Genomic DNA, 57,671 nt, shown 5'->3' with positions numbered 1-57,671 from the left:
CCGAAGCCAAGGTCATATCACCCACGGCACTCATGCCCACATCACGCTTGGCCTCAAGCTCGCTGGCAACCGCCGTCAAATCACGGCCAGCGGAAACCTTCAGATCCCGCCCCGCCGTCACCTGCGAACCCAGTTGCCTGATCGCCGAATCATCATGATCGCCATGATCGGTAATACGATCAGCCTTCTGCGCCGAGACGATGTTCACATCGCCAGCAGCATCGATGGTCAGGTCATTGCCGCTGCTCACCACGCTGCCGACGGTGTTGAAATCACGCCCGGCGTCGATGCTCAGGTTGTTGCTAGCCTCGATGCGCGCGGCGCTGTCGGCGAAGCCCATGGACCAGGACCATTCGCCATTTTTGTCGTCGTAGTTGGTCACGGTGCGTTCGTTGACCACATCGCCCAGCGTCGTGGTGAGCGACACGTCGCGACCGGCAATGATGCCGCCAGCCTTGTTGACGAGGTTATTGCCCGCCAGCAGGTCGAGGCGGTTGCCGGCTTCTGCCAGGCCGCTGTTGGTCAGGTCGTTGGCGGCGGCGGCCGACAGGTTGTTGGAGGCGCGCAGGGTGCCGGCGTTGTTCAAGTCCTTGCCGGCGATCAGGGTCACGTCGCGGCCCTGGATCAGCGCGCCGTTGGCGGCCAGGCGGTTGTTGGCGTTGGCCAGGTACAGCACCGGTACCAGGACCTGCTCGCCGTTGACCTCGACGGTTTCCATCCAGACGAGGTCGTGGGTCAGGGCGGCGACTTGCTGTGAAGTCAGGCTGACGCCCACCGATAGATTGAGTTCGTTCTTGCTGGCGATGGCGTTGTTCATCAGGTACTTGAACATCGCCTCGTCGGAGGTTTGACCGTCAATGAAGCGTTGGCCGGTGCGGGCGAGTACCGCCTGCTGGATCAGCCGCTGCTCATAGAGGCCGTCGCCAAGGCGCTTGGCGCTTTGGTCGGGGTCGTAGCCGAGATTTTGCAGCAGGTAATCCGAACTCATGAACTGCTTGAGCTCGGTGAGCACCGGGTTGGTTTCGATCAGGTATTTCTGGGGATTGGTTTTGAACGAGGTCTCCGGCAACCCCTGAACCTGTGTGACCGTCTGGCTGGCCACTGGCGTAGCGACTGCGGCACCACCCACTACCGGGACGCCGCTAGTCAGTGGGTTTAGGCTGACGGCGGTGACATTCACCGCCGCCACTGGGGTAATCGCGTTAGCGCCACTGTCGCGACCGGGTATCGAAAAGGAGGGGCCAACGTTTTCGACGGGCGCACTGACATTAAGCGCACTGGCGTTCACATTGCCGTTGTTGGTTTGACGAGCGATCAGAGCCAGTTGCCGGTCAGTGGTGGCCACCGGGGCAACAGCACTGAGCTGGACGCTACGCGCTTGAGTATCGGGCACGTCTTGTTGGCGCAGGGCAGTACTGATCGAAGCACTGCTCATGCTCCAGCTTTGCGGCCCCACGTTGGCCTGGACTGCCTGTTGAGCCGACCCACCCTGCCCGCTCAACCGGAACAGGCCGTTCTGACCCTCGGGAATCACAAAGCCAGGCAGTGTCAGCGGATCGATCCGTTGCTGGGCCAAATCTGGCGACAATTGGCTGTTGAGGTGAACGATAAACGGTGTGGTCGCGCGCAGGGTGCCAGTGTTATCTACCTTGCTGTCGCTGGTGATGATCGGGGCGTTAACCTTTTGCACACTATTGTTGAGCGTGGTGGAAGCGACAATGGAGGTGTTTCCACCCGACTGAATCACCGCATCGACGCTTTTACCCGTGCTGGCCGTTTGAGTTGCCGAAAAGACGCCATATCGAGTGACTTCTTTAGGCACCGGCATGTTTCTCGTCGGGTCGTAATCCGGGTTGAGCTCCGTGCTTAATCCGCTCTCCTGCTGATAGAAATAGCCGCCGTCGGCCCGTCGATACAAGGGCACGTATTTGGCGCTGTATTTGTTGTACTCATTGACCGCACCACCCGGATCGATCAACCCCAGGTAAATACTGCCCGGTTCCCTGTCGGCCGGGTTTTTATAGTTGCTGCGATAGGTAATGGTCTCAAGGTTGACCCCTTCGTTGTTGAAGGTGTCGACGGCGATGCTGATGTCCTTGGCCGCCGAGACTGAACTGTACTGATTGAGGAAGTTCGAGCCGCTGACAGTAAGGTTGCCGCCGGAGGTCATGAAAGCCGACGGCGAATCCTTCTCCAGCGTGCGCTCATAAACTTCATTGACGTAGTACCAGACGTTCCACTCATCCGAACAGTGAGAGCAACTGTGGGTGATGTAGCCGTTCACGCGTTGTTGTGTGAACGTCAGGATGTCCCTGCGGTTGGTGATGGACGTCGCCAGCAAGCGCATGTCACCGGCGCTTTCCAGGCTGCCGGAGATGTTTTCAATCAGGTCGGCCCGCTCGCCCGCCGCGTTCCGGGAGATGCTCAAATCACCCAAGCTATAGATATCAGCGTAATTGTTCGTCAGCGTGTTGCTGCGCAGTTGCATATCCGCGCCGCTGAAAATCAACCCTTTCTGGTTGAGCAACTGCGAGGCATTGATCGTAAGGTCTTGCGCGCTGCCCAAAGTGCCGTAGTTGCTGAGGGCTGCTGTGCTGACCAAGAGATCGTCATTTGACGTCATCCGTCCATAATTGATGATCGGGCCGGATGCGGTAATAACCGTTGGCCCCCCACCCGTAATCCTCCCCGCGTCGGGCAGATTCACGCTGGCAGCATCGAGGGACAGACTGCCCAGGCTGCTGACCCTTCCCGTGCCGGAATAGGCGCCCGTCAGTTTCATCTGCAGAGTGCCATCACTGGCAATCAAGCCATTGTTGACCCAGTTACCGCCCGTACCTTCCAACCGAGTTGAAGCCAACAGTTGTCCAGTTTCAGTCTGGGTGAAATTGTTGACGTCGACCGTCAGCCGCCCGGCCTGGATGACGCTGGTGTTGGTCCAGGTGTCGGCTTTTAGCGTCAAGCCGCCGCGGGTGACGATGTCGCCGCCGGCGCCGGTGACGTTGGCCAGGGAGATGTCGAACGTGCCGTCGCCCAGATGCAGTAATTGGCCGCCGCCATTGAGGAAGCTGTTGGCGGACAGGGTCAGGTGACTGTTGGCGCTTTCCAGCTTGCCATTGCGGTTGTCGAAGAGGCTGCCGATCTGGAAGTCGGTTTTGCCCGTTACCCCAAGGGCTCGCAGTTGGCCCGTCTGGTTATCGAGGCTGGCGGCGCTCACCACCAAGGTGCTGTCGCTTTCCAGAATGCCGCCACGGTTGGTCAGGGCGCCGTCCAGGTCCAAATTGATGGCGTTGCCGGCGATCTGGCCGGCGGTGTTGTCCAGGCTGGCACCGGTGCCGCTGACCTTGATCAGCCCAGAGGCATAGAGACCGCCACTGCGATTGTTCAGGCCGGCGGTGTCGATGACGATATCGCCCGCCTGCGCGGCAATCCGGCCACCGCTGTTGTTCAGCCCGGCCAAGGCGCGCAGGTCAAGGCGTTGGCCTTGAATCACACCGCCCTTGTTGTTCACATCGAAGCCGTTGCGCAGCACCCCTACGGTTCTCGCCTCAAGGGCGCCCTTGAGGCTGGCGAGGGTGCCGCCACGGTTATCGATGTTGGCCGCGATCACGTTGACATCGCCGGTTTGGGCGATGAGTTTGCCGCCCTGGTTGTCCAGATCCGCGCGCAATTCAAGACTCACACCCGTCTGGCCTTGCATCTCGCCTTGGCCGTTGGCAAGGCTCGCGGCATTGAGTTCAACGTCCGCCGTCTGGCTGTAGATCAGCCCGTTGGTATGGTTCTGCACGGCTCCGGAGGCAGTGACCGTCAGCGCATTTTTCGCGGCGACAGTACCGGTATGGCTGTTGTCCAGGGTGCCGGTGCCCAGGGTCATTTCGCCCTGGCTGACCAATTGACCGCCTTGGTTGTTGATCGCGGTCGCATCTTTAACCGTCAACGGACCAGCGCTGGCAAGCTTGGCGCCGTGGTTGTCCAGGGCCCCCTTGAGGTTGAGGGTCACGGCGGCGTTACCGATCAGGTTGCCGCCACTGTTGTCCAGGCTGGTGCCGGTGAAGCTCAGGGCTTTTTGTGCGTTGACAATACCGCCAGCGTTACCCAGGGTCATGGCGTTCATGACCAAGGTCGCGCCGCTGTCGATCAAGCCGCCTTGGGCGTTGTTCAGCAAACCGCCAGTGACGGTCAGGGTCTGGTCTGCGCCGCTGGACAGAATCCCGCCCTGGTTATCCAGGCTGGCAGCGCTGACAGTGAGTTTTTTCTGGCCGACCAGCGCACCGGTAGCACTGTTGAGCAGTGCCCCGCTGAGGGTGACGCCAACGTCTCCATTGCGGCTGGAGAGCGTGCCATTGTTGCGGTTGTCCAGGCTGCTGCCACTGACCTGCAAGTCTTGCCATCCAGAGATCAAGCCGTTCTGGTTGACCAGGCTATCGCCATCAAGGCTCAGGTTCTGACTGCTGATCAGCTTGCCGCCGCTGTTATCGATCGTCTGGCCGCTGAGGTTGAAGCTCTGGCTGCTGGAGATTTCGCCACCCTGGTTATCAAGGTTGCGCAGGCCGTTGACGGTCAGCAAACCTTTGGCGGTGATCAGGCCGTTGCGATTGTTCAGGTCATGACCGCCGAGGTTCAGCGTCACGGCTTGTTCGCCCAGTAGACGTCCACCGTTTTGGGTCAGCGCCGCGAGGGTCAGGTTCATATCGCCCTTGGCCGACACTTCGCCGCCGTCGCTGGAGTCCAGCGAATCGGCGCCGAGGGTGAGTCTGGATTGGGCATTGATCAGGCCGTTGGCGCTGTTGTCCAAGGCCATGGCGTTGAGGACCAATGCACCGCCCGCCAACACGCTGCCACCCTGGTTGTTCAAATTGCCGCTGTTGAGTGTCAGCAACTGCGCGGCGCTGATCAGGCCTTGGGCCTGGTTGTCTAATTGTTGGCCAACCGTCAGGTCGAGCTTGCCACGACTGGTCAGGGTGCCGCCGTTGTTGTTCAGGCTTTGCGCAAGGACATCGACGCTGGCCGCGCCGATCATGCCTTTGACGTTGTTCAGCGCCTGGGCGATGCGCAGGGTCAGGCCCTGGTTGCTGAGCAGCCGGCCACCGTCGTTGTTGAGGTTTTGTGCCGCCAGGGTGAAGGCTTGGGCGCTGGAGATTTCACCGCCCTGGTTGTTCACGCCGAGGAGGTTTTTCAGCAGCAACGTACCGGGGGCGTTGATCAGGCCGTTCTGGTTGTTGAGCTGGCCATTGTTCATGTCCAGGCTCAGCGAGGTGTTGCTGAACAACTGGCCGCCCTGTTGATCCAGGCCGGAAACCGAGGCAGTCAGTGCGCCCTGGCTGCCGATGCGACCGCCGTCCTGGTTGGTGACCTGGGCCGCCTTGAGGTTCAGTGTGCCGCCGCTGTTGAGGCGTCCGTTCTGGCTGTTGTTGAACGCGCCGGTAGAGACGTTCACCGCGCCTTTGCCGCTGATGCTGCCCCGCTGACGGTTGTCCAGGGCCGTGCTGCTGAGCAGCAACGCGCCGTCGGTCACCAATTCGCCGCCCTGGTTGTCGAGGCGACCCAGGCTTTTAACGGTGAGGTTGGCCGCGCTGGACAAGCTGCCGCCGCTGTTGCCCAGATTGGCGGCGCTGACGTCGAGGGTACCTTCGCTGCTGAGTTGACCCTGGGTGTTGATCAGGTCGCCACTGAGGTCGATGCGCTGGTTCTGCTGGCTGACCAGATAGCCGCCGCTGTTGTCCAGGGAACCGCCGTCGAGGCTCAATTGTGTCTTGGCACTGAGCAGGCCTTTGGTCCGGTTGAGCAGCTTGTCCACGGTGAGCTTCAGGGTTTGCCCGGCGGATATTTGGCCGCTGTCGCTGTTGTCGAGGTTTTTGCTCACCAGTGTGACGCCGGTGTTACCGCTCAGCTCGCCGCCACGGTTGTCGAGGTCGTCAACGTTGATATCCAGCGCTTTTGTCGCGCCGATCAAACCGGCCTGGCGGTTGTCCAGGCTCGACGCTTGCAACGTCAGGTCCGTGGTGCTGACCAACGTGCCTTGACGGTTGTCCAGCGCGGTGACAGTGACGTCGAGCCCGGCCTTGCCGGCGATACTGGCAGCGCGGTTATCCAGGCGATCAGCGCTCAATACCAGTGCGCCGTCGGCGATCAGCGAACCGCGCTGGTTGTCGAGCAACGTATCGACCTTCACATCGAGCTGATCGCGACTGCTGATCAGCCCATCGCTGTTATCCAGGCTGGCGCTGTGGCTGTCCACGGACGCAGCCGAAACAATCCCTTTGGCGTTGTTCAGCGCCTGCACGGTTCGAAGCATCAGGGCTTGGTTGCTAAGCAGTTTGCCGCCGCTGTTATCGAGGTTCCGCGCGGCCAGGGTGAACGCTAGCCGGCTGGAAATTTCACCGCCCTGGTTGTTGACGTCCTTGAGGTTGCTCAGCAGCAACAGACCCGCGGCATTGATCAGGCCGCCCTGGTTGTTCAACTGGCCTTGGTTCATGTCCAGGCTGACGCTGGTGTTGCTGAACAACTCTCCTTGCTGTTGATCCAGCCCGGTGACCGATGCAGTCAGAGCCTGACTGCTGGCGATACGGCCGGCGGCGTTGTTCACCTGAGTGGCGGTGAGCGCGAGGATGTTGCCCGAGGTCAAGCGCCCGCCCTGGCTGTTGTTGAGAGCGCCGGTGCTGACTTGGGTGGCGGCGCTGCCCGAGACCATGCCTTTCTGGCTATTGTCCAGGCTGGCGCTTTTGAGGCTCAGGCCGGCGTCGGTGCTGATGGAGCCACCCTGGTTGATCAGCCCACCCTGGCTGACAATGGACAACGTGCCGGCACTGCCGAGGCTACCGGCGGTGTTATCGAGGCTGCCGGCGTCGACGCTCAGTTCACCTTCGCTGCTGATCAGGCCTTTGTTATTCAACAATGCGTTGTCGAGTGTGATCACCAAAGCATTCAGGCTACTGAGTGCGCCACCGCTGTTGTCCAGCGTACTGCCCGTGAGCATGAGTCGGCCTTGGGCGTGGACCAGGCCCTTGGTCTGGTTGATCAGTTGCGCGACTTTCAATTCAAGCGCGCTGCCTGCAATCAGTTTGCCGCCGTCGCTGTTGTCCAGGCGTTGAGCGCCAACCTTGACGTCCAGCCCTGCGGACAGTTCGCCCGCCCGGTTATCGATCTGCTCAACCTGCAAATCCAGCGCTTTTGTGGTGCCGACCAAGCCACCGTTGCGGTTATCCAGAACGCTGCCGGTCAGGCTCAGGTTGCCTTGTGATACCAACGCGCCTCCCTGCTGTTGCAGGGTATCGATCCGCGCGGTGAGGTCGGTTTGGCTGGAGATGCGGCCAAGGGCGTTTTGCACCTCATTGGCCTTCAAGTTCAGCGGGCCTACGCTGCTCAGCAAACCACCGCTGTTGTCCAGCCGCGTGACTTCGACGCCGACGCCGGCTTTGCCGGTAATGATCCCGTTGTTACGGTTGTCCAGTTGCGCGACCGTCAGTTGCAGCGCTCTGTCGGCGCGGATGTTGCCGCCACGGTTGTCGAGCGAATCGCTGCGCACGGTCAGCAGGTCGACCCCGGTGAGACGACCGCCGCGGTTGTCGAGGCTACCGGTTTGCAGGTCAAGTGCGCCCTTGGCGATCACTTCGCCCTGGCTCTGGTTGTCCAGCAGGCCGCTGATGCGTGCGCTCAGGCTGCCGTCGCTGATCACTTGGCCAGCGTTGCCGTTGTTCAGGCTCGCGGCCTGGATGTCCACGACCTTGCCCGAACCGAGCACACCCTCGCGGTTGTCCAGCGCGCCGCCCAGGCTGATGTTCAAGGCGTTATCGCCCAGCACCTGACCATTGCGGTTGTTCAGGGTCATCGCGTTGAGCCGGGTCAGACCGGCACTGGACACTTCGCCCTCCAGGTTGGTCAGCGTTCCATCGACGTTCACACTCAGGTCGGCGTCGCTGCTCAAGGTGCCGCTGCTGTTGTCCAGGCTGGCTGCGCGCACGGCAAGGCCATTGGCCGAGACCAATCCTTGGGCGTTGTTCAACGCCTGGGCAATGGTCAGGTTGAGGCCCTGCTTGCTGACGACTTTGCCGGCGTTGTTGTCCAGGCTGTTTGCATTCAGGCTGAAGGACTTGTCGCTGGAGATCTCGCCGTCACGGTTGTTCACAGCGGCGAGGTTGTTCAACAGCTGCGCGCCGGGGGTGCTGATCAGCCCGCCCTGGTTGTTCAATTGCCCATGGTTGAGGTCAAGGGAAAGGCTGGTGTTGCTGACCAATTGGCCGTTCTGTTGCTCCAGCCCGGTGACGCTGGCGTTCAGGGCCTTGGCGCTGGCGATGCGACCGGAGGTGTTGTTCACCTGACCGGCCTTCAGTAGCAGCGTGTCACCGCTGATCAGGCTGCCACCCAGGTTGCTCAGGGTCGCGGCGCTGTCGATGCTCAACGCACCGACGCTGGTCAACTGACCCGCATCGTTATTGATACCGGCGGCTTTGACGCTGGCGGTGGCGTCGCTTTTGAGGCTGCCTTGGGCATTGAGCAGTTGCCCGCGCACGTCCAGGTTCATCCCTCGCTGGGCATACAGCGACCCCTGGCGGTTGTCGAGTTGGCCGGCGTTGACCGCCAGGGCGCCTCGGGTGGAGATCAATCCGAGGCTTTGGTTGGTCAGGCGTTCGAGCGTCAGGCGCAGATCACCATAGGCAATTACTTTGCCGCTGTTGCTGTTGTCCAGCTCGGTGCCGGTCAGCGTCAGGACACCCTGGCTCGACAGCTCACCGCCGCGGTTATCCAACTTGCCTACATCGAGGCTGGCGGCCTGGGTTGTGGTGACGACGCCGTTCTGACGGTTATCCAGGCTCGCCGCATCGAGCGTCAGCAGCCCCGCCGACGACAGCAGTCCCGCCTGATTCAGCAACTGCGCCGAAATGCTGGCGGTGAGCGCACCGTCACTGAGCAAACGGCCTGCGGTGTTATCCATCGACGCAGCGCTGAGCTGCACGCTCTTGCTTGAAGTGAGCCGGCCGCTGCGGTTGTTCACTTGGCCGCTGGCGTTGATATCCAACCCCTGCCCTGCCGCGACCAGGCCAGCCACGTTGTCCAGCGACGCAACGCGCAATGTAACGCCGCTCAAGCCGGTGAGTTCGCCACCGTTGTTATTCAACTGACTGACATTGGCCGTCAGGTTGCCGTTGCTGCTGACCGTGCCCTGGGTGTTGAGCAGCATGTTGGCGGTCACGTTCAGCGTATTGCTGCTGAGCACCCGTCCTTTACTTTGATTGTCCAAGGTCGCGGCGTTGACCGTGGCGGCCTGCCCGGCGCTCAACGTCCCACCCTTGTTGCTCAGCGTCTGCACAACGTCGACTGTGAGGTTACGACTGGCAACAACGCTCTTACCGTTGTTACTCAGACTCTGCGCCTCCAGGCTCACGTCCCCCGCCGCGTTACGGGTGTTATTCGCATTGACCCCGGCCTCAATAATGCCGTTGTTGATCAGTTGCCCACCCGCGCTCAGGGTGATGCTGTCCCGCGCCGCAAGACTCTGCTGGTTACTCAGGTTGCCCTGGGTCTGGGCCTTCAATGTGGTGCCGGCGTAAACCGGTCCTTGGGCATCAAGGCTCGCGGCTTTGACGTTGACCGCGCCGGTGGCCGAGGTTTGCGCCAGACTCAGGTGGCCGTTGGCATCCAACTGAATATCCCCGCCACTGGCAATCAACTGCCCGTCCAGCTTCACTCCGACACCGGCCTCGGTGCCCACCAGTTTGATCGCGCCGGCATACATCCCGCCCAGAGCCGAGGAGTCGATCGCCAACTGCGGCTTGGCGCTGCCGTCGGCGGCGCGGGCGGTGGCGTTGAGGGTGTCGGCGTTGACGTCGTTGCGCCCGGCAACGATGGTCAGGTTCTTGGCCTGGATCTCGGCGTTGATCTTGGCGCTGCGGGTAATGATTTCGAAACTGTCGACGTTGTTGGCGTTGAGGCCCGCGCCTTCGATGGCGACGCTGCCCTGGTCAACCTGGTAGCGGCTCACCTGACCGTTTTCGATGATCGGCTTGCCCGTGGTCAGGGTCGCCTTTGGGGTATTGATGAAACCGCAGCCATTACAGCTGATGCCGTAGGGGTTGGCGACGATGACGTGGGCCGACTGCCCTGCCACTTCGGTGTAGCCGCGCAACTGGCTCGGGTTGCCGCCATTGACTTCGTTGAGAATGGTGGTGGCGGCCGTGCCGTTGAGGTTTGGGTTGCCGAGGATGATCCCGCCCAGTTGCGTGGACTGGGTTCGGTTTGTGGCGTTGTTGAGGATTACGCCGTTGCTGCCGACGTTGTAGTCCTTGAATTGGTTGTGGGACAGACCGCTGCCGTTGGGTTTGGCGATGTTGACGATAGGCACACCATTGCCTGCCTGGCTGAGGCCGGTGCCCGGTGCGCTGACCACAATGCCGTCGGCCTGGGCCCACAGCGGTTGCCAGAACATGACGTTGGCCAACAGGAACGCCAGGCCGCGCTTGGGCATGCCCCAGAACCGGTCACGGGCGTGCAGGGCTGCGGAAGGTTGGCGGGCCAGGAAGGCGTATTGGCGGTCGTCCATGTTCAGGTCTCGTTGCAGCAAAATTTAGAGGAGTACGTCCACGCGGAAGTAGATCGGCGCTTCGCGCTCGCTCAGGGCATCCGGGCGTTCCAGGGAATGGGCGAAGGTGACGCTGGCGCTCAGGTGCTCACCGCGGGCGAACAGCTCCAGCGAGTTGCTCGACATGCGCCCGTGCTGGCCGCCGTTGTAGCGGTCGCCGCGAATCACGCCCTGGTCATAACCGAGGCTGGTGCCGTATTCGGCGAACACCGGGCGCAGCCACTCCACCGCTACCGGGCGACTCCAGCGCAGATCGTTGCGCCAGTAGCCGCCGCTGTCGCCGGACAGTGATTGGTCCTTGTAACCACGGATCGATGATTGCCCGCCCAGGCTCATGCGCTGGGGGCTGAACAGCACGTCTTCGCTGCGCTGGCCGGTCATCAGGCTGCTGAAGCTGAAGGACTCGTCCCACAGTTTGAAAGGTTGCAGGTAGCTGGCGGTGGCGGTGTATTTGCGATAGCGCGCATCCGGTACGCCAGGGCCCGGGTCGTGATCGCCCTGGGCATCGAGAGCACCGATACCTTGTTGCAGGCCCAAGTCAAGGTTGACGAAAGCACTGCCGACTCGCCGTCCGTGGTTGATCCCGAACTGCGCCTCGCTGATGCGATTGCTGCTCTCGCGAAGCTTGCTGTCTTCGATGAAGTTGTTGGTGCGCAGGTACGAAAGGCCGGTGTTGAGGGAAGTCTTGCTCAGCGCATCGCGATGGATCACCCGCTCGACCCGCAACTGATGGTTCTGGCTGTCGCCGGTCTGCTTGAAGTTGAAACCGTTGGCCGGAATTTGCGAGCGGTATTCGCTCTGGCTGTAGGTGTAGCTGACGTTCCACCAGCCCCAAGGCAGGTTGTAATAAAGCATGGCGTTGTTGGAGGTGTGCTGGTGGTCGGTCATCGCGTCATGACCGCCGCGCAACATCAACTGGTCGGCCAGGCCCAGCGGGCTGTCCCACTCGAAACTGCTGCCCCACTGCTGCTCACCGGTGCTGCGCTGGCCGTCGTTGCTGCGCGACAGGCCGGCGCGCCAGGGCTTTTTCGGCTCGTTGGTGACCCGCACTTCACTGCCACCGACTTCCTGACCGGGGGTCAGCTCCATTTTGGCCTGGTTCGACGGCAGGCGATTGAGCTGATCCACCATCTGCTCGATCTCCCGCAGGTTGACCAGGTCACCGGCCTTGCCGGGAAAAGCCATTCCCAATTCACGGTCCGACAGCTTGCTGTCCTCGGTCCCCTTCAGGCCTTCAAGTCGCCCTTCCACCACCAGCACGCTCAGATGCCCACCGGACAAATCCTGCTGCGGCAGATAGGCACGACTGGTGACCAGCCCCTTTTCGATGTAGTGGTCGGTGATGACTTTGAGCAGTTCGTTAAGCTGCCGCACACCCAGGCATTGGCCGGTGTAGGGCTTGAGCAGTCGTTCGCGCTCACTGGCGGACAGGCTGTCGGCCCCCTTGAGTTCGATGGTCTTGATCGGGAAGCAACGGGTATCGACAGGTGCGGTCGGCTGGGCCGGCTTCGCCTCCTGGCCGGGCAGGTCCTTGAGTTCCTCCAGGCGACGACGCTGCTCTTCGAGCAAACGGTTCTGTCGCTCGCGGATCAGGTCCGTCTCGCCTGGAGTGGGGGCGGCGCGAGCCAGGGTCAGCGGAGAAAGGCACAGCACAGCCACGCACAACCTCGCCCAAAAGGCGGGTGAGGACATGTTCGATCCCTCGAGCGGAAAATGACATCAAAATAGTGGCGCGATATTAATGAGCCATCATTTTGACGTCAACTAAATGGATTGGGCTTTAAGGCTATTGCTGGAACCATTCATCTGAAATCGGATGGCTCCGGTACGGGGGTACGAAAGGTCCCAAGGCTACTCTGGAAACCTCCTACAAAACGGACAAGCAGCGTTCGCCGTGGGTAATTTTGTGTCGACGGGGGGCTTCATAAAAAACCGGACTCAACGTCCGGTTCTTTATGAAAGAGCTAGGAATTCGCCTCGGAAAGCAGGGATATCCTGCTGAGCATTGGTTTGACGACTACTTACTTGCCTCCTCAACGGCTGCCGTATTCTGAGGACCGAAAGAATATTTCAGGGCCCGTGCCTTCATGGTGCGCGGATCAGGTAAGCCTACGGTCTCTGGGCCCGCAAAACCGGTGACACCTTTGCTGAGCGTGGGATTGATCGCATCGAACAGGAAGCTGAAACCTTGTTTGAGCGAGCTCTGGGCGATGCCGTGACATCCCATGCAACCGCCCATGGTCAGGCCTTGGGTGCTGTGGTCGTAATCCGGTACCTTGATGTTCAGCTGGTTGCGCGCATTGATCAGGGTGTTGTTCTTCGGGATGGGGAATACGTTGCTCCCACGAAACAGCTGAATCCCCGGCTGGCTGCTTTCGACCATGATATTGGCCAGGTAGTAATCCGGATCGGTTTGAGTGCTCGACGGGATGGCTTGAACGCCTTTGAGCCGATAATGCTTCCAGACCGAATTGTTGAATTCGCCGCTGCCGTCCATCAACTGCTTGACCTGGTTGTTCACCGCCGCGACTTCGACATCCATGGTGAGCGGTTGCACGACCCGGATCGGGCCGGCCTGCCCTTCAGGGATCCCGTTACTGCCGGAGTAGACCGGCGGATCAAGGCTCGCGTTTGCGACTGCGCCCGCTTTTGGCAGGGAAACCGTATAGGTCTTGTTGCCGTCAGAGAAAGTGGCGGTCGGGGGGTTGTTTATATCGAAACCGGGGTAATCAATCTTGTTGTAGTTGGCAATGTAGTAGAGCCCGGTCGGTGATTTACCGTCGGGCAGCGTCAGGGCATCTTCGTGCTCGAACGTGGCGAAAATGAAGGTCGGGTAGTTGGACGTCTTATGGATTATATGTAAGGCGACCAGTGCGTAGTCTTCGTTCTGCGCCACCGGGTCACTGTCAAGGCCCTTATAGGTCACCACCGTCGCCGTGTGGTAACGCGCGCGATTTTGAACCGGGATGTCTGCCAGCTTGCGCCATGTCGCCTTGACCTCCACCGCGCCGTCGGGCAGCACTACATTCGTATCCGGGAACCTGGTCAGGCCTTTCGCATACTCGTAAACGACGGGGTTCGCCTTGGCCTCGAACAGGATCTGGCTGTCGTTTGAAGGGGCATAATCTCTCCCTGTCTTCGCCACATTTGGCGGATTGACCGGGAAGAAAATAGCGTTTTGTCCTATTTGGGTCGCCTCATCCAGATTGTTGTAATGATTAAAGGTGGCGCCAGGCGCCAAACGAATACCCTGGGGAAATTGTATATAGCTGTATTGCGGGTCAGAACCAAACGGGCGCGTCGGACCACCTGCGGTGTTTTTTTGTGGTCCCGCGGGAAACAACTCAGTACGGTGCGCGAAGGTTTGCCATAACAAGGGGCTGGGAGACTTTGGCACCTTGCCCGAATCAGCAAAACTGCTGGCGGGATTGCCGACGCCGCGGTTAGCGGGCAATGGTGCGGCAGCTGTATTGTTCAGTGCGAAAAAGCTGCGCCAGGCGAACGTTGCATAGTCGCTATGGCTGAGGCCTGTGGCCAGGTCCGAGGGCAGTTGCGGGTTGCGCACGGTTAGATCGCTTGCGGTAATGCCATAGGAAACGCCCAAAACCGAGGGAAAGTTATCAAGCCCACTCGCAGCGAAATACGGATTCCAGTTAACCCCATCGCTGGAGTAAAAAGTTTTTGTATTGTTGCTGACAAACACACGATCGTTGATCATCGCCGCACTGTTCAGGAAAAGTTTACTGTTTATACCTTTCAGCTCTTGCCTCTCTCCCCACTGGCCGCGACGGTTGTAAGTGCGTGCGTACATGAGGCGATTTTCCACCGTGTAATAGACCCAAATCTTACCGCTATAGACGATAGGCACCACTTTGGTCAGAGGCGTGTCAGTGCTTTCCTGGAACGCTGGAGTTTCCCGGCCAAACAGAAGACCATCATTCGAAGTGACGTAATAAACAGTTTTAGCATTACCGTCACCTTTGTGATAAAAAATGAATAATTGACCGTTATACACAACGGGGCTGTTAACGCCGGCCATAGGGCTGGTATTGATAGTTTGAATATCGGTCCAACTGACGCCGTCTGTAGAGCTGGTGGTCCTCAAGCGTTGCTGAGGATCGGCAAAGGTCAGCACTAGCTTCTGCTTAAATACAGTCACTGAAATATCCCCACCCCATCGGTAGCCATTCACTGGGATAGTTTTAGCAGGGGACCAGTTTTTCCCATCTGTCGAATAGGAAGAATAGATATGCTCTGAATCATAATTATTGGACCAGAACATATAAATTTTTCCCTTGAACGACTGCACCGCGGGTATAAATCCCGCTGGGAGGCCGAATCCCACCAGGCTCGTCGAGGAAGGAATACCGTTTGAGGCGTCGGGCTTGTCAAAGACATCGACTTTTATTCCCACACCTTGTTGCGGTGTGGCGATGATCAGACTTTCCGCATAGGCCGATGAGAGCGCAAACAAACCCCACAGACACAACATCAGCCGACTGAATATCGCTCTAAGACTCATAGGTTTCATTCCTTTGAATTAACGGCTACCACAGGCCGTGGATACGTCCTGACAGGCGTAGTTGTTCTATTGTTCAATGCGAGCTGAACTGGATGTTCTGGAAGTCATTGACTGCATTGCGACAGACATATTGTTAGCCTCCTAGCTAATAAAGCACTTACATCCTGTGTGAAGCAGCGACCCGGCGTTGCAGGCATAGGGCTACCAGTCGCCTTTCTCCATGGTAGACGACGGTTTAATATCGGCTAGGGAAATTCTGAAAAAAGGCACCCTGCCAAGCGGCAGCCAGCATGGCGGCTAATGAACTTTCCACCCAATACCGGCCTCAACCCATTACCTGCCCAACAAGGAATATGAGGCCCAGCCATGAAAACCCTCTTGAAACTCACCCTCGCAGCCACCCTCACCTGCGCCCTGCCCGCCTGGGCCACTTGCACGCCAGAGCAAGCGACCGCCAAGCGCGAACAATTGGCAAATGAAGTGACCAAGCTCACCGAACAGAACCCGGCCAAGGCCAAGGAAATCAACGACGAGTTGCAGGCCATGGACCTGGAGACGGCCAGCAAGGATGTGCCGGACAAGTGCCAGTTGATCGATAAGCGTCTGCAAGAGTTGAAGGATGCGGAGAAGAAGGCCGGGTGATTGCCCTAGTCTGAGCACCGCTTCGCTTTTGTGGCGAGGGAGCTTGCTCCCGCTGGGGTGCGAAGCGCCCCCCAAAAACAAGTCTCACCGCGCAATAATGGGTGAACACGCAACTTTGGGGCTGCTGCGCAGCCCAGCGGGAGCAAGCTCCCTCGCCACAGGTTCTGCATCGAACTTAAGGTCGAGTTTCACCCATGAAAAACCGGACCTTGGGTCCGGTTTTTCATGAGGCACTACCGCCGCTTCACTCAGCCGCAGGCGCTTCTGGCTTGCGGCGCTTGAGCGGGGCCATGCCGTCCTTGCTGACCAGCGACGGGGCGTCGGCCTTCGGGCGGTTGGCGGTCTTGCGCTTGGTCGGGGCCTTGGCGCCGGTTTTCTTCTTGTCGCCCTTGGCGTCGACCTTTTTCTTCTTCACGCCAACGGCCTTGCCCGAGGCCTTGACCTTCTTCGGTCCGCCGTAGGTGCCTTTGACTTCCTTGATGGTGCGGCGCTCGAAGCTCTGCTTGAGGTAGCGCTCGATGCTCGACATCAGGTTCCAGTCGCCATGGCAGATCAACGAGATCGCCAGGCCGTCGTTGCCGGCGCGGCCGGTACGACCGATGCGGTGCACGTATTCGTCGCCGCTGCGGGGCATGTCGAAGTTGATGACCATGTCCAGGCCTTCCACGTCCAGGCCGCGGGCGGCGACGTCGGTGGCGACGAGGATTTTCACGCCGCCCTGCTTGAGGCGGTCGATGGCCAGCTTGCGGTCCTTCTGGTCTTTCTCGCCGTGCAGTACGAACGCCTTGTATTCCTGAGCCACCAGGCGGCCGTAGATGCGGTCGGCCATGGCCCGGGTGTTAGTGAATACGATGGCTTTTTCGTAGGTTTCGTTGGCCAGCAACCAGTTCACGATCTGCTCTTTGTGCTGGTTGTGATCAGCGGTGATGATCTGCTGGCGGGTGGTGGAGTTCAGTTGGCTGACCGCGTTGAGCTGCAAGTGCTCAGGGTTGTTCAGCACCTTGGCGATCATCTCGCGCAGGCCCGAGCCGCCAGTGGTGGCAGAGAACAGCATGGTCTGCTGGCGATTGACGCATTCGTCCACCAGGCGCTGCACGTCTTCGGCAAAACCCATGTCGAGCATGCGGTCGGCTTCGTCCAGCACCAGTACTTCGACTTCCTTGAGGTCAAGGTTGCCGGCGTTCAACTGCTCGATCATCCGCCCCGGCGTGCCGATCAGGATGTCCGGCACCTTGCGCAGCATGGCGGCCTGGACCTTGAAGTCTTCGCCGCCGGTGATCAGGCCGGACTTGATGAAGGTGAATTGCGAGAAGCGTTCCACTTCCTTCAAGGTCTGCTGGGCCAGTTCGCGGGTCGGCAGCAGGATCAGGGTCTTGATGCTGACGCGCACCTTGGCCGGGCCGATCAGGCGGTTGAGGATCGGCAGCACGAACGCGGCGGTCTTGCCGCTGCCGGTTTGCGCCGTCACCCGCAGGTCACGCCCCTGGAGCGCGAGCGGAATAGCCGCTGCCTGCACCGGCGTTGGCTCGACAAATTTAAGCTCGGCCACGGCTTTGAGCAGGCGTTCGTGCAGGGCGAATTGGGAAAACACGGGTGCTACCTCGAAGAAATGCAAAAAAACAGCTGCATAGGGTAACGGTTTCGAGCGCGAAGGCCGAGTTTCTTTATACAAACGGCGGCAAATCAGTGCATTTTTATCAGCCGTTATTGCATCAACGGTCACTTGACCGGGCTTAAATGCTCTAATCGTCCCGTCGCGTCTTTATAGAAGAACCGTTTCGTCCATGGACATCAAACAACTCTGGGTCAACCTCCAAGACCTCTGGGGTGCCCTTGACCAGCACCCGCTCCTGCATTCCAGCCTCGCCCTGATGTTGCTGCTGGTCATCGCCCTGGTGCTTGGCCGTGTGGCGCGCTACCTGATCCTGCACGCCGCCAAGTTGCTGGGGCGCCAACCGGCCTTGAACTGGGTCAACGACCTGCGCCAGAACAAGGTCTTCCATCGCCTGGCGCAGATGACGCCGTCGCTGATCATCCAGTTCGGCCTGCACCTGGTGCCGGAACTGAGCAAGACCAGCCTGGTTTTCCTCGGCAATGTCGCCCTGGCTTTCACCATTTTGTTCCTGGTGCTGGCTCTCAGTGCCTTGCTCAGCGCCCTGCTGGACGTCTATGCGCGCACCGAGCACGCCCGTACCCGCTCGATCAAAGGCTATGTGCAACTGACGAAGATGGTGCTGTATGTATTCGGCGCGATCATCATCGTCGCCACCCTGATCGACCGTTCGCCGCTGTTACTGCTGTCGGGCCTGGGAGCGATGTCGGCGGTGATCCTGCTGGTCTACAAGGACACCCTGCTGTCGTTCGTCGCCAGCGTGCAGCTGACCAGCAACGACATGTTGCGGGTCGGCGACTGGATCGAGATGCCCCAGGTCGGCGCCGACGGTGATGTGGTGGACATCACGCTGCCCACGGTCAAGGTGCAGAATTTCGACAAGACCATCGTCTCGATCCCGACCTGGCGACTGATGTCCGAGTCGTTCAAGAACTGGCGTGGCATGCAGCAATCCGGCGGGCGGCGGATCAAGCGCAGCCTGTTCATCGACGCCAGCGGCGTGCGTTTCCTGCATGACGAGGAAGAACAACGCCTGACCCAGGTGCGCCTGCTGACCGACTACATCGGCCGCAAGCAGGCCGAACTCAAGGCCTGGAACGAGGCCCAGGGCAACGTCGCGGCGATGTCGGCCAACCGTCGGCGGATGACCAACCTGGGCACCTTCCGCGCTTATGCACTGGCGTATTTGAAAAGCCACGCGGAGATCCAGCCGAACATGACCTGCATGGTCCGGCAGTTGCAGACCACCGCCCAAGGCATCCCGCTGGAAATCTACTGCTTCACCCGCACCACCGCGTGGACCGACTACGAGCGTATCCAGGGGGATATTTTCGATTACCTGCTGGCGGTGATGCCGGAGTTTGGGTTGAACCTGTATCAGCAGCCCAGCGGCACGGATTTGCGTTCGGGGTTGTTGCCGGCGGTGCTGGGGGCAAGCCACCTGCCGGAGCCGCAGAAGCAGGTGATCTGAAACCACCAGATCCCCTGTGGGAGCGAGCTTGCTCGCGATAGCGGTGTATCAGAAACATAGATGCTGACTGACACTCCGCCATCGCGAGCAAGCTCCCACAGGGGTTTTCAGCGTGCAGGTAGCGGTTGGCGGATCCCCAACCGACTGATCCACACCGCCGCCAATATCACCGATCCCCCCAACAGCAACCGCCCCAACGCCTCGTGCTGGTTCCAGATGAGCAGGTTCACCAGCAGCCCCACCGGCACATGCAGGTTGTTCATCACCGCCAGCGTCCCGCCATTGACCAGGCACGCGCCTTTGTTCCACCAGTACAGCCCCAGCGCGGTGGAGACCAGGCCGAGGAACACCAACACGCCCCATTGCAGCGGCGCTTCAGGCCAGAAGTTGGCCTTGCCGAACAGCAGGAAAGCCGGCAACGCCACCATCAGCGCCCCAACATAGAAATAACCGAAACGCCGGTAATGCGGCAGGTCGCTCGGGTGGCGGGCCACCAGATGCTTGTACAGCACCTGCCCGGCTGCATAGGTGAAGTTGGCCAGTTGCAGCAGCAAGAAGCCCATGAAGAAGTCCGGGTTGATCCGGTCGTAGCGAATCACCGCCGCCCCCGCCACGGCCACCAGCGCCGCGATCAGCGCCCAGGGGTTGAAGCGACGGTTCAGCGCGTCTTCGATCAAGGTCACGTGCAGGGGCGTCAGGATGGTGAAAAGCAGCACCTCGGGCACCGTCAGCACTCGGAAGCTCAGATACAGGCAGACGTAGGTCACGCCAAACTGCAAGGCACCGATCAACAACATGCCGCGCATGAACGCCGGCTCCACCTGGCGCCAGCGCGTCAGCGGAATGAACACCAGCCCGGCCAGCAACACCCGCACCAGCACCGCGAAATAACTGTCCACATGCCCAGCCAGGTACTCGCCGATCAGGCTGAAGGAAAACGCCTGGATCAATGTCACAAAAAGTAGATAGCCCATACCGCCCTCGTTTCGAATGGCGGCGAAGATAGCGCTTTTGAACGGTGGGAGCGAGCTTGCTCACGATGGCGGCGTGTCAGTCAGCATCTGTATTTCTGACCCTCCACCATCGCGAGCAAGCTTCCACAGATACTCCACTAACTTGAAAGTTCATCCACGACCCAAGGAGTGGCCTGACGCTGGTGCCGATGGCTGGCGGCACGCTGAAGCACTCGGGTCAGCGCCTGGAAGTTTGCCGGTTTGGTCAGGACGTCATCGGCACCCCCGGCCCTGAAACGCTCTATCTCGCTGGAAAAAACACTCGCGGTGAAAGCAACGATGTAGCAAGTATCGCCCTGGGGTAACTCGCGAATTCTACGCACAGCCTCCATCCCATCCATCACGGGCATGTTGATATCCATCAGAATGATCTCTGGCGTCGAAGCCATGCAACGATTGACCGCTTCCAGGCCATCTGACGCAAGGTCGGGTGTATAACCCAACTCTTGTAGCATCGCCATGGCCACTTTCTGACTCACCGGATGGTTCTCCACCAGAAGGATATCGAGCGGATAATCCTCGGCAAAAGACGAGTCGAAGCCAACCGCCGCATGATCATCCTTGATGGGTATTTCCGAGACTGAAAAAAGCGCCAGGGGCAGAGAGAAGGAGAATGTCGAGCCTAAACCTGGCTGACTGGTGAACGTTAAAGTCCCCTGCTGCGCCTCGAGCAGATTCTTGCAGATAGAAAGACCCAACCCGCTCCCAGTGAAGCGTTGGCTAGCCGCCTCTTTAAACTGGACAAAGGGTTTGAACAGATTGTCTTGCCGTTCCGTGGGGATACCGATGCCGGTATCGCGTATGGAGAAGTCGAGCCACGCTTGAGAGCCGTAACCGCTGGTGGTGACCAGGAGCGATATTTTTCCGGCTTCGGTAAATTTGACCGCATTGCCCAGCAAGTTGATCAATATCTGGCGAAGGCAATCCATATCGGTCTTGACCAAAGGCGGTACGTCTGGGGAAAACTGCGCCTCCAGCACGATGGGTTTGTCCTGGATATTTTGCCGGATGAGTTCCATACAGGATGAAACCAGTGCTCTCACTTCGAAAACACGAGGTTTCAATTCAAGTTTGCCCGCTTCGATTTTGGCGAGATCGAGAATGTTATCGATAAGAGACAGCAGGGTCCGTCCACTGGAATGAATCGTTGTGAGAAGACGGCGTTGCTCGGGATCCAGGGCGGACCGGGCCAATAGTTCGGTCGCGCCAATGACACCGTACATCGGGGTGCGAATTTCATGACTCATGGTTGCCAGAAAGCTGGTTTTTGAACGATCAGCGTCTTCGGCGGCATTTTTAGCCTGATTCAATACCTGCTCATTGACTCGCAGTTGCTGAAGATGAGCGCGCATGCGTAAAAGGAGGAAAGCGAGAAATACCAGGATGGCCAGGATGATGTGGTACAGCGAGTCATGATTAAGTTGTTGGTAGTAGTCCGCCAAGGTAACTTCCGCCCCGACAACATACACCGTACCGTCTTGTGATTTTAAGGGGACAAAGACCGCGCGAAAATCACCCCAATGATCCGAGTAGTCGATCCAGGTTGGCTCGGTACGCTCAAAACTATCGAGTAAAGCCTGGCTGGCATCGGGATAAGGATCGAAAAAACGCACGAAATTCTTCTCTTGAATTTCTTCTTTCGATGCGCTGGAACTGATCAGGTAGGCCTTTGCACCTCGCTTGATCACGCTATAGACAAACGCAGTGCCCATGGACTCGTTGAAGCCGGAGAGGCGCTGAATGGTATCCCAGTCCTGCGCTTGCGATTTGGATTGCTTATCGACCAGATTGTCATGGTAACGGTCGCCGAGGATCGCCGAAGCCCCCAGCGCGGCATGCAGCAATTTATTATTAATGTTGTCAGTAAGGACGCTTTGCGTCTCGACATAGAGGTAGTAGATATAGCCACCTGCCCCTATGAGATAGGCTAGAAATAAGGCCCATGTTTGCCGTTTGATTTTTAACATATCACAGCCTCCCTACTGTAAATCGGCGCATAAATTACCACAGCCAGACGTCGACAGACTTGCCCAATCCGAGTGAGTTTGCCGCCTGCCTATCTCCCAGCCCTCAAAAGCTTGAGGGGCCGTTCATGTCAGGTAGTGGTTATTTCTATTTCCCCCCCCCAAAAAAAAAGCCCGATCTCGCTAAAGCGTTCAATCGGGCTGATGCACTCAGGAGCAATAAGTGCAAAGGGAGGTTCGATGCGCAAAACGATTTGAAGGGAAGCGCCAGGCCACTAGACCACCTGGCGATTATCCGAGGATTAACGGATCAGGCGACCTGGGACAGTTTGGCGTTGGCCTGATTCAGGCCCTTCTCCTGGAAGTCGCCACCCAGGTTCATGCCTTCGGCATGGATGAAGGTCACGTCGTGGATCCCGATGAAGCCCATGACCTGGCGCAAGTAGGGTTCTTGATGGTCAGTGCTGCCGCCGGCATGAATGCCACCACGGGCGGTCAGCACGAAGGCGCGCTTGTCGGCCAGCAGGCCTTGAGGTCCGGTGGGGGTGTATTTGAACGTCACGCCGGCACGCAGCACATGGTCGAGCCAGGCTTTCAGTGTGCTGGGGATGGCGAAGTTGTACATCGGTGCAGCCATTACCAGCACGTCCGCGGCCAGCAGTTCATCGGTCAGTTGGTTGGAGCGCTCCAGCGAGGCGTTTTCAACGTCGCTGCGCTGCTCGGCCGGCTTCATCCAGCCACCCAGCAGATTGGCATCCAGGTGCGGCACCGGATTGATGGCCAGGTCGCGAACGCTGATTTCGTCGGCCGGGTGTGCCGCTTTCCACTGGCTGATAAAGGTCTGGGTCAGTTGACGGGACACCGAGTCTTGCTGGCGGGCACTGCTTTCGATGATCAGAACGCGGGACATGGCTTGTAGGCTCCATCTGAGAATGTTGTCAGTCGATGGAGTGAAGGTTAAACGCGATCATATCGATGAAAAAGCGCAAATAACTGCTGTAAAGCATCGATAAATTCGTTTATAAGCGGAGCAAGCAATATTGCCTGCCTCACTGCCGGGCTATTTCGGCTGACAGGTCAGCTTGATGCGCAGCTTGATGATGTTGCGGTTGAACTTGGTCGTGGCGTTCTTGAACTTGCCGGCGGCGACTTCGATCTTGCGGGTGCGAGGTGCTTCCGGGCCATTGCTGAAGACTACGGTACAAGCCGCGTCGGTGTTGCCGTAGTTGTTGACCTGGATGGAACCGATATCGGCATCGGTGTCATAGGCGTTGTAGTCGATGCTCAGGCCGTTGAGGTGTTTTTCCACATCGATCGGGTAGGCAAACGCAGTCAGTGGCAGCAGGGCCAGCACCACACAACAGATTTTCTTCATTCGGCAGTCTCCACCAAGGGACTGCCAGCTTAGGACAAGAGGAGCTCGATATGAAAGCGCCCCGCGTAACCCTTGATCAATGGCGCACCTTGCAGGCCGTGGTCGACCACGGCGGCTTCGCCCAGGCCGCTGAAGTGCTGCATCGCTCCCAGTCGTCAGTGAGCTACACCGTGGCCCGCATGCAGGATCAGCTCGGCGTGCCGTTGCTGCGCATCGATGGGCGCAAGGCCGTGCTGACCGAAGCCGGCGGCGTACTGCTGCGCCGTTCCCGGCAACTGGTGAAACAGGCCAGCCAACTGGAAGACCTGGCCCACCACATGGAGCAAGGCTGGGAAGCGGAAGTGCGCCTGGTGGTCGACGCGGCCTACCCCAACGCCCGCCTCGTTCGCGCCTTGACGGCGTTCATGCCACAAAGCCGTGGCTGCCGGGTGCGGCTGCGCGAAGAAGTGTTGTCGGGTGTCGAAGAAGTGCTGCTCGAAGGCGTGGCCGACCTGGCCATCAGCGGCTTCAGCATTCCCGGTTACCTGGGGGCGGAGTTGAGCGACGTAGAGTTCATCGCGGTGGCCCATCCCGAGCATGCCCTGCACCGCCTCAACCGCGAACTGAACTTCCAGGACCTGGAAAGCCAGTTGCAAGTGGTCATCCGCGACTCCGGCCGCCAACAGCCCCGCGACGTCGGCTGGCTCGGCGCCGAACAGCGCTGGACCGTGGGCAGCCTGGCCACCGCCGCGAGTTTTGTCGGCAGCGGCCTGGGCTTCGCCTGGCTGCCCCGGCACATGATCGAACGGGAACTCAAGGAAGGCGTGCTCAAGCGTCTACCCTTGGAACAGGGAGGCAGCCGCAACTCGACCTTCTATCTTTTCTCAAACAAGGAAAAACCCCTGGGCCCGGCCACGCAGATCCTGATCGAATTGCTGCGCACCTTCGACACCGCGCCGCTGGATGCTCCGTTCGCCGCCCCTGAACAAGCCTGACAAGGACTTCGCCGATGGCCTATTTTGAACATGAAGGTTGCAACCTGCACTATGAGGAATACGGCCACGGTACGCCCTTGCTGATGGTCCACGGCCTGGGCTCGAGCACCCGCGACTGGGAAAAGCAGATCCCGGTGCTGTCCGCCCGCTACCACCTGATCGTGGTGGATGTGCGCGGTCACGGTCGCTCCGACAAGCCGCGCGAGCGCTACAGCATCGAAGGGTTCAGCGCCGACCTGGTCGCCCTGATCGAACACCTGGACCTCGGCCCGGTGCATCTGGTGGGTTGGTCCATGGGCGGCATGATCTGCTTTCAGCTGGCGGTGGACCAACCCAACCTGGTCAGGAGCCTGTGCATCGTCAACAGTGCTCCCGAAGTCAAAGTCCGCACGCCCGATGACTGCTGGCAATGGTTCAAGCGCTGGAGCCTGATGCGCATCCTCAGCCTGGAGACCATCGGCAAGGCCCTCGGCGCCAAGTTATTCCCCAAGCCCGAACAAACCGAGTTACGCCTGGAAATGGCTCGGCGCTGGGCAAAAAACGACAAACGTGCTTATCTCGCCAGCTTCGATGCGATCGTGGGATGGGGCGTGCAGGAACGACTGTCGCAGGTCGCCTGTCCAACCCTGGTCATTTGCGCCGACCATGACTACACCCCGGTGGCACTGAAAGAAGCCTACGTCAGGCTACTGCCCGATGCACGGCTGGTGGTCATCGCCGATTCGCGGCACGCCACCCCGCTGGATCAACCCGAACGCTTCAACCAAACCCTGCTCGACTTTTTGACCGCAACCGATTCCACCACTCAGGATCACTGACCCCATGCTGAAAAAAATCGCCCTTGCCGCCGGCACCGTATTGTTTGCCGCCAACCTGATGGCTGCGACTCCCGCCAAGGCCCCCCATGTATTGCTGGACACCACCAACGGCCAGATCGAAATCGAACTGGACCCGGTCAAGGCCCCCATCAGTACCAAGAACTTCCTTGAGTACGTGGACAGCGGCTTCTACAACAACACGATTTTTCACCGGGTGATCCCGGGCTTCATGGCCCAGGGCGGTGGGTTCACTCAAACCATGCAACAAAAAGACACCAAGGCCCCAATCAAGAACGAAGCCAGCAATGGCCTGCACAACGTTCGTGGCACCTTGTCGATGGCCCGCACGTCCAACCCGGACTCGGCCACCAGCCAGTTCTTCATCAACGTGGCCGACAACGCCTTCCTCGATCCGGGCCGTGACGCCGGTTACGCAGTGTTCGCCAAGGTGGTCAAGGGCATGGACGTGGTGGACATCATCGTCAACTCCCAGACCACGACCAAACAAGGCATGCAAAACGTGCCGATCGACCCTGTGCTCATCAAGTCGGCCAAGCGCATCGACTGAAGCGGCACACGGCAAGCCTGGGCGGCGCGGTGATCCCGCACCGCCCATTAGCAAAAAGGAGAGCCCCTGCCAGGGCATTTACAGATGGTTTTTCGCCGTTTCGAAACACTGATCGATATCTTCCGCGACGCCCCGAGCTCGGCCCCGCCGAACCGCGTCCTGCCCTTCTACACCTATTACCTGAAACAGGTCTGGCCCAGCTTCGTCGTGCTGCTGGTGGTGGGTCTGATCGGCGCGCTGATCGAGGTGGCGCTGTTCAGCTACCTGAGCCGCATCATCGACCTGACCCAGGGCACGCCGAATGTGGACTTCTTCAAGGTCCATGGCCTGGAACTGGCCTGGATGGCGGTGGTGGCGTTGGTCTTTCGGCCGATCTTCGTGGCCCTGCATGACCTGCTGGTGCACCAGACCCTGAGCCCCGGCATGACCAGCCTGATCCGCTGGCAGAACCACAGCTACGTGCTCAAGCAGAGCCTGAATTTCTTCCAGAACGACTTCGCCGGGCGCATCGCCCAGCGCATCATGCAGACCGGCAACTCCCTGCGCGACTCGGCGGTGCAAGCCGTGGACGCCCTGTGGCACGTGCTGATCTACGCCATCAGTTCCCTGGTACTGTTCGCCGAAGCCGACTGGCGCCTGATGATTCCGCTGCTGATGTGGATCGCCGCCTACATTGGCGCCCTGTGTTACTTCGTGCCAAGGGTCAAGGAGCGCTCGGTGGTGTCGTCCGATGCCCGCTCCAAACTCATGGGCCGGATCGTCGACGGCTACACCAACATCACCACCCTCAAGCTGTTCGCCCACACCAACTTCGAACAGCAATACGCCCGCGAAGCCATCCAGGAGCAGACCGAAAAAGCCCAGTTGGCCGGTCGCGTGGTGACCAGCATGGACGTGGTCATCACCAGCATGAACGGGCTGCTGATCGTCGGCACCACCGGGCTGGCGCTGTGGCTCTGGACTCAGTCGCTGATCAGCGTGGGCGCCATTGCCCTGGCGACCGGGCTGGTGATCCGCATCGTCAACATGTCCGGTTGGATCATGTGGGTGGTCAACGGCATCTTCGAAAACATCGGCATGGTCCAGGACGGCCTGCAGACCATCGCCCAACCGGTCAGCGTCACCGACCGCGACCAGGCCAAGCCCCTGGCGGTCGCGCGCGGCGAGGTGCGTTTCGAGCACGTGGATTTCCACTATGGCAAGAAAAGCGGCGTGATCGGCGACCTCAACCTGACCATCAAGCCCGGCGAAAAAATCGGCCTGATCGGGCCGTCCGGCGCGGGCAAATCCACGTTGGTCAACCTGCTGCTGCGTCTTTATGACGTGCAAGGCGGGCGCATCCTCATCGACGGCCAGGACATCGCCGAGGTCGGCCAGGAAAGCTTGCGCGAGCGCATCGGCATGATCACCCAGGACACGTCGCTGCTGCACCGCTCGATTCGCGAGAATCTGCTCTACGGCAAGCCAGACGCCACCGATGCGCAACTCTGGGAAGCCGTGCGCAAGGCCCGGGCCGATGAGTTCATCCCACTGCTGTCGGATGCCGAAGGCCGCACCGGTTTCGATGCCCATGTGGGCGAACGCGGCGTGAAACTGTCCGGCGGCCAGCGCCAGCGCATCGCCATTGCCCGGGTACTGCTCAAGGACGCGCCGATCCTGATCATGGACGAAGCGACGTCAGCACTGGACTCGGAAGTCGAAGCGGCGATCCAGGAAAGCCTCGAGACCCTGATGCAAGGCAAGACCGTGATCGCCATCGCCCACCGCCTCTCGACCATCGCCCGCATGGACCGCCTGGTCGTGCTGGAAAACGGCCACATCGCCGAAACCGGCAGCCATGCCGAACTGCTGGCCCATGGCGGGTTGTATGCGCGGTTGTGGCAGCACCAGACGGGTGGGTTCGTGGGGATCGACTGAATCAACCAGACACCACTGACCCCTGTGGCGAGGGAGCTTGCTCCCTCGCCACAGGGTCTTTGCTTAAACAGTAGGGCCAGTGCAGCCCCAAGGCCTTTCTGAAAAAATCTGTCCAGAATCCATTTAGCCCATATAGCAACGACATACTCCCCGCCGACCACGGCCAAAACCGCCCCAGTCCATGACTCTGGCGGTTTTTTTGTGCCGCTGGATTTGTCGATAAACCCTGCTGTACTCAGCCCAGGTTCTGGAGATGAGCCTGTCGTAATGCTGCAGGATGCATAACCGATTATCACGACTGTTTTTTCAAGGATGCTTATGTCTTTACTCAAACGTTCAACGACTGAGTTGTTGGGTACGTTCTGGCTGGTGTTGGGCGGCTGCGGCAGCGCGGTATTGGCTGCCTCCGGGATTGGCGTGCTGGGGGTTGCCCTGGCATTCGGCCTGACGGTGTTGACCATGGCGTTCGCCATCGGTCATATCTCCGGCTGCCACCTGAACCCGGCTGTGTCGGTGGGTTTGTACGTGGGCGGGCGGTTTCCGGCCAGGGAATTGCCGGCCTACATCATCGCCCAGGTCATCGGTGGTGTGCTGGCCGCGGCGCTGATCTACTTCATCGCCAGCGGCAAGGAAGGCTTTGACCTGACCGCGTCCGGCCTGGCGTCGAACGGTTACGGCGAGCATTCACCCGGTGGGTATTCGTTGGCGGCCGGTTTTGTGACCGAGCTGATCATGACGGCAATGTTCATCCTGATCATCCTCGGCGCCACCGATAAACGTGCCCCGGCCGGGCTGGCACCGATTGCCATCGGCCTGGCCCTGACGCTCATTCACCTGATCTCGATTCCAGTCACCAACACGTCCGTCAACCCGGCCCGCAGTACCGGTCCGGCGCTGATCGTCGGCGGCTGGGCCATCGAGCAACTGTGGCTGTTCTGGGTAGCACCGCTGCTGGGTGCTGTCATTGGTGGTGTCTCTTACCGCTGGCTGGGCAACGAAGACAGCTGAGTCACACCCGCGAAAAATCAGCACTGCCGATAAGGCAGTGCTGTTTTCGCCTCTTCGGCATAGGCCAGCACCCCCTCTTGCTCGCGCACGAGGAAATCCGCCACGGCCGCTTTCAACCCCGGATGCCGCAAGTAATGCCACGAACGGGTAATCACCGGTTCGAACCCGCGAATCAATTTGTGCTCGCCCTGGGCCCCGGCATCGAAACGCTGCAAGCCATGGGCAATCGCGTAGTCCATGCCCTGATAGAAACAGGTCTCGAAATGCAGGCGATCAAATTCCGCCAGGCAGCCCCAGTAACGCCCGTAGAAACTGTCGCCGCCCACCAGGCTGAACGCCATCGCCACCGGCCGTGAACCTTGCTTGGCCAAGACCACGCGAATGGCCTCAGGCATGCGCTCGGCCAGCAGGCTGAAGAACGCCCGGGTCAGGTACGGCGCCTGCCGCCGCACCGCGTAGGTGTTGGCGTAACAGGCGTAGACAAAGTCCCACTGGGCCTCGTCCAGTTGCTGGCCTTCGAGCCATTCGAACTCGATGCCCTGCCCCGCCACCTGTTCACGCTCCTTGCGCATCTGCTTGCGCTTGCGCGAACTGAGGGCATCGAGAAAATCCTGGAAGTCCCGATAACCACGATTTTGCCAGTGGTACTGGCAGCCAATCCGCTGCAGCCAACCCTCCTGCCCGGCCAGCGCCGCGTCGGTGAAGGCATCGGTGAAGTTGATGTGGGCGCTGGAAAGCCCTTCGATCTCAAGATAACCCGGCAGGCTGCCCAACAATTCCAGACCGTCCTCCACGCGGGCCGCCAACAATCGCGGACCGCTGACCGGACTGAACGGCACCGCTGTCAGCAGCTTGGGGTAATACTCGATCCCGGCCCGGGCGCAGGCATCGGCCCAGGCATGGTCGAATACGTATTCACCGTAGGAATGCCACTTGCGGTAACTGGGCAAGGCCGCCAGCAGACGACCGCCTTCGATGTGCAGCAAATGCTCAGGCTGCCAACCAGATTGCGGGCCGAGGCTGGCACTGTCTTCCAGGGTGCTCAGGAAGGCGTGACGCAGGAATGGTTGGTTGGCGGGTACCAGGGCGTCCCATTCTTGCGGCGCAATGGCGGACAGGCTGTCCAAGACGTGAAGCGGCATGCGGTTCCTCGATATCCAGACAATGGATGGAGCGAGTATCGCCGATCCGGACGGTAGGAACGAGAAGCAGGATACTTTTTTACGGGCTTGGGTGATGAGTGATCCGAAATAGGATATTGGCGGTACTACTCGACATCTTGCAGTTCGAAAAAATCAGTTATTAGAGGTCGCCCCCTTTACTTATTCGCGAATATTCTTCATTTCCGCCGCTGTTCTGACTCTATCTTCCACACTGGCTAAATGTTCAGCGCGCTCCTGCCCTGGTATGTTTTTCATCATCTTATCGTACACTTCTGCGAGCGCCTCGAGTTTTTTTGCCCCACGCCGCGTAATTCCAAGCTCACCTTTGTGGCGTAGAGCGAATTCATAATTCTTCAATGCAGATATTGTTTTTCCGCGAAAAAAATCTTGCTCACTGATCATGTTACTCACAATCTCCGGACTGACTTCCAGATCACTAATTTCAATAAATTTAGCCTCATATTTTCTAACCATCACGTCAAAATAAGCCACGTTTTTTTGGGCATTCAAAACATCTTCAGACCCAATAACTCTTAAACTCGGAGGCTTGACTCTGTGCTTAGTCAAGGTAAAAATCCCGGATGTAGTTTCGCCCACAGAAAACGCTGCTGGCTTTCTAAAAAAACGCGATACAGCTCCTATAAAACCATGCCCCGTCGGGTCTACATTATTAATTGGATCCCCCACACAATACATGTACGCATTCAATCCCCCCCTACCGAAGGGACTCAAGTTATCCGGGCTGTGAAACCTCATCAACTGAGGATTGAAGACACGGTAGCCCTTGCCCAGCAAATACCAGCCGGTCTGCCTTTCGCGCCGCTCGCCGTTGTAACCCAAATGACTACTCGCCGAGCTGCCTTCAACCCGCTGGCCATAGGGTGAATACGCAATACTCGTGAGTCCCTGCCGAGTAACTTCACCCATCACGCTGTTCTTATCATCGCCCATCAGCAATATGGGACCGGCATCACCACCGGTTTGGCACTCGGCGAGCACCATGCCCTCTGCACGCACGAAGGTTGTGCTGACAGTCCCGCTGACCTCGCTCGCCAGCTCATCGTTTCGGTAGAACCGATGCTCTTTGCCCGCGGACGTAGTGCGCCCGATCAAGCTATCGAGTGCGTCATAGTGAAATCGGGTGGTCGGTTCATCGGGCGAGGCACCGAAGTTGGTAATGGGGTGATTGGACCCAAGATCTGAATCCGCCATGGTCGACTCTCCAGATGAGCTATGGTGGCCTGAGGAAGTAAGCACGCTTTCTAGATACGGCGAAACTGTCAGGGTTGACAGGTGGCCACCCATACAGCGCTTACCCAAACGCGGCTCAAAAAAAAACCCCGCCAGAGGCGGGGTTCAAAGGAGCGCTTTAACGGATGAAGTCAGAGCGGTATATCAAGCCAGTGCGGTTTAGAACACGTACTGGGCGCGCATCACAAAACCGTCGCCATCGTCATCGCCATTGGCGTTGGTCACTTTGTCGGTCTTGGCCTTGATGTAGGCGGCGGAGATTTTCACCGCTTCGTTGGCGTACCAGTTCACGCCCAGGTTGTGCACCTTGGCTTCGGCATCGCCCACGTCGCGGGTCGCCGAGGCAGTGGTGATGTTGTCGTCTTCGACGGTCAGGCTGTCGAAGCGATAGAACACTTCCCAGGCGCCGATGGATTTGTTCTGAGGTTTGATCGCGTCAAACTTGCCGACTTTATAACCACGGGACTCGCCGGTGAGGGTGTACGCGCCCTGTACGTAGAAGCCATGGCCTTTGATGTCTTCGAAACCATCGGCATCAGCCTTGGTCTTGCGAGTGATGTATTCGCCCTGGATCGACGCAGGCCCCATGGCGAAAGCGGCTTCCAGGCCGAAGGCGGTGTCGCGGTCGTACGAACCGGCTGGCGAGTTGTTCGCGCCGCCCAGTACCGGACGGTTGCCGTTAGGGCCGGCGTCGTTGCCACCCATGGTTTCAACGCCACGCATGCCCAGGCGGGAGCGATAACGCGCATCGAAGACGGTGTCGGAGACGTCGCGCGAAGCCACGTTCACACCGAAGTGCAGCACGTTGCCAGCATCGTGCATTGGCGCGAATACGAAGCGACCGTTGACTTGCTTGACGCTGTCGCCGTCGGTGTCGTCGGTGTCTTTGCTGAATACACCGGCCGAGGCATAGAACGAATCGGCGAAGGTGCTGGAGGCTTGCAGGCCCAGGCCGTTCTGATGGCTGTTCGTCCAGTCGATCAGGTCGTAAGCGGCGTTACGCTCAGGTGCAGTGACCCACTTGGAGCTGGTGGCTTTTTCCAGGCCGAAGTCGGGGTCGAAGCGACCAACCTTGATCGAAACCGGCTTGAAGCCGTTGTAGGCCAGGGACGCTTCGTCGAAGTAGCCGTTATCGGAGTCGCCACTGTTGTGGGACATGTCGTAGTTGATGGTGTAGGCCCAATCCGTGTACAGCACGCCGGACAGTTCCAGGAACGCGCGGCGGATGTAAGCGGCATCGGCCGAGTTGCCGTTGTCGGTGTAGATACCATCGAACTGGCTGTAGTCAGCCTGCAGACGACCACCGAGCTTGAAGCTGAACTCTTTGTCAGTGGTAGCGACCTCAAGGCCGCCCTTGGTTTTGACCACGATATCGGCGCCGTCGGTGGTGACGGTGCCGGCGAAAGCCTGGGCGGTTACTGCCATTGCCAGTGCGCTGGCGGCAACACCTGCGAAGTGCTTGCGGATCATCGAAGAATTCCCCTGTTGGTAGTCTATGCGTTAGAAAACACGCGGAACTGGGCCCGCTGGTGTTGGGAGGGGATCTTGGCGACGGGTTGTGTCAGGCGAGTTGCTATCACATAAAGATTTTATGACAGCGGAACTTTTTACTTCGAAAGGGAATAACTGAGAAGCAGCTGCAAGGAGTGAGCTGCAAGCGGCAAGTTAGAGCAGTCGCAGGTGCATACGGAACTAGGGGTGGTGACGTTTACGTTCAGCCGCGAGTTTTTCGGCGAGGTGATCCAGGTCGGGAATGGGGGCTTCAGGAAGCTTTTTGAGGGTCGCCTGCATTAGCCGCATCTGGCGGATAAAACGCCGGCAGTTGGGGCAGAACATCAGGTGATGACGCACCATCAGGCGTTCACGAAAACTTAACTGGCCGTCGAGATAATCGCTGGAGCGCGCCACTTGTTCCTTGCAGGTCAGCATTCGCCGGTTTCCTCGAAATGTTCAACGGTCGCGAAGACTTTCAGCCGGGCGCGATGCAACAGCACTCGCACATTGGAGAGCGAAATATCCAGAAGATTACAGATTTCTTCCAGCTCCAGTCCCTGGCGTTCCCGCAGGTTCAGCACGCTGCCTTGCAGTTCCGACAGGCTGAGCAACGTGTGCTCCAGGCAATCGCGTAATTCCGCCATCGTGAGCAGCGCCTCAGGCGTGTCCTGGTGCCAGGCGAACGGCGCCAACAGCCAATGACCGTCGGCGGCGAAACGATCATCGCCGAGGGTGCCATGGGGTGACGGCAGATCGTCGAGCAACACCTCCCGACGGTTCTGTTTGTAGCGCCCTTTGGCAGCGTTGGCGGTGATGGTCAGCAGCCAGGTCTTGAGGCTGGAACGTCCCTGGAAACCACTGAGATTACGCACCACCGACAGCCACGCGTCCTGCACCACCTCATCGACATGGCGGCTGCCGACGATGGCATAGGCCACGGCGCGCATCGGGCTCTGGTAGGCGCTGACCAGCTCCTTATAGGCCTGCTGCTCACCGGCCAGGAGGCGTTGGAGCAGAAGGGTGTCATCGGTGACCGTCATTCAACGCCCCATTGCCTGGAAGACTGATGATTTTTCTGTTTGTGGCGAGGGAGCTTGCTCCCGCTGGGTTGCGAAGCGGCCCCAAGATTCTGCGGTCGCTGCGCAACCGAGCGGGAGCAAGCTCCCTCGCCACACAAAAGCTGAACCAGCCCAGATAGAAACTGAAAAGGCACAGATCAAAGCTGAGCCAGACCAGATCAATGCTTACGCAAAATCACACTGCCAATCGAATACCCAGCGCCGAACGAACTGAGCACAGCGACCGAACCGCTGGGCAAGTCATCCTGGTATTTGTGAAAAGCAATCACCGAGCCCGCCGAACTGGTGTTGGCGTAGCGGTCGAGGATCACTGGCGCTTCCTCTTCGGTGGCTTCGCGCCCCAGCAGTTTGCGCACGATCAGGTGGTTCATGCTCAGGTTGGCCTGGTGCAGCCAGAAGCGCTTCACCTCGCCGACGTTCAGCTGGTTTTCTTCCAGGTGGGCACCGATCAGCTCGGCCACCATCGGGCAGACGTCGCGGAACACCTTGCGGCCTTCCTGGACAAACAGCTTGTCACGGCTACCGATGCCTTCTTCGGCGGCGCGGTTGAGGAAGCCGAAGTTGTTGCGAATGTTGTTGGAGAACTTGGTCAACAGCTTGGTGCTGACCACGTCGAACTGGTACGGCGAGGTCGCCAGGTCCGCCCGCTCGATGATCACGGCGGTGGCCGCGTCGCCGAAGATGAAGTGGCTGTCGCGATCACGGAAGTTCAGGTGGCCGGTGCACACTTCCGGGTTGACCATCAGGATTGCCCGGGCCTGGCCCAGTTGCACGCTGTTGGCTGCTGCCTGGATGCCGAAAGTGGCTGAGGAACAAGCCACGTTCATGTCGAAACCGAAACCTTCGATGCCCAGGGCTTCCTGGACTTCGATGGCGATGGCCGGGTAGGCACGCTGCAGGTTGGAACAGGCGACGATGACCCCGTCGATGTCGGCGACCGTGCGGCCGGCGCGCTCCAGGGCCTGTTTCGCAGCGCCGATGGCCATCTCGCAGAGCACCGACCACTCGTCGTTGGAGCGCTCGGGCAACCGTGGGGTCATGCGTTGCGGATCAAGAATGCCCTCCTTGTCCATGACAAAGCGGCTCTTGATGCCGGAGGCCTTTTCGATGAACGCGGCGTTGGATTCGGTCAACGCCTCGACTTCACCGCGCGCGATGGCATCGGCGTTGTCGGCGTTGAATTGCGCGACATAGGTATTGAAAGATTGCACCAGCTCTTCATTGGAGATGCTGTTGGCCGGGGTGTACAGGCCGGTGCCGCTGATGACGACGTTATGCATGGTCGTGTCTCTGATCTGTTCAGGCAGAAAGCATTGGCACCGACGTACCAATACACAAAGGGACTTTTCCCATCCGGGGAAGCAGCCCTGGCATCGCTTTATTCCGATCCGCCCGAGGCATTGAAGCTCAAAACCACGGGACCGGCATTTATAGCCGCGAAGTTTGCCATAAACGCTGGCGTTTGGCCCATTCTCCCTCACTTACTACATAAAACCTGTGGGTTACGGGCCTGCCCGTGATTCTGCGATCAGCCCTCCACCAGGCTCCACTGCTTGCCCAGGCGCTTGTCGGAAATCGGCACCTTGGTCCCCAGTTGCTGGGCGAACAGCGACACCCGGTATTCCTCCAGCCACCAGCGGTACAGTTCCAGTTGCGGATCGCGCTTGCCTTCCTGGGCGTGTTTGCTGGCGCGGGCCTGGTATTGGGCCCAGAGGTTCGACAGCTCGCCGCTCCAGACCCGGTCTTTCTGCACCTGGCTACCGAGCTTCTCGAAGCGTTGCTCGATGGCCTTGAGGTAGCGCGGCAGCTCCTTGAGCCACTGATGTGGGGTTTCGCGCACGAACCCCGGGTACACCAGGTGGCTGAGTTGCTGCTTGATATCGTTCAGCGCCACGGCCTGGGCCAGGTCGATCTTGCCCTTGAAGCGTTTTTGCAGGCCATGCCAGAGCTTGAGGATGTCCAGGGTCAGTTTCGCCAGACGTTCGGCATGCTCGGTCCAGCCGCCGCGCTTGCGCTCGGCCAGGGAGGCCAGTGCGGCACCGTCGCGGGGCAGGCTCGCTTCGCCTTCGAGCACACAACTGTCGAGGCTGGCGAGCAGGATGTCTTCCACCAGGCCGTCGATGCGGCCCAAGTCGCGGTACAGCAGGCCCAGCTCCGTCAGCCCCGGTAGCTTGCCACGCAGGAACTTGGCCGATTCGGCCAATTGCTGCATGAGCAAGCGTTGCAAGGCGCGGCGATGCTGGAACTCGGCTTCGGCCGGGGTCGGGAAGCGGCCTTCCTTGACCACGCCGCCCTCTTCCACCAGCGCCGGATAGACCGTCATCGACAGCCCGGCGATCTTCTGCTGGGTTTTCTCGGCCACCGGCGCGAAGATTTTCGCCTCCACCGGCGCCTGGCTTTTCGCCGTTTGCGGTACGGCCAAGGCGGCCTGGCTGGCCTCGGCAAAGCGCGCCGTCAGCTCGGCCAAGTCCCGGCCCTCACCGAGGAACTTGCCCTGGCCGTCGACGATTTCCAGGTTCATGCGCAGATGGCTTTCCACCTGCTGCGCGGCTTCCGCCCAGGCTTCGTCGCTGACCCGCGCGCCGGTCATGCGCAACAACTCACGGCCCAGGGCTTGCGGCAACGAACCTTCGGCGAAGGTGATGCGTTGCAGCGCCGCCTTGACGAAGTCGGGCACCGGCACGAAGTTCTTGCGCAAGGCCTTGGGCAGGTTGCGCACCAGGGCGATGCACTTGGCTTCGATCACCCCTGGCACCAGCCACTCCAGGCGCTCCGGCGGTAGCATCGGCAGCAGTGGCGCCGGCACTCGCAACGTCACGCCGTCGCGTGGGTGGTTGGGCTCGAAGTGATAGCTCAGCGGCAAGGTCAGGTCGCCGACGCGCAAGGTGTCGGGGTAATGCGCGGCGGTGACTTCGCTGGCTTCGCGGGCCAACACGTCTTCTTCGCGCATGATCAGCAGTTGCGGGTCTTTCTGGCTGTTGATCCGGTACCAGCTGTCGAACGTCGCGGTCTGGTGGATCTCGGCCGGCAAGCGCGCGTCGTAGAAGGCAAACAGGGTTTCCTCGTCCGCCAGGATGTCGCGGCGACGGGCCTTGGCTTCCAGCTCGTCGAGTTGCTCCAGCAACCGGGTATTGGCACTCAGGCACTTGGCTTTGGACTGGATCTCGCCGCGCACCAGCGCCTCGCGGATGAACAGCTCCCGTGACACCACCGGGTCCACCGGCCCGTAATGCACTGGCCGTCGACCAACGACGATGAGCCCGAACAGGGTGATTTGCTCATAGGCCACCACCTGTCCGCGCTTCTTCTCCCAATGGGGTTCGAAGTGGTTTTTCTTGATCAGGTGCCCGGCCAGCGGCTCGATCCAGTCCGGTTCGATCTTGGCAACCATGCGCGCATACAGCTTGGTGGTTTCCACCAGTTCGGCGGTCATCAGCCATTGCGGACGCTTCTTGCCCAGGCCCGAAGACGGATGGACCCAGAACCGCCGCTGGCGGGCGCCGAGGTAGTCGCCCTCTTCGGTTTTCTGGCCGATCTGGCTCAACAGGCCCGAAAGCACCGCTTTGTGCAGTTTCGGGTAATCGGCCGGTTCTTTATTGAGGCTCAACTGCATGTCGCGGCAGATCAGGCTCAACTGACGATGGGAATCGCGCCACTCGCGCAGGCGCAGGTAGTTGAGGAAGTTCTTGCGGCACCAATTGCGCAGCGGGCTGGCGGTCAGGGCCTGGCGCTGCTCTTCGAAACCGCGCCACAGGTTGACCAGCCCGGCGAAGTCCGAATCCGCGTCCTTCCACTGGGCGTGGGCCTGGTCCGCCGCCTGTTGGCGCTCCGGCGGACGCTCGCGCGGATCCTGGATCGACATGGCACTGGCGACGATTAACACTTCCTGCAAACTGCCCAGCTTCGCCGCTTCCAACAGCATGCGGCCCATGCGCGGGTCCACCGGCAGGCGCGCCAACTGGCGACCGAGCGGGGTCAATTGGCTGTTGCGGTCCACCGCCGACAATTCCTGCAGCAGGTTGAAACCGTCACTGATGGCCTTGCCATCCGGCGGCTCGATGAACGGGAAATCAGTGATCTCGCCGAGGCGCAGGTGCAGCATCTGCAGGATCACCGCCGCCAGGTTGGTGCGCAGGATTTCCGGGTCAGTGAACTCCGGCCGTCCAAGAAAATCTTCTTCGCTGTACAACCGCACGCAAATCCCCGGCTCGACCCGCCCACAGCGCCCCTTGCGCTGGTTGGCGCTGGCCTGGGAAATGGCTTCGATGGGCAGGCGCTGGACCTTGGCGCGATAGCTGTAGCGGCTGATGCGCGCGGTGCCGCTGTCGATCACGTAGCGGATGCCCGGCACGGTCAGCGAGGTTTCGGCGACGTTGGTCGCCAGCACCACGCGACGGCCCGGGTGGGACTGGAAGATCCGCTGCTGTTCGGCCGGCGACAGTCGCGCATACAGCGGCAGGATCTCGGTGTGCTTGAGCTGGGCCTTGCGCAGCATCTCCGCGGCGTCGCGAATCTCCCGCTCGCCCGGCAGGAACACCAGCACGTCCCCAGGGCTGCGGCGCTCGCTGCGCTCGTAGGCGGCGATTTCATCAAGGGTGGCGAGGATCGCCTGGTCGACAGTCAAGTCATCCTCGACCCGGTTGCCTTCCTCGTCCTGCTCCAGGGTCAGCGGGCGATACCAGGTTTCCACCGGGAAGGTGCGGCCCGAGACTTCCACGATCGGCGCATCATCGAAATGCTTGGAGAAGCGCTCCAGGTCGATGGTCGCCGAGGTGATGATGACTTTCAGGTCCGGACGGCGTGGCAGCAGGGTCTTGAGGTAGCCCAGCAGGAAGTCGATGTTCAGGCTGCGTTCGTGGGCTTCGTCGACGATGATCGTGTCGTAGCGCTCGAGGTAGCGGTCGTTCTGGGTCTCGGCCAGCAGGATGCCGTCGGTCATCAGCTTGATCAGGGTGTTGGCGTCGCTCTGGTCCTCGAAGCGCACCTGATAACCCACCAGCGCCCCCAACGGCGTGGCCAGTTCTTCGGCAACACGGCTTGCGACGCTGCGGGCGGCGATCCGGCGCGGTTGGGTGTGGCCGATCAAGCCGTGCTGGCCGCGACCGATTTCCAGGCAGATCTTGGGCAACTGCGTGGTTTTCCCCGAACCGGTCTCGCCGGCAATGATCAGCACCTGGTGCTTGAGCAGCGCGTCCTTGATTTCGTCGCGCTTGGCGGCGATCGGTAGATTGTCGTCGTAGCGGATCACCGGCAGGCTGGCCTTGCGCGCCAACACCTGGTCGCACGACGCCTGCATGCGCGCCACCCACTGGGCCAGCTTGGCCTCGTCGGGTTTCTTGCGCAGCTCGAGCAACTGGCGCCGCAACCGGTGACGGTCGGCGAGCATGGCGTGGTCGAGGTTTTTCAGCAGCTTGTCGATAGCGGGGGCTTGGTCAGTCATCAGGTACGCAAGGGTCTTCGGTTTGTGCAGGGGGGCGATTGTCGCAGATTTGCGGCCATTGCGCCGAACGCGCAAAGCAGCCCACCGCCACACCCTTGTGGGAGCGAGCTTGCTCACGATGGTGGTGGTTCAGCCTGCATTAGATGTTGACTGAGATACCGCTATCGCGAGCAAGCTCGCACACAGGAGCTTTTCGTCAAAGCTGCTTGTGTGGCGAGGGAGCTTGCTCCCGCTGGGCTGCGCAGCAGCCCCTCTCAAGCTCACTCAATCAACCTGATCCACCGTGTCGCCGGGTTCTAGGGCCGCTGCGCGCCCCAGCGGGAGCAAGCTCCCTCGCCACGGGAATTGGGCACGGCGCGGGTTAAGGGAATGCCTCGAATCAGTGTCAGTTTCACGAGCAAATCGATTGGTCGACCGGGTAGCTTTTGAGCTTTTGAGCTTTTGAGCTTTTGAGCTTTTGAGCTTTTGTGGCGAGGGAGCTTGCTCCCGCTGGGCTGCGCAGCAGCCCCCTCTCAAGCTCACTCAATCAACCTGATCCACCGTGTCGCCGGGTTCCAGGGCCGCTGCGCGCCCCAGCGGGAGCAAGCTCCCTCGCCACGGGAATTGGGCACGGCGCGGGTTAAGGGAATGCCTCGAATCAGTGTCAGTTTCACGAGCAAATCGATTGGTCGACCGGGTAGCTTTTGAGCTTTTGAGCTTTTGAGCTTTTGAGCTTTTGAGCTTTTGTGGCGAGGGAGCTTGCTCCCGCTGGGCTGCGCAGCAGCCCCCTCTCAAGCTCACTCAATCGACCTGTTCCACCGCGTTGCCGGGTTCTAGGGCCGCTGCGCGCCCCAGCGGGAGCAAGCTCCCTCGCCACAGGGGGCTTCGTTTACCTGCTGGGTTATTCGTTGTCCAGGTCCTTACGCCGATACGGGAACACGTCGATCACCTTCCCCGCCCGGATTGCCTCTTGCAGGCCTTTCCAATAGTCGGCGTTGTACAACTCGCCGTGCAACTGGTCGAACAGCTTGCGCTGCCCGGCGTCAGCGAACAGGAAGGGTGGGAACTCCTCGGGAAACACGTCCAGCGGCCCGATGGAATACCAGGGCTCGGAGGCCATTTCGTCTTCCGGTGTACGGGGCTGGGGGATGTGGCGGAAGTTGGCTTCGGTCAGGAAGCAGATTTCATCGTAGTCGTAGAACACCACGCGGCCGTGGCGGGTCACGCCGAAGTTCTTGAGCAGCATGTCGCCGGGAAAGATATTGGCCGCCGCCAGTTGCTTGATGGCCAGGCCATAGTCTTCCAGCGCCTCGCGCACCTGGTCCTGGTTGGCGTTCTCCAAATACAGGTTCAGCGGTGTCATGCGGCGCTCGGTCCAGCAGTGACGAATCAGCACCGTGTCGCCTTCCACCGACACCGTGGACGGCGCCACTTCCAACAGCTCCTCCAGGCACGCCGGCTCGAACTTGCCCAGGGGAAAACGGAAATCGGCGAACTCTTGGGTATCGGCCATGCGCCCGACCCGGTCGACGCTCTTCACCAAGCGGTACTTCTCGATCACCGTGGCCCGGTCAACGTTTTTCGACGGCGAGAAGCGGTCCTTGATGATCTTGAATACGGTGTTGAAGCCCGGCAGGGTGAACACGCTCATGACCATGCCACGCACACCCGGGGCCATGATGAACTGGTCGTCGGTGTTCGCCAGATGATTGATCAACGCTCGGTAGAACTCGGACTTGCCGTGCTTGTAGAAACCGATGGAGGTGTACAACTCGGCGATGTGCTTGCCCGGCAGGATGCGCTTGAGAAAGCCGATGAATTCCGCCGGCACCGGCACGTCCACCATGAAGTACGAGCGGGTGAACGAGAAGATGATCGACACCTGCGCCTCGTCGGTAATCAGCGCATCGATCTGGATACCCCGGCCCTCGCGGTGCAGCAGCGGGATCACCAGCGGCCATTGGTCATCGCGGGTGAAGATCCGGCCCACCAGGTAGGCGCCCTTGTTGCGGTAAAGCACCGAGGAAAACAACTCCACCGTCAGTTCCGGGTCCTTGCAGACCCAGTCCGGCAGGTTCTCGCGCAACTGCGCTTCGAGGCGCTGCAGGTCGCCTGGCAAGTCGCCGTAGTCCTCGCTGAAACGGTAATCGGCGAACACGCTCGCCAGCATCCGGTCCAACTGCCCCTGGGGTTTGTAAGTGCGGGTCTGGGCGGCACGGGCGCGGCGCAGGCTGGGCCGGGTGGTGTGGATGAACATGGTGCCATCGCTGATCAGGTCGTGGCTGAACAGCCCGCAAAAGATCGAGTTGTACCAGGTTTCCGACAGCTCATCGTCGAAGCGCAGGTCGATCAGGCTGATGTAGGCGCTCTTGACCAGCGGCCAGCAGCTCACGTCCATCAGGGTTTCGTCATCGAAGGCCTTGTGCAGCTTGGCAACGGTTTCGAAGACTTTTTCTTCATACAAGTTGATGCGCGCCGCCGAAGCCGCTTGCGCCTCCAGCCACAGCGCCTGCTCGAACCGGGCGCGGGCGCCGTCGGTGATCTGCCGGAAGTGCTCACGATAATCGTCGAAGCCGTCGAGGATCGAACGGGCGATTTCGATGGCGGGCCATGGCTGCGGCATAGGGTAAACCTCGGCGGGTCATGCTTGTTATTGGCGACTGAGCTTAGAGGCCAATCACGCGCCAACGCAACCATTGCCATCGCTATTCAGGACGGCGACACTTGCCGCCCAATCAAGGAAGGAATGACTCGTGAACCTCGTCGATATCCTGCGCTTACTGTCACTGGCCGCTATCTGGGGCGCCAGTTTCCTGTTCATGCGCATTATCGCCCCCGTCATTGGCACAATCCCCACTGCCTTTTTTCGCGTGTCCATCGCCTTCGTCGGGCTGTTGGTGATCCTGGCCCTGATGCGCATCGACTGGAATTTTCGCGGCAAGCTCAAAGTCGTGATGGGGCTGGGCCTGATCAACTCGGGCATTCCGGCCACCTTCTATTCGTTGGCCGCCCAGGTGCTGCCGGCCGGTTATTCGGCGATCTTCAACGCCACCACGCCGTTGATGGGGGTGCTGATCGGCGGCTTGTTCTTCAGCGAAAAACTCACCCCAGCCAAGGTCAGCGGTGTCTGCCTGGGGTTGTTCGGCGTCGGCATCCTGACCCGCGCCGGCCCGGTGGCGTTCGACCTGCAATTGCTGATGGGCGCCCTCGCCTGCCTGCTGGCCACGACCTGCTATGGCTTTGCCGGTTTCCTCACCCGTCGCTGGCTCGATCAGCAAGGTGGCTTGGACAGCCGTCTCTCGGCCCTGGGCAGTATGTTCGGCGCCACGGTGTTCTTGCTACCGCTGTTTGGCTACAGCGTCATCAGCCAACCACCGGCCAGCTGGGGTGGCTGGAACGTTTGGTTGTCACTGTTGGGGCTGGGCCTGGTGTGTACCGCGCTGGCGTACATCCTTTATTTCCGCCTGCTCAGTTCCATCGGCCCGGTCAAATCCATGACCGTGACCTTCCTGATTCCGCCGTTCGGCGTGCTGTGGGGGGCGTTGCTGCTGGATGAGCCGTTGGGGATGGCGCATTTGTATGGCGGGGTGTTGATTGCGGCGGCGTTGTGGTTGGTGTTGAAACCTGGGGCGGCGAAACCGGTTCAAGCGTCCGCCCGGTAGTTCATCGGCGCGGTTAAAAATACCTTCGCGAGCAAGCCCGCTCCCACAAGGCCTGTACATAACCTGTGGGAGCGGGCTTGCCCGCGAAAGCAATGGTGCAGTCACTAAATATCTAAGGGCTAACGGCTTTTACGAAACACAAACACCAACCCCACGATGATCAGCACCATCCCCAACAAGCTCAACAACGCCAGCCGATTGCCAAACACCAGGTAGTCCATGATCGCCGTCACCGCCGGCACCAGGTAGAACAGGCTGGTGACATTCACCAGGTTGCCCCGGGCGATCAGTCGGTACAGCAGCAACGTCGCCAGCACCGACACCACCAGCGCCATCCACAACACCGGCACGATGAAACCCGTGTTGTACTCGAAGTGGAACGGCTGGAAGGGCACGAACACCGCGCACAGCACCAGCCCGGCCAGGTACTGCACCGGCAGCGTGCCCAGTGGGTTGTCGGTGATGCGCTTCTGCATGATCGAACCGGCCGTCATGCTCACCAGTGCCAGCAACCCACAGAGCATCCCGGCCAGGGACATGCCGGCCAGGCCGATGCCCTGGTACACCACCATGACCAACCCGACCAACCCCAGCGCCAGGCCGAACAGCCGCGACCAGGAACGCTGCCGTTCCATGAGCACCACGGTCAGGATCGGCTGCACGCCCATCAGGGTGGCCATCACCCCGGGGGTGACGTTCATTTGCAGCGCCAGCAGATAAAAAATCTGATAGGCGCCCAGCAGCACCAACCCGGTGGTCGCCGCGTACAGCATCGGCTTGCCAGTCTTGGGCAGCTTGAACTTGAGCAACGGAATCAACAGCACCAGCGCCGACAGGGCGATGGCAAAACGGATCAGCAGAAAAGCGAAAGGTGAAGCATGGGCCAGGCCCAGCTTGGAAAAGATCGCCCCACTGCTCCACAGCAAAACGAACAGGCTCGTGGAAGCCGCCGCCAACAAGGCGTTTTTAGAAAGGGAAAACATGAATACCACCTGTAGTCAGGCAAAAAGCCAACTCAGCCGAAGCTGAAGTCCAGTAGTTTTTTCAGGCAGGCACAGGGGACGGCAACCGTTGCCGATCAGCCCTGAACGCCAACACCCGGCGGTGATACGACGGCGTACACCGGTGGGCTACTGACAGGTGGAGGGTATTGACCGATCTGCGCAGGCTGCTGACTCCCACACGGCACGACGCCAGCGTTGAACGCTGGAACCACGACCGCGATGACAGGGGATGCAGGCATGAGCCGATCTCTTGAAGGGTGGGTTCGAAAACCCGAAGGGCGCCGACTATAACCAGCGCTCGATGGACTACGCAATATTTAAACGAACAACCAGTAGCCAAGCGCCGTCAGCACCGCCACCGCCAACACTGGCCGCATCACCCGGTAGGCCTTGGGATGCTTGCGCTTGAACTGCTTGACCCGGCCGCTGATGCCGTCACTGAACGACTTGCTCCAGGCATAGGCCCGGTTGATACCACCGACGTGTTCTTCCTCCAGGTTCTGCGGCGCGGTGGCGCGCCCGAGGAACGCGCTGATGCTGCGGTTGAGGCGGGTCATCAACCGGCTTTTCAGGGGCCGCTCGACATCGCAGAACAGGATCACGCGGGTCTGCGGGGTTTCGTTCTTGACCCAGTGCACATAGGTTTCATCGAACATGACGTCTTCGCCGTCGCGCCAGGCGTAGATCTGACCGTCGACGAAGATCCGGCAGTCGTCGGAATTGGGGGTGGACAAGCCCAGGTGATAACGCAACGAACCGGCGAAGGGGTCTCGGTGGGGATTGAGATGGCTGTCACCCGGCAGCAGGGCAAACATCGCGCCCCGGACATTGGGGATCTGGCTGACCAGCGCGACCGTCCTGGGGCACAACAGCTCAGCCGACGGCAGCGGTTTGTCGTACCACTTGAGGTAAAAACGCTTCCAGCCCTTTTTGAAGAACGAGCCGAAACCCGCGTCGTTGTTCTTCTCGGCAGCGCGAATGTAGCCCTCGTCGAACAGGTGCATGGCCTCGTCGCGGATGACTTGCCAATTGTCCTTGAGCACATCCAGTTCGGGGAACTTGCTGCGGTCCAGGTAAGGTCTCGAGGGCACGCCGGAGAACAGGTACATCAAGGCGTTATAGGGGGCAAACAGCGCCGAATGGTTGACGAACTGGCGCAATACCGGCAAACGCGCCTTGCCACGCAGGTGCACGTACAGCGTACTGCCCAGGAACAGCAGCAACACCGAGGCCTTGGCGACAAACGAAACGGTCATTTTTACAACTCCTTGTCCAAAAACAACTGACGCAACGCCTACTGCCCGACGTAGCCGAAGGCCATGTTAACCACTCCAGGCCCGGGTAAAAACCATCTGACGCAACATTCTCTGTTGAGTGAAACGCAATAAACACTTTCTAACATGCGCCGCCTGAACCTTGGCTGACGCATCGAACAATCATTCAACCTACGATGGCGAGAGCTTTTGTGGCGAGGGAGCTTGCTCCCGCTGGCGTGCGAAGCGCGCCCCTACGATCTGGCGACCCACGCTGGAGTCCGGACGCCTGCTTCGCAGTCGAGCGGGAGCAAGCTCCCTCGCCACAAAAGCGCCTGCGACTTGATGAGCTCCACCTATTTTGGGGGCGCTGCGCACCCCAGCGGGAGCAAGCTCCCTCGCCACAAAGCTCCCATCACATCCTGTGCAGGCAGTTACTGCTGAATCTCCTGCTCGGTAAACAAATCACTGAACAACATGCTCGACAAGTACCGCTCGCCCGAATCCGGCAGGATCACGACGATGGTCTTGCCCTGCATCTCCGGTTTTTCCGCCAGGCGCACGGCCACGGCCATCGCCGCGCCACAAGAGATCCCGCAGAGGATGCCCTCCTCCTGCATCAAGCGCAGGGCCATGGCCTTGGACTCGTCGTCAGATACCCGCTCGACCAGGTCAACGATCGACAGGTCAAGGTTCTTCGGCACGAACCCAGCGCCAATCCCCTGGATCTTGTGGGGGCTGGGCTTGATCTCCTGGCCCGCCATCGCCTGGGTAATCACCGGCGAAACCTCGGGCTCGACCGCCACCGACAAAATCGGTTTGCCGCAGGTGTTCTTGATGTACCGCGAAACGCCGGTGATGGTCCCGCCGGTGCCCACACCCGCCACCAGCACGTCCACCGCGCCGTCGGTATCGTTCCAGATTTCCGGGCCGGTGGTTTTTTCGTGAATCGCCGGGTTCGCCGGGTTATCGAACTGCTGCGGCATGAAGTATTTGGCTGGATCGCCGGCCATGATCTCGGCGGCTTTGTCGATGGCCCCTTTCATGCCCTTCGCCGGTTCGGTGAGCACCAGTTCCGCGCCGAGTGCCTTGAGTACTTTGCGGCGCTCGATGCTCATGGAGGCGGGCATGGTCAGCATCAGCTTGTAGCCACGAGCGGCGGCGACGAACGCCAGGCCGATCCCGGTGTTGCCCGAAGTCGGTTCGACGATGGTCATGCCCGGCTTGAGTTTGCCCGAGCTTTCAGCGTCCCAGATCATGTTTGCGCCGATCCGACACTTGACCGAATACCCTGGGTTCCGCCCCTCGATCTTGGCCAGGATGGTCACGCCGCGCGGGGCAATGCGGTTGATCTGCACCAGCGGCGTATTACCGATGGAATGGGCGTTGTCAGCGAATATACGGCTCATGGCTGGGTCCTTGATGCAGCGGGAATGTAAGCCTTTAAAGGTATGCCTCTTGCCCATGGGCGTCCAGTTGCACCGAACGTTCCCATTGTTGCGACAGTCAATGGCATTAGAAGGCGCTCCCTCAACAAACGCTGGAGACTGACTGACATGAAGCGTCGATATCGCTGGCCATTGTGGGTGTTCGCCGCCCTCGTCGCGGTGCTGGTGGCCCTGCATTTCGCCCTGCCTTACCTGGTACGCGACTACCTGAACGACAAACTGGCCAACATGGGCGATTATCGCGGCCAGATCACCGACGTGGACCTGGCCCTGTGGCGCGGTGCCTACCGGATCAACGGCCTGGAAATCGTCAAGGTCGACGGCAAGGTTCCGGTGCCGTTCGTCACCGCACCGCTGGTGGACTTGTCGGTGAGCTGGCACTCGCTGTGGTACGACCATGCGGTGGTCGCCGAGGTGGAATTCACCCGTCCGGAAGTGAACTTCGTCGACGGCGGCGCCAACCGACAGAACTCCCAGACCGGCCGGGGCACCAACTGGCGCGAGCAATTGGGCAAACTGCTGCCTATCACCTTCAACGAAGTGCGCATCCGGGATGGCAAGGTCACCTTCCGCAATTTCAACTCCAAGCCACCGGTCAACCTGCGGGCCACCGACGTCAACGCCAGCTTCTACAACCTGACCAACGTGGTCGACACCGAAGGCAAGCGCGACGCCCGTTTCGAGGGCAAGGCCCTGGTGGCCGAACACGCGCCATTGGAAATGCAGGCCACCTTCGACCCGTTGAGCAACTTCGAGGATTTCGACTTCCGCCTGCGAGCCAGGAACATCGAGCTCAAGCGCCTGAACGATTTCGCCGCTGCTTATGGCAAATTCGATTTCAATGCCGGTCACGGCGACCTGGTGATCGAGGCCGAAGCCGACAACGCCAAGCTCAGCGGCTACATCAAGCCATTGCTGCGCGATGTCGATGTGTTCGACTGGCAGCAGGACGTGGAAAACCAGAACAAGAACATCTTCCGCTCGGTCTGGGAAGCGCTGGTCGGCACAGGCGAAACGGCCCTCAAGAACCAGCGCAAGAACCAGTTCGCCACCCGAGTGGAACTCAGCGGCAATGTCCACCAGCAGGACATCAGCGCCTTCGAGGCCTTCCTGCAGATCCTGCGCAACGGTTTCGTCCAGGCCTTCAACGCCCGTTATGAACAGCCACCGCCTTCGACCGACTAGGGTTTGCGCGTGACGGTGTAGCGGCCGATCGGTTCCGCCGCCGCGATGCCCGCGCCACGCTGCAGCGAGTCCCATCCCAAGCACGCGAGGGCCAGCGAACGAGGTACAGCCTCGCGCCCACTGCTATAGCGGCTGATGCTGCGAGCGCTGACCCCCAGTGCTTCAGCCGCCTGGTTCAGCGGTAGGCCGGTGCGGGCACGCCAACCAATGAAAATGCGGGTATTTTCATCCACGGCATTCTGCGCCAGCGCATCCAGATACAAGGTATCGGCACCGATCTGGATATCCAGTTCGGGCCATTCCACGCTCCAACCATCATCCCCCACGCTCGCGCCTCCAAACGCTGCCTCTTTCAGCAAAGGCTGCAAGCCTGGGTAACGTTGCACGTCGGCACTCAAGTCCAGCGTCAATTGCTGCCCGTCGATGAACGTCAGTTCAAGACTGAACGGTAATAAAGCCTGCACGGCCAATAGCCGCGGCCGTTTCATGGGTAACATCGTTTCCAATCCTCCAACAGTTGCGCCTGGTGGACCCTGACCCAGTCCAGCGCTTGCTTGATGATCAACGGCGGCGCACGGCCCATCATCACTTTCCACGGTTTCCAGGCTCAACATCACATCCACCCCACCAGCCGTCAGGTGTACATGGGGCGGTGGATGGTCTCGTTCACGCAGTTGAATGCGGTAAGTATTTTTAAATCGATATTTCGTAGACATACACCAAACATATCGCCAAATTGGCGATATGCAATACTGGCAAGCCGCCGAGACTGAGTCAACATGTGACGCTCCATTCAGAGACTGAATACAGCGTCTGCGTTCACAGTCGGCGGGGCCTCGCGGTATAGTCGGGCACGCTCTTTATTTTCGCGCGCCCCGCCTCGCCAGGCCGGCGACACCGTTCGAGGAATTGCAGATGAAGTTCGAAGGCACCAGCGCCTACGTGGCCACCGATGACCTGAAACTGGCCGTGAACGCCGCCATCACCCTGGAGCGGCCGCTGCTGGTCAAGGGCGAACCGGGCACCGGCAAGACAATGCTCGCCGAGCAACTGGCCGAGTCCTTCGGCGCGCGCCTGATCACCTGGCACATCAAGTCCACCACCAAGGCTCACCAGGGCCTGTACGAGTACGATGCGGTCAGCCGCCTGCGGGACTCGCAATTGGGCGTGGACAAGGTCCATGACGTGCGCAACTACCTGAAGAAGGGCAAGCTCTGGGAAGCGTTCGAGTCCGAGGAGCGGGTGATCCTGCTGATCGACGAAATCGACAAGGCCGACATCGAGTTCCCCAACGACCTGTTGCAGGAACTCGACAAGATGGAGTTCTACGTCTACGAGACCGACGAAACCATCAAGGCCAAGCAACGGCCGATCATCATCATTACCTCCAACAACGAAAAGGAACTGCCGGACGCGTTCCTGCGCCGCTGTTTCTTCCATTACATCGCCTTCCCCGACCGCGTCACCCTGCAGAAAATCGTCGACGTGCATTACCCGGACATCAAGAAGGACCTGGTCAGTGAAGCGCTGGACGTGTTCTTCGACGTGCGCAAGGTGCCGGGCCTGAAGAAAAAGCCTTCCACTTCCGAACTGGTGGACTGGCTCAAGCTGCTGATGGCCGACAACATCGGCGAAGCGGTACTGCGCGAACGTGATCCGACCAAGGCCATCCCGCCGCTGGCCGGCGCCCTGGTCAAGAACGAGCAGGACGTGCAACTGCTCGAGCGCCTGGCGTTCATGAGCCGTCGCGGCACCCGCTGATCCTCTTCGTCTAACAAGAGCGAGGGCGATTGCCATGCTGCTTAACCTGTTCAATGAGATGCGCGCCGCCAAGGTGCCCGTGTCGGTGCGTGAACTGCTGGACCTGATCAACGCGTTGAAACAGCGGGTGATCTTCGCCGACATGGACGAGTTCTATTACTTGTCCCGGGCAATCCTGGTGAAAGACGAACGGCATTTCGACAAGTTCGACCGGGCGTTCGCTGCCTACTTCAACGGCCTGGAAAAACTCGACGATCACCTCCAGGCGCTGATTCCCGAGGACTGGCTGCGCAAGGAATTCGAGCGTTCGCTGACCGATGAAGAGCGGGCGCAGATCCAGTCCCTGGGTGGCCTGGACAAGCTGATCGAAGAGTTCAAGAAACGCCTGGAAGAACAGAAGGAACGCCATGCCGGCGGCAACAAATGGATCGGCACCGGCGGCACCAGCCCGTTCGGCTCCGGCGGCTTCAACCCCGAAGGCATCCGGGTCGGCGACGCCGGCAAGCGCCAGGGCAAGGCTGTGAAGGTCTGGGACCAGCGCGAGTACAAGAACCTCGACGACCAGGTGGAATTGGGCACCCGCAACATCAAGATCGCCCTGCGCCGCCTGCGCAAGTTCGCTCGCCAGGGTGCGGCCGAAGAGCTGGACATCGACGGCACCATCGACCACACCGCCCGGGACGCCGGCCTCTTGAACATCCAGATGCGCCCGGAGCGACGCAATACCGTGAAGTTGTTGCTGTTGTTCGACATCGGCGGCTCGATGGATGCCCACGTGAAGATCTGCGAAGAACTGTTCTCGGCCTGCAAGACCGAGTTCAAGCACCTGGAGTATTTCTACTTCCACAACTTCGTGTACGAGTCGGTGTGGAAAAACAACCTGCGCCGTACCTCGGAACGCACCTCGACCCAGGATTTGCTGCACAAGTACGGTGCCGACTACAAAGTGATCTTCATCGGCGACGCCGCCATGGCCCCCTATGAAATCACCCAGGCCGGCGGCAGCGTCGAACACTGGAACGAAGAGGCTGGCTATGTGTGGATGCAGCGTTTCATGGAGAAGTACAAGAAGCTCATCTGGATCAATCCGTACCCCAAGGACACCTGGGGCTATACCGCCTCGACCAACATCGTGCGCGAATTGGTGGAAGACCGGATGTATCCGCTGACCTTGCGGGGGTTGGAGGAAGGGATGCGGTTTCTTTCCAAGTGATCTTTGGCGCCCTTTAGGGCCTCATCGCGAGCAAGCTCGCTCCCACAGGGGATCTCAGTGTGACGAAGATCCAGTGTGGGAGCGAGCTTGCTCGCGATGCTTTTAGCGGTCGAGAAAACTACGCAAACACTCCACCTGCTGGCGATACGCAACCTCCTGCACCACCGGCCGCAACCGCACCTGCGTCCCCGGCAGGCATTGCGCCAACCGGGCCAGGGCCAACGGAGTCAAGGCCCCCAGGCGTGGATAGCCACCGATGGTTTGCCGGTCGTTGAGCAGCACGATCGGTTGGCCATCCGGCGGCACCTGCACCGCACCGAGCGGAATGCCCTCGGAAATCATCGCCGGCCCCTGATACGCCAACGCCGTGCCCAGCAAGCGGATGCCCATGCGGTCGGCGCGACTGTCCAGTGTCCACGGGGTGTTGAACGCGTCGAACAGACTCTGCCCGCTAAATGCGCCATTCTGCGCCCCCAGGATCAGGTCCAGCGGCTGCGCTTGCTGGAAGTCCGGAATCCGCGTGTGTGGCATGGGCCGAGGCGTCGCCGCGCCTGAATAGCTCAGGCGCTCGCCACGACTCAGCGCTCGCCCTCGCCCATCCAGGCCACCCAGTTCCTCGCGCACTACCGTCGCCCGGCTGCCCAGTACCGCAGGCGCATTGAATCCGCCAGGGGCCGCCAGATAGGCCCGGGCACCGAGCACGGGCTGGGTGAGCGCCAGCACCTGGCCCTTGCGCAGACTGAAGAAGCGCCACGATGCCACGCCCTGGCCGTCTATTCGCGCGCCCAGGTCCGCCCCAGCCAGCGCCAGCACGCAATCCTCTTCGGCCACTACGGTAAAGCCGCCGAGGGTAATCTCCACCACCGCCGCGTCCAGGCCATTGCCGAGCATCCAATTGGCCCAGGCCATCGACAGCCAGTCCGCCGCCCCGCCCTGGGTCACACCCAGGTGCCTCACGCCGAAACGGCCGGCGTCCTGCAACAGGCACAGCGGTGTGCTGGCCTCGATCAACAAGCGGCTCATGCCTGGGTCTCCAGCGGTGTGTCGTCGCCACCCAGCGCGATGAATTCGGCATGGTCCACGGGGGCGAAACGCACCGTGTCCCCCGGCTGCATCAGGCTGTAGCCATCGCGCTCGCGATCAAACAGTTTGGTCGGGGTGCGACCGATCAGGTTCCAGCCACCGGGCGACACCACCGGATACGCCGCAGTCTGGCGCTCGGCAATGCCGACACTGCCGGCGGCCACGCGTTTGCGCGGCGTGTCGAGGCGCGGTGAAGCCAATTCTTCATCCACCAGCCCCATGAAGGCGAAACCGGGGGCGAAGCCCAAGGCAAACACTTGGTACTCGCGTTCACTGTGGCGACGGATCACCTGGGCGACCGTCAGCCCGCTGCGGCTCGCCAGCAGCTCCAGCTCCGGCCCGACACTGAGGTCGTACCACACCGGCAGCACGTGGCATTGGCCGGCGGACCGGGCATCCGGTGAAAGGTTATTCAACGCCTCATCGATCAATTCACGAGCCTGCACCGGGTTCAGGGCGAGCAAATCGTAGTGCACCATCAACGTGGTATAGGACGGCACCAGGTCAATCAGATGCTCGGCAAACACCGCTCGCAGGCGCTCGCTGGCGGCGAGCATCCAGGGCATGTTGGCCTCGGCGATCTCATCGAACAGGCGCACCATCAAGCAGTCCACCGCCACCACTTCCAAGCGTGGTCTCATGGTGCACTCTGCCGGTCCAGGGCTTCGCGGATGCGTTGCACGGCCGCCACGGAACTGGCGTTGTCGCCGTGTACGCACAAGGTGTTGGCAACAAGGTGCAAGGCGCTGCCGTCACTGGCGGTCAACGCATTGCCGCGGGCGATAGCCAGGGCCTGCCCGACAATCACCTCGGGATCGTGGTGCACGGCACCCGGTGCTTGCCGCGAAACCAGGCGACCGGCACTGTCGTAGGCGCGGTCGGCAAAGGCTTCAAACCACAGGGTCAGGCCGTACTCATCGCCCAGGGCCTGGGCGGCGCTGTTGTCCCGGGTCGCCATGAGCATCAGCGGCAGTTGCCGATCATAGGCCGCAACAGCCTGGATCACCGCGCGCAGTTGCGCCGGGTTGGCCATCATGTCGTTGTACATCGCGCCGTGGGGCTTGACGTAGCTGACCCGTCCGCCTTGCGCCCGGCAGATGCCGTCGAGGGCACCGATCTGGTAATGCAGCAGGTCCTGCAATTCCTGGGCGCCGTAGGCCATGGAACGGCGGCCGAAGCCCGCCAGGTCCTGATAGGCCGGGTGCGCGCCGATTCGCACGCCATGGCTCAGGGCCAGGCTGACGGTCTTGCGCATGATGCTCGGGTCGCCGGCATGAAAGCCGCAGGCGATGTTGGCGCAATCGATGAAGGGCATCACCTCGGCGTCCAGACCCATGGTCCAACTGCCGAAGCTTTCGCCGATGTCGCAATTCAATAGCAGGCGGTTCACGGTGAACGCTCCTGTAGGTTCTTTCTTTGTTTAACTGTGGGGCACGCGCACCACAGGTTATCAGTTACTCGGCTTCCAACTGCTTGCCTTGGGTTTCCGGCAGGCTCAGGGCCGCCAGGATCACCACGCCATAGGACACCGCGGCGAACGCTCCGATACCCACGCTCAGCGGCACCTTCTGGCTCAAAATACCAATCAACAGCGGGAACAATGCCGCCACCGCCCGGCCAATGTTGTAGCAGAAGCCTTGGCCCGAACCACGAATGCGCGTAGGGAACAGTTCGGTGAGGAACGAGCCCATGCCGCTGAACATGCCCGACGCGAAGAACCCCAAGGGAAAGCCCAGCCAGAGCATCACGTTATTGCTCACCGGCACCTGGGTATACAGCAGGACGATGGTGAAAGAGCCGACGGCGTACAGGACAAAGTTCTTTTTGCGCCCCAGGATGTCCGACAGGTACGCACTGATGACATAGCCCACGTAGGAACCGACGATCACCATCGCCAGGTAGCCGCCGGTACTCAATACGCTCAGGCCACGCTCATTTTTCAGGAACGTCGGCAGCCAGGACGTGATGGCGTAGTAACCGCCCAGGGCACCGGTGGTCAGCAGCGAGGCGCGAAAGGTGGTGAAAAGGATGCCGGGGGCAAAAATCTCGTAGAACTTCGCTGGGTTTTCCGGCGTCAGCCGGGCCTTGGTCTGGTTATAGACGTCCGGATCCTTGACCAGCCGGCGAACGAAAATAACGAACACCGCCGGCACGATGCCGAGGATGAACAGTGCGCGCCAGGCGTCCTCCGGCGGCAGCACCGAAAACAGCAGCGCATACAGGATCGCCGTCATGCCCCAGCCCAGGGCCCAACCCGACTGCACCATGCCCACCGCCTTGCCGCGATCCTTGGCGCGAATCACTTCACCCATCAACACGGCGCCGGCGGTCCATTCGCCGCCAAAACCGAAGCCCATCAATGTGCGGGCGATCAGCAGTTGTTCGTAGTTCTGGGCAAAGCCGCACAAAAAGGTGAAGAAGGCGAACCACAGCACCGTCAGTTGCAGGGTGCGCACCCGCCCGATGCGGTCCGAGAGAATGCCTGCCACCCAGCCGCCAATGGCCGAAGCGATCAAGGTACTGGTGTGAATCAGGCCTGCCTGGCCAGTGGTAATGCCCCACATCGCGATCAGGGTCGGCACCACGAAACTAAGCATCTGCGTGTCCATGCCGTCCAGGGCGTAGCCGATCTTGCAGCTCCAGAAGGTGCGACGTTCCTGCTGGTTGATGTTGCGATACCAATCGAATGGGCCGGAACGGGCCTGGGGTTGGGGGACGCCGAGCGTGTCGGGTGCACTCATGGTGGTTCTCCGCAGTTTTATTGTTGTAAGTCTCGACGACGCTGACGTGGAGACCGATGCGTCGATTCTTGAGCGCGCGGCCGATCCCGTCCAACGAATAAAACCTCGGTTGGGTCATAAGAAAAATTTGATTGGGTAACACGCAAGGCCTGGCTGAACACCGTTGTGGCCTAGCTGAACACCACTGTGGCGAGGGGATTTATCCCCGCTGGGCTGCGCAGCAGCCCCAAACCTGCTGGATACCATCTACCTGACACTGCGCGGTGTCTGGTTTTGGGGCCGCTTCGCGGCCCAGCGGGAGCAAGCTCCCTCGCCACAGAAGCCGGTTGCGGTTTCGATCAGTCGTGCAATCAGAGCCCGCGCAAATCCCGCTCTTCAATCGGCCGGCTCTGGCGCAGGCGCTTGCCGCCTAGCACCACCCAGTCGATCAGGCGGAACAGGCACTCCAGGCCGAACGACAGCAACAACGCACCGCTGATGCCCCAGATCATGGCCTCGGGAGTCAACAGGATCTGGTAGCTGTAGCCGTTCCAGGTTTCCTTGCGGATGTCCGGATCGGCGGCCAGCGCCACTTGCAGCAAGCGGATGTACCACGGGCCCTGCATGGCCTGGAATTGCTTGTCGAGGGCCTGCTGGCGCACGAGCAAGGTGTTCAGGCTGTCGGCGTCGCTGCGAAAGATCGGGTCTTCGCTGGCGCGGTAATGGGCCACCAGGGCTTGCATGTCGCCCTTGAAGAACTGATTGGCGGTGCCCTGGAACCCTTGCAGGCCGGTCTGCGCCTCGATCAGGTGGGCCTCGACCCGCTTGGCGTAATCGTTGATGAAGCCCGGCACCTGGACCCCAACCAACAGGCCCACCGCGAACAACACCAGCCGTAGATAACTGAGCAACATAACGTGACGTCCTTATTCGGTCCGGCCGTGGCTGACGCATTCGCCGCGTCGCCACAGGCTCCATTGGCCCGGTTCGTAGCGGGTCCAGGTTTCGTTTTCGGTCAACGGTTCGGTGGCGATCACCGTGACCACGTCGTTGGGCGTGGTTTCAGCCTGGAAATCGACTATCACATCCACATCCTTGAGCCGAGCCGGGCCGAACGGCGCGCGACGGGTGATCTGGGCCAGTTTGGTCGAGCAATAGCAGAACAGCCAGTCGCCATCGCTGAGCAAGCAATTGAACACGCCTTTGCTGCGGTATTCGGCGCAGGCCTCGATCAGCGACGGTAGCAATTGTTCCACCTCCACCGGTTCGGGGAAGGCCTGGCGCACACGGTTGAGCAGATCGCAGAAAGCCGCTTCGCTGTCGGTATCGCCCACCGGGCGGTAGAAGCTCACGCCCGGCTGGAAATCGGCGAGTTGGCCATTGTGGGCAAAACACCAGTTGCGGCCCCACAACTCACGCACGAACGGGTGCGTATTGGACAGGCAGACCTTGCCGACGTTGGCTTGGCGAATATGCCCGATCACCACTTCGCTCTTGATCGGATAGCGCTGCACCAGGTTCGCCACTTCCGATTCGCTGCTGGCGGCCGGGTCCTGGAACAGGCGCAGGCCACGGCCCTCGTAGAAGGCGATGCCCCAACCGTCCCGATGCGGCCCGGTCTTGCCGCCGCGCTGCATCAGCCCGGTGAAGCTGAACACGATGTCGGTCGGCACATTGGCGCTCATGCCCAATAACTCACACATGCTCGAACTCTCGCTTCAAGGGGCAGGCCCGGTTACAGGCGCGGTTCGATACGCGAACGCTGGGGGTTGCTCGGCACGGGCGGGCGACCGTAACGGTCATCACCGGCCACGCCAAACGGTGGCTCGTCCTCCGGCTCATCGACCGCAGCGGCGGCTTTTGCGGCGGCGGCCCGTTCCTTGCGAGCGTTGGCGGCCCGCTCGATGGGAAAGCGGATCAGCACCAAAATGAAGTAGAGACCGAAGGCGATCATGCCGTACATGAGCAGATCGGAAGCCGCCCGCCAGACGTTGTTGCCGACTTTGAACAGCACGTCCAGGGCAACAATAGCCAGGGCCGGGGCGACCTTGTCCTTCACCGGATCTACGATGGTAGGGCAAAACAGCAGCACCGCCAGCAACAACCGCAGCGGTTCGCGCAACCAGCGCCACATCCAGCGGGTCATGCGCATCCATACCAGCAGGCAGCCCAGGGCGGCGAAGGCGTAGAGGCCCCAGGCGATCAGATAGTCATTCTCGGTCATGGTGTCCATGGCAAGGCAGGCAAAGAGGCGCTTATAGTAACGGCTTTTCGCTCGTCAGGCTGCCCCGGCGTCTGGCGAATGGCCTGTGTGGTTGGTTCTGTCCAGGCCATGTGTCCCTTTTCGTACAACGTTCGAGAGCCTTTCATGTCCCAATCTGCCCACGTTTCCAACGCCCCGATTGCCCGCAAGGACCCCGGTGTTGACCCATACGCCTGGCTGCAGGAACGCGACACCGACGCCGTGCTCGACTACCTCAAGGCGGAAAACAGCTACCAGGAGGCGCAACTCGCCGACCAGGCCGAACTGCGCGAAACCCTGTTCCAGGAGATCAAGGGTCGGATTCTCGAGACCGACCTGTCACTGCCCTCGCCTTGGGGCCCGTACCTCTACTACACCCGTACCACGGCCGGTGACGAATACCCGCGCCACTACCGCTGCCCGCGTCCGGCCGATGACAGCCTGAACGTGGATGAAAGCCGTGAACAACTGTTGCTGGACCCGAACGTGCTGGCCGGCGGCGGCTTCTTTTCCCTGGGCGCTTTCAGCATCAGCCCTGACCACCAGCGCCTGGCCTACAGCCTGGACACCACGGGCGATGAGATCTACACCCTGTTCGTGAAGGAATTGTCCAACGACAAGGTCAGCGAACTGTCCTTCGCCGATTGCGACGGCAGCATGACCTGGGCCAACGACAGCCTGACGCTGTTTTTCGGCGAGTTGGACGACACCCATCGCCCCCACAAACTCTGGCGCTATCGCCTGGACGGCACTGCCGCCGAAGAGGTGTTCCACGAGCCGGACGGGCGTTTCTTCCTGCATTGCTATCGTTCGAGTTCGGAAAAGCAGTTGATCCTGTCCCTGGGCAGCAAGACCACCAGCGAAGTCTGGGTACTGGACGCTGCGCAACCGCAGCGCCCCTTTACCTGCCTGGCGCCCCGCGTGGAAAACCATGAATACGACGTCGACCACGGCCTGCTCGATGGCCAATGGACCTGGTTGATCCGCAGCAACCGCGACGGAATCAACTTCGCCCTGTACCAGGCCGCCGACACAGGCGTGGCGCCGACCGAGGCCGACTGGCAGAACCTGATCCCCCACAGCGACACGGTGATGATCGACGGCCTGAGCCTGAACGCCGGGGCCATGACCTTGAGCCTGCGCGAAGGCGGCCTGCCGATCATCGAGGTTCACCCGCAAGGCTTGCCGGCCTATCGGGTGCAACTGCCGGACGCGGCCTACAGCCTGCATGTGC

39 protein-coding genes and 1 pseudogene (2 of these 40 running past the window's edge) are annotated in these 57,671 nt (G+C 60.4%); 12 read left to right on the top strand and 28 right to left on the bottom strand.

All coding sequences use genetic code 11. From position 1 onward, the window contains the following. The 3 genes from BLO97_RS17995 to BLO97_RS17985 all read right to left on the bottom strand — a co-directional run. Positions 1-10,537, bottom strand: the 5' portion of a protein-coding gene (locus tag BLO97_RS17995) for a two-partner secretion domain-containing protein (protein WP_092347140.1). The gene continues 2,402 nt to the left of window position 1, outside the view; the window shows 10,537 of its 12,939 coding nt (coding positions 1-10,537); its start codon is at positions 10,535-10,537; its stop codon lies off the left edge, out of view. Positions 10,538-10,561: 24 nt separating this feature from the next. Further along, a complete protein-coding gene (locus BLO97_RS17990) occupies positions 10,562-12,268 on the bottom strand; it encodes a ShlB/FhaC/HecB family hemolysin secretion/activation protein (RefSeq protein ID WP_092347137.1) in 1,707 nt (568 codons plus the stop codon). 325 nt (positions 12,269-12,593) lie between these two features. Continuing rightward, positions 12,594-15,098 (bottom strand): glycoside hydrolase, encoded by a 2,505-nt coding sequence (locus BLO97_RS17985; RefSeq protein ID WP_092347134.1) that lies wholly within the window; start codon positions 15,096-15,098, stop codon positions 12,594-12,596. 366 nt (positions 15,099-15,464) lie between these two features. Between BLO97_RS17985 and BLO97_RS17980 the strand changes: the two genes are divergently transcribed. Further along, on the top strand, positions 15,465-15,740 hold the full coding sequence (locus BLO97_RS17980) for a hypothetical protein (RefSeq protein WP_092150995.1): 276 nt from the start codon (positions 15,465-15,467) through the stop codon (positions 15,738-15,740). A 244-nt stretch (positions 15,741-15,984) separates the two neighbouring features. Here BLO97_RS17980 and BLO97_RS17975 read toward each other — a convergent pair whose 3' ends face one another. Beyond that, a complete protein-coding gene (locus BLO97_RS17975) occupies positions 15,985-17,331 on the bottom strand; it encodes a DEAD/DEAH box helicase (RefSeq protein ID WP_063322464.1) in 1,347 nt (448 codons plus the stop codon). 193 nt (positions 17,332-17,524) lie between these two features. On the opposite strand from BLO97_RS17975, the gene BLO97_RS17970 reads away from it, so the two are divergent. Beyond that, positions 17,525-18,823 carry a mechanosensitive ion channel family protein gene (locus BLO97_RS17970; RefSeq protein WP_092347131.1) on the top strand — a complete coding sequence of 433 codons (1,299 nt, stop codon included), beginning with the start codon at positions 17,525-17,527 and terminating at the stop codon, positions 18,821-18,823. 107 nt (positions 18,824-18,930) lie between these two features. On the opposite strand, the gene BLO97_RS17965 is transcribed toward BLO97_RS17970, so the two are convergent. From BLO97_RS17965 to BLO97_RS17950, 4 genes are all read right to left on the bottom strand, one after another. Continuing rightward, positions 18,931-19,797, bottom strand: a complete 867-nt coding sequence (locus tag BLO97_RS17965; RefSeq protein ID WP_092150847.1) for a carboxylate/amino acid/amine transporter — start codon at positions 19,795-19,797, stop codon at positions 18,931-18,933. Between the two features lie 137 nt (positions 19,798-19,934). After that, entirely contained in the window at positions 19,935-21,803 is a 1,869-nt protein-coding gene (locus BLO97_RS17960) for an ATP-binding protein (RefSeq protein ID WP_092150844.1), read from the bottom strand. Between the two features lie 307 nt (positions 21,804-22,110). Continuing rightward, entirely contained in the window at positions 22,111-22,710 is a 600-nt protein-coding gene (locus BLO97_RS17955) for an FMN-dependent NADH-azoreductase (RefSeq protein WP_018607593.1), read from the bottom strand. 150 nt (positions 22,711-22,860) lie between these two features. After that, on the bottom strand, positions 22,861-23,175 hold the full coding sequence (locus BLO97_RS17950; protein WP_092347128.1) for a 3-phosphoglycerate kinase: 315 nt from the start codon (positions 23,173-23,175) through the stop codon (positions 22,861-22,863). Positions 23,176-23,225: 50 nt separating this feature from the next. On the opposite strand from BLO97_RS17950, the gene BLO97_RS17945 reads away from it, so the two are divergent. The 5 genes from BLO97_RS17945 (at position 23,226) to aqpZ (ending at position 28,460) form a co-directional block, all read left to right on the top strand. Next, the gene (locus BLO97_RS17945) at positions 23,226-24,149 is read left to right on the top strand and encodes a PA3225 family LysR-type transcriptional regulator (protein ID WP_060738713.1); all 924 of its coding nucleotides are present in this window, start codon (positions 23,226-23,228) and stop codon (positions 24,147-24,149) included. Positions 24,150-24,163: 14 nt separating this feature from the next. Beyond that, positions 24,164-24,967, top strand: coding sequence for an alpha/beta fold hydrolase (locus BLO97_RS17940; protein ID WP_092150841.1), 804 nt, complete (start codon positions 24,164-24,166; stop codon positions 24,965-24,967). A 4-nt stretch (positions 24,968-24,971) separates the two neighbouring features. Then, positions 24,972-25,535, top strand: coding sequence for a peptidylprolyl isomerase (locus BLO97_RS17935; protein ID WP_072341407.1), 564 nt, complete (start codon positions 24,972-24,974; stop codon positions 25,533-25,535). An 84-nt stretch (positions 25,536-25,619) separates the two neighbouring features. After that, positions 25,620-27,452 carry an ABC transporter ATP-binding protein gene (locus tag BLO97_RS17930; protein ID WP_092347125.1) on the top strand — a complete coding sequence of 611 codons (1,833 nt, stop codon included), beginning with the start codon at positions 25,620-25,622 and terminating at the stop codon, positions 27,450-27,452. Between the two features lie 318 nt (positions 27,453-27,770). Further along, complete coding sequence (gene aqpZ / locus BLO97_RS17925) at positions 27,771-28,460, top strand: aquaporin Z (RefSeq protein ID WP_063322473.1); 690 nt, start codon at positions 27,771-27,773, stop codon at positions 28,458-28,460. A gap of 17 nt (positions 28,461-28,477) precedes the next feature. Here aqpZ and BLO97_RS17920 read toward each other — a convergent pair whose 3' ends face one another. The 8 genes from BLO97_RS17920 to aceK all read right to left on the bottom strand — a co-directional run bounded on the left by BLO97_RS17920 (position 28,478) and on the right by aceK (position 41,489). Further along, entirely contained in the window at positions 28,478-29,602 is a 1,125-nt protein-coding gene (locus BLO97_RS17920; RefSeq protein WP_092347122.1) for a GNAT family N-acetyltransferase, read from the bottom strand. A 180-nt stretch (positions 29,603-29,782) separates the two neighbouring features. Next, entirely contained in the window at positions 29,783-30,835 is a 1,053-nt protein-coding gene (locus tag BLO97_RS17915; protein ID WP_256572031.1) for an RHS repeat-associated core domain-containing protein, read from the bottom strand. A 198-nt stretch (positions 30,836-31,033) separates the two neighbouring features. After that, positions 31,034-32,344: an OprO/OprP family phosphate-selective porin gene (locus BLO97_RS17910; protein WP_092347116.1), complete on the bottom strand. Its 1,311-nt coding sequence runs from the start codon at positions 32,342-32,344 to the stop codon at positions 31,034-31,036. Positions 32,345-32,566: 222 nt separating this feature from the next. Further along, positions 32,567-32,803, bottom strand: a complete 237-nt coding sequence (locus BLO97_RS17905; protein WP_063322478.1) for an anti-sigma factor family protein — start codon at positions 32,801-32,803, stop codon at positions 32,567-32,569. Beyond that, positions 32,797-33,408, bottom strand: a complete 612-nt coding sequence (locus BLO97_RS17900; protein WP_072341392.1) for an RNA polymerase sigma factor — start codon at positions 33,406-33,408, stop codon at positions 32,797-32,799. Before BLO97_RS17900 ends, BLO97_RS17905 begins: the two co-directional genes overlap by 7 nt. A 197-nt stretch (positions 33,409-33,605) precedes the next feature. Beyond that, on the bottom strand, positions 33,606-34,727 hold the full coding sequence (locus BLO97_RS17895; RefSeq protein WP_063322480.1) for a beta-ketoacyl-ACP synthase III: 1,122 nt from the start codon (positions 34,725-34,727) through the stop codon (positions 33,606-33,608). A 248-nt stretch (positions 34,728-34,975) separates the two neighbouring features. Continuing rightward, entirely contained in the window at positions 34,976-38,887 is a 3,912-nt protein-coding gene (hrpA, locus tag BLO97_RS17890; protein WP_092347113.1) for an ATP-dependent RNA helicase HrpA, read from the bottom strand. An 880-nt stretch (positions 38,888-39,767) separates the two neighbouring features. Beyond that, positions 39,768-41,489 (bottom strand): bifunctional isocitrate dehydrogenase kinase/phosphatase, encoded by a 1,722-nt coding sequence (gene aceK, locus BLO97_RS17885; RefSeq protein ID WP_092150813.1) that lies wholly within the window; start codon positions 41,487-41,489, stop codon positions 39,768-39,770. A gap of 130 nt (positions 41,490-41,619) precedes the next feature. On the opposite strand from aceK, the gene BLO97_RS17880 reads away from it, so the two are divergent. Beyond that, positions 41,620-42,528 carry a DMT family transporter gene (locus tag BLO97_RS17880; protein ID WP_092347110.1) on the top strand — a complete coding sequence of 303 codons (909 nt, stop codon included), beginning with the start codon at positions 41,620-41,622 and terminating at the stop codon, positions 42,526-42,528. A gap of 119 nt (positions 42,529-42,647) precedes the next feature. Here BLO97_RS17880 and BLO97_RS17875 read toward each other — a convergent pair whose 3' ends face one another. The 3 genes from BLO97_RS17875 to cysK all read right to left on the bottom strand — a co-directional run bounded on the left by BLO97_RS17875 (position 42,648) and on the right by cysK (position 46,194). Then, a complete protein-coding gene (locus BLO97_RS17875; protein WP_092150807.1) occupies positions 42,648-43,511 on the bottom strand; it encodes a DMT family transporter in 864 nt (287 codons plus the stop codon). 338 nt (positions 43,512-43,849) lie between these two features. Further along, positions 43,850-44,788 (bottom strand): aspartyl/asparaginyl beta-hydroxylase domain-containing protein, encoded by a 939-nt coding sequence (locus BLO97_RS17870; protein WP_092150804.1) that lies wholly within the window; start codon positions 44,786-44,788, stop codon positions 43,850-43,852. Positions 44,789-45,219: 431 nt separating this feature from the next. Next, positions 45,220-46,194: a cysteine synthase A gene (cysK, locus tag BLO97_RS17865; RefSeq protein WP_092150801.1), complete on the bottom strand. Its 975-nt coding sequence runs from the start codon at positions 46,192-46,194 to the stop codon at positions 45,220-45,222. Between the two features lie 147 nt (positions 46,195-46,341). Here cysK and BLO97_RS17860 point away from each other — a divergent pair, with 147 nt between their 5' ends. After that, positions 46,342-47,418 carry a DUF748 domain-containing protein gene (locus BLO97_RS17860; RefSeq protein WP_092150798.1) on the top strand — a complete coding sequence of 359 codons (1,077 nt, stop codon included), beginning with the start codon at positions 46,342-46,344 and terminating at the stop codon, positions 47,416-47,418. Here the strand turns inward: BLO97_RS17860 and BLO97_RS17855 are convergent. Together BLO97_RS17855 and BLO97_RS31985 are read right to left on the bottom strand one after the other, a co-directional pair. Continuing rightward, on the bottom strand, positions 47,415-47,915 hold the full coding sequence (locus BLO97_RS17855) for a DUF2442 domain-containing protein (protein WP_092150795.1): 501 nt from the start codon (positions 47,913-47,915) through the stop codon (positions 47,415-47,417). The two genes, BLO97_RS17860 and BLO97_RS17855, sit on opposite strands and share 4 nt — an antisense overlap. Next, a pseudogene (locus tag BLO97_RS31985) lies at positions 47,903-48,134 on the bottom strand (DUF4160 domain-containing protein). Before BLO97_RS31985 ends, BLO97_RS17855 begins: the two are co-directional and overlap by 13 nt. 199 nt (positions 48,135-48,333) lie before the next feature. Here BLO97_RS31985 and BLO97_RS17845 point away from each other — a divergent pair. Both BLO97_RS17845 and BLO97_RS17840 read left to right on the top strand, forming a co-directional pair. Beyond that, entirely contained in the window at positions 48,334-49,179 is an 846-nt protein-coding gene (locus tag BLO97_RS17845; protein WP_003184225.1) for an AAA family ATPase, read from the top strand. Between the two features lie 34 nt (positions 49,180-49,213). Next, positions 49,214-50,392, top strand: a complete 1,179-nt coding sequence (locus tag BLO97_RS17840; RefSeq protein WP_003198888.1) for a vWA domain-containing protein — start codon at positions 49,214-49,216, stop codon at positions 50,390-50,392. 102 nt (positions 50,393-50,494) lie between these two features. Here BLO97_RS17840 and BLO97_RS17835 read toward each other — a convergent pair whose 3' ends face one another. From BLO97_RS17835 to BLO97_RS17805, 7 genes are all read right to left on the bottom strand, one after another. Next, positions 50,495-51,415: a 5-oxoprolinase subunit C family protein gene (locus BLO97_RS17835; protein ID WP_092150793.1), complete on the bottom strand. Its 921-nt coding sequence runs from the start codon at positions 51,413-51,415 to the stop codon at positions 50,495-50,497. Then, positions 51,412-52,116 carry a 5-oxoprolinase subunit PxpB gene (pxpB, locus tag BLO97_RS17830; protein WP_092224857.1) on the bottom strand — a complete coding sequence of 235 codons (705 nt, stop codon included), beginning with the start codon at positions 52,114-52,116 and terminating at the stop codon, positions 51,412-51,414. The genes BLO97_RS17835 and pxpB overlap by 4 nt, the downstream gene beginning before the upstream one ends. After that, positions 52,113-52,865, bottom strand: coding sequence for a 5-oxoprolinase subunit PxpA (locus BLO97_RS17825; protein ID WP_092224859.1), 753 nt, complete (start codon positions 52,863-52,865; stop codon positions 52,113-52,115). The genes pxpB and BLO97_RS17825 overlap by 4 nt, the downstream gene beginning before the upstream one ends. Before the next feature lie 64 nt (positions 52,866-52,929). Continuing rightward, positions 52,930-54,216 carry an MFS transporter gene (locus tag BLO97_RS17820; protein ID WP_092150784.1) on the bottom strand — a complete coding sequence of 429 codons (1,287 nt, stop codon included), beginning with the start codon at positions 54,214-54,216 and terminating at the stop codon, positions 52,930-52,932. A gap of 350 nt (positions 54,217-54,566) precedes the next feature. Continuing rightward, positions 54,567-55,109, bottom strand: coding sequence for a DUF2937 family protein (locus BLO97_RS17815; protein WP_063322493.1), 543 nt, complete (start codon positions 55,107-55,109; stop codon positions 54,567-54,569). Between the two features lie 12 nt (positions 55,110-55,121). Then, entirely contained in the window at positions 55,122-55,898 is a 777-nt protein-coding gene (locus BLO97_RS17810; protein WP_003198875.1) for a class II glutamine amidotransferase, read from the bottom strand. A gap of 32 nt (positions 55,899-55,930) precedes the next feature. Next, a complete protein-coding gene (locus BLO97_RS17805; protein ID WP_092347107.1) occupies positions 55,931-56,428 on the bottom strand; it encodes an MFS transporter in 498 nt (165 codons plus the stop codon). A 135-nt stretch (positions 56,429-56,563) separates the two neighbouring features. On the opposite strand from BLO97_RS17805, the gene BLO97_RS17800 reads away from it, so the two are divergent. Next, positions 56,564-57,671: the 5' portion of a S9 family peptidase gene (locus BLO97_RS17800; RefSeq protein WP_092347104.1), read on the top strand. It continues 947 nt past the right edge of the window; 1,108 of the gene's 2,055 nt are visible here — the first part of the coding sequence; it begins with the start codon at positions 56,564-56,566; its stop codon lies beyond the right edge, outside the window.

Origin of the sequence: Pseudomonas sp. NFACC05-1, assembly GCF_900100135.1 — a bacterium.
Taxonomy (GTDB): domain Bacteria; phylum Pseudomonadota; class Gammaproteobacteria; order Pseudomonadales; family Pseudomonadaceae; genus Aquipseudomonas; species Aquipseudomonas fluorescens_Q.
The sequence above is the reverse complement of the archived record's forward strand: the minus strand, read 5'-3'. Positions and strand labels throughout refer to the sequence as shown.

What these genes read in the sequence shown, in the direction of transcription:
- BLO97_RS17940 (WP_092150841.1), top strand. Translation starts at nt 24,164, where the DNA reads ATGGCCTATTTTGAACATGAAGGTTGCAACCTGCACTATGAGGAATAC.
- pxpB (WP_092224857.1), bottom strand. Translation starts at nt 52,116, where the DNA reads ATGAGACCACGCTTGGAAGTGGTGGCGGTGGACTGCTTGATGGTGCGC.
- BLO97_RS17915 (WP_256572031.1), bottom strand. Translation starts at nt 30,835, where the DNA reads ATGGCGGATTCAGATCTTGGGTCCAATCACCCCATTACCAACTTCGGT.
- BLO97_RS17870 (WP_092150804.1), bottom strand. Translation starts at nt 44,788, where the DNA reads ATGACCGTTTCGTTTGTCGCCAAGGCCTCGGTGTTGCTGCTGTTCCTG.
- BLO97_RS17965 (WP_092150847.1), bottom strand. Translation starts at nt 19,797, where the DNA reads ATGGGCTATCTACTTTTTGTGACATTGATCCAGGCGTTTTCCTTCAGC.
- BLO97_RS17980 (WP_092150995.1), top strand. Translation starts at nt 15,465, where the DNA reads ATGAAAACCCTCTTGAAACTCACCCTCGCAGCCACCCTCACCTGCGCC.
- BLO97_RS17895 (WP_063322480.1), bottom strand. Translation starts at nt 34,727, where the DNA reads ATGCATAACGTCGTCATCAGCGGCACCGGCCTGTACACCCCGGCCAAC.
- BLO97_RS17920 (WP_092347122.1), bottom strand. Translation starts at nt 29,602, where the DNA reads ATGCCGCTTCACGTCTTGGACAGCCTGTCCGCCATTGCGCCGCAAGAA.
- BLO97_RS17910 (WP_092347116.1), bottom strand. Translation starts at nt 32,344, where the DNA reads ATGATCCGCAAGCACTTCGCAGGTGTTGCCGCCAGCGCACTGGCAATG.
- BLO97_RS17810 (WP_003198875.1), bottom strand. Translation starts at nt 55,898, where the DNA reads ATGTGTGAGTTATTGGGCATGAGCGCCAATGTGCCGACCGACATCGTG.
- hrpA (WP_092347113.1), bottom strand. Translation starts at nt 38,887, where the DNA reads ATGACTGACCAAGCCCCCGCTATCGACAAGCTGCTGAAAAACCTCGAC.
- BLO97_RS17845 (WP_003184225.1), top strand. Translation starts at nt 48,334, where the DNA reads ATGAAGTTCGAAGGCACCAGCGCCTACGTGGCCACCGATGACCTGAAA.
- aceK (WP_092150813.1), bottom strand. Translation starts at nt 41,489, where the DNA reads ATGCCGCAGCCATGGCCCGCCATCGAAATCGCCCGTTCGATCCTCGAC.
- BLO97_RS17990 (WP_092347137.1), bottom strand. Translation starts at nt 12,268, where the DNA reads ATGTCCTCACCCGCCTTTTGGGCGAGGTTGTGCGTGGCTGTGCTGTGC.
- aqpZ (WP_063322473.1), top strand. Translation starts at nt 27,771, where the DNA reads ATGTCTTTACTCAAACGTTCAACGACTGAGTTGTTGGGTACGTTCTGG.
- BLO97_RS17905 (WP_063322478.1), bottom strand. Translation starts at nt 32,803, where the DNA reads ATGCTGACCTGCAAGGAACAAGTGGCGCGCTCCAGCGATTATCTCGAC.
- cysK (WP_092150801.1), bottom strand. Translation starts at nt 46,194, where the DNA reads ATGAGCCGTATATTCGCTGACAACGCCCATTCCATCGGTAATACGCCG.
- BLO97_RS17945 (WP_060738713.1), top strand. Translation starts at nt 23,226, where the DNA reads ATGAAAGCGCCCCGCGTAACCCTTGATCAATGGCGCACCTTGCAGGCC.
- BLO97_RS17960 (WP_092150844.1), bottom strand. Translation starts at nt 21,803, where the DNA reads ATGTTAAAAATCAAACGGCAAACATGGGCCTTATTTCTAGCCTATCTC.
- BLO97_RS17860 (WP_092150798.1), top strand. Translation starts at nt 46,342, where the DNA reads ATGAAGCGTCGATATCGCTGGCCATTGTGGGTGTTCGCCGCCCTCGTC.
- BLO97_RS17930 (WP_092347125.1), top strand. Translation starts at nt 25,620, where the DNA reads ATGGTTTTTCGCCGTTTCGAAACACTGATCGATATCTTCCGCGACGCC.
- BLO97_RS17805 (WP_092347107.1), bottom strand. Translation starts at nt 56,428, where the DNA reads ATGGACACCATGACCGAGAATGACTATCTGATCGCCTGGGGCCTCTAC.
- BLO97_RS17955 (WP_018607593.1), bottom strand. Translation starts at nt 22,710, where the DNA reads ATGTCCCGCGTTCTGATCATCGAAAGCAGTGCCCGCCAGCAAGACTCG.
- BLO97_RS17950 (WP_092347128.1), bottom strand. Translation starts at nt 23,175, where the DNA reads ATGAAGAAAATCTGTTGTGTGGTGCTGGCCCTGCTGCCACTGACTGCG.
- BLO97_RS17835 (WP_092150793.1), bottom strand. Translation starts at nt 51,415, where the DNA reads ATGAGCCGCTTGTTGATCGAGGCCAGCACACCGCTGTGCCTGTTGCAG.
- BLO97_RS17855 (WP_092150795.1), bottom strand. Translation starts at nt 47,915, where the DNA reads ATGTTACCCATGAAACGGCCGCGGCTATTGGCCGTGCAGGCTTTATTA.
- BLO97_RS17985 (WP_092347134.1), bottom strand. Translation starts at nt 15,098, where the DNA reads ATGAGTCTTAGAGCGATATTCAGTCGGCTGATGTTGTGTCTGTGGGGT.
- BLO97_RS17815 (WP_063322493.1), bottom strand. Translation starts at nt 55,109, where the DNA reads ATGTTGCTCAGTTATCTACGGCTGGTGTTGTTCGCGGTGGGCCTGTTG.
- BLO97_RS17875 (WP_092150807.1), bottom strand. Translation starts at nt 43,511, where the DNA reads ATGTTTTCCCTTTCTAAAAACGCCTTGTTGGCGGCGGCTTCCACGAGC.
- BLO97_RS17970 (WP_092347131.1), top strand. Translation starts at nt 17,525, where the DNA reads ATGGACATCAAACAACTCTGGGTCAACCTCCAAGACCTCTGGGGTGCC.
- BLO97_RS17820 (WP_092150784.1), bottom strand. Translation starts at nt 54,216, where the DNA reads ATGAGTGCACCCGACACGCTCGGCGTCCCCCAACCCCAGGCCCGTTCC.
- BLO97_RS17935 (WP_072341407.1), top strand. Translation starts at nt 24,972, where the DNA reads ATGCTGAAAAAAATCGCCCTTGCCGCCGGCACCGTATTGTTTGCCGCC.
- BLO97_RS17840 (WP_003198888.1), top strand. Translation starts at nt 49,214, where the DNA reads ATGCTGCTTAACCTGTTCAATGAGATGCGCGCCGCCAAGGTGCCCGTG.
- BLO97_RS17900 (WP_072341392.1), bottom strand. Translation starts at nt 33,408, where the DNA reads ATGACGGTCACCGATGACACCCTTCTGCTCCAACGCCTCCTGGCCGGT.